Source organism: Aeromonas sp., from assembly GCF_050252055.1.
GTDB classification, from domain to species: Bacteria; Pseudomonadota; Gammaproteobacteria; order Enterobacterales; family Aeromonadaceae; genus Aeromonas; species Aeromonas caviae.
The window spans coordinates 85,873-141,850 of the sequence record NZ_JBFWLQ010000010.1 but is presented as its reverse complement, the minus strand read 5'-3'; the positions used below and the strand labels follow the sequence as shown (position 1 = coordinate 141,850).

Below are 55,978 nucleotides of genomic sequence, written 5' to 3'. Positions count from 1 at the left end.
TTTGCTGGGGCTGTGGCCCGCGTTGAGTTTTGCCACTCTGTCCGCCGATATGGTGGTGGTGAAGAAGTCGAGTTACAGCCTGACCCTGATGAAGGATGGCAAGGAAGTGAAGCGCTACTGGATTGCCCTGGGCCCGGCTCCCAAGGGACACAAGCAGCGTGAAGGGGATCAGCGTACCCCGGAAGGTCGCTATACCCTGGACTACAAGAAGAGCAACTCCGGTTTCTACAAGGCCATTCACATCAACTACCCGAATCTGGACGACATCAAGCGCGCCAACGAGCTGGGTGTGAACCCGGGCGGCATGATCATGATCCACGGCCAGCGCAACAGCCTGGGGGATCGCAGGGTGCAGCCGTCCAACTGGACCAATGGCTGCATCGCGGTGCTGAACCACGAGATGGACGAGATCTGGAACGCCATCGAGCCCGGCACTCCCATCATCATCGAGCCCTGATCCTGTCTGCCAACGCCCGCTCTCATGCGGGCGTTGCATTTGTCGCAGACCATGGCGTGACACTGCCTCCTGCGCCGTGCTAGTTTTTCCGGTTCGCATTGGCTGTGACAAGGATGATCCCATGATGTCGGAAACACGCCCCCCTGTGCCCGAGCGCACGGGGGCGCTCTGGTGGCGTGCCACCTTGGATATGCTCCCGCTCTCCATTTCCGTCATCCCCTGGGGAATACTGTGTGGCGCCCTGGCGCTTCAGGCGGGTATGAGCCCGCTCCAGGCACAGCTGATGTCGCTGCTGGTCTATGCGGGGGCGGCCCAGCTCTCAGCCACCACCTTGTTTGGGGCGGGGACGCCGCTGCTGCCCATCATGGGCTCCACCATGGTGATCACCTCCCAGCATCTGCTCTATGGCTTCACCTTCCGGCGCGACGTGCTGCCGCTCTCCCTGCGCTGGCGGGCCAGTCTCGCCTTCTTCCTGACCGACGAGATGTTTGCGGTGGCGCTGAAAGACAGGGAGCGCAGCGGCGCCTTCAATCCCGCCTATGCGCTCATCGCGGGCTTTGTCTTCTATCTGTTCTGGAACATGGCGACCCTGCTCGGCATCGCCGCCGGCCAGTACATTGACGGGCTGGACAAGATGGGGCTCGACTTTGCCATCGCCGCCACCTTTATCGCCATGACGCTCCCCGCCATGAAGAACCTGCCCATGGTGGCGGCCACTCTGGTGAGCGGCGGGACGGCGCTCGTCACCAAGCCGCTGCTGGCGGAGATCCACATCATCGTCTCGGCCCTGGCCGGCATGGTGGTGGGCTATGTATTGCACCGGATGAGGAGGTGATCATGGGCTGGCTGATGATAGGGCTGCTGGCCCTGATCACTTTCTTCAACCGTTTTGCCTTCTTCTCGCGGTTGACCCGCTATCAGCCGGGGGCCGAGATGGGGGCTTTCCTCAGCTTCTCGGCCCAGTCGGTGCTGACCGCCATCTGGCTGCCCATCGTCTTCAGCTATGAGCCGGGCAACGGGCTGGACTGGGATCCGGACTACCTGGCCGCCACCCTGCTGGTGACGGTGCTGACCCTGCTGCGCCTGCCTACCCTGGTGGTGGTGGTCGTCGGCATGGGGGGCTTCTTCCTGCTGCGCTGGCTGGGGGGCGTGGCCCTGTTCTGGCCCTGGTGAAGGGCGTGCCGTGATCCGGCATGGCGGATGTCTTGATGGGATATCCGCCCTGTTGGGAATGTCACTTCAAAAAAGGCCTCTCAAGTGTGAGGATTTTGGTTCCACCCGCCACGGAGTGAACCATGTCCTTCACCGAAACCTGCCAGCGCATCGTGCGCGACCCTCTGCTCTCACCGGCCCAGAAGAGTCGGGCCCTGGCGCTCGCCGCCGAAAACGCGTTGCCTTACCCCGAGTTGCCTGCCGCCGTGCAGGATGCCATGGCACAAGGGGTACTGTGCGACATGTTCGAGGGACACGCTCCCCACAAACCGCGCTACGTGCTGCCGGATTACGCGCGGTTTCTGCGACAGGGCTCGGCCTGGCTGGAGCTGGCGCCACCCCTGGACTTCGACGAGGCCCTTGATGCCCTGCGCATCCTCTACCATCACGTGCCCTCCGTCACCGGCATGCCGGTCTGGCTGGGGCGCCTCGATCACCTGCTGCTGCCCTTCGTCGGTGAGCTGGATGATGAAACGCTCCATCGCAAGCTGAAGGCCTTCTGGATCTATCTGGATCGGGTGCTGCCGGATGCCTTCATGCACGTCAACATCGGCCCCGACGACAACCGGATCTGCCGGCTGATCCTGCGCATCGACAGGGAACTCCAGCAGGTGGCCCCCAACCTCACCTTCTTTCACGATCCGGAGCAGACTCCCGACGATCTGCTGCTGCTGGCGGTGAAGAATATCGTCGAGTGCAGCAAGCCGCATATCGCCAACTACCCGATCCATCGCGATACCTTCGACCAGCGTGGGTTTGGCATCGTCAGCTGCTACAACGCCCTGCCGCAGGCCGGTGGCGCCAACACCCTGGTGCGCATCTCCCTCAAGCGAGTCGCCGAGCAGGCACAGGGGATCGATGATTTCCTCGGCTGTCTGCTGCCCCACTACTGCCGTCTCACGTCCCAGCTGATCGCGGTGCGCGCCGCCTTCCTGCACGAGGAGTCCGGTTTCTTCGACAGCTTCCTGGTCAAGGAGGGGCTGCTGGATGAGGATCGCTTCGTCCCCATGTTCGGCATCTACGGCATGGCGGAAGCGGTCAACATCTTGATGGATAAAGAGAATCTGCCGGGCCGCTACGGTCACGACGAAGAGGCAAATCAGCTTGGCTATCGCATCTCGGCCCAGCTTTCGGAATATGTCACTACGACGCCGCAGGCCCATGCCTGGGGTGGGCACGCTCTGCTGCACTCACAGGGCGGCCTCAGCATCGATGTGGCGGTGACCCCGGGGGTGCGGATTCCCTACGGGCAGGAGCCGGATCCGGCCAGCCATGTGCTGGCGCTGGCGCCGCACCACGGCTACTACCACTCGGGGATCAGCGAGATCCTGACCCTGGATCTCACCATCCGCCAGAATCCGCAGGCACTGCTGCAGCTCTGCAAGGGGGCGCTCGCCATCGGCATGCGCGAGTTCACCGCCAACGTGGCGGACAGCGATCTGGTGCGGGTGACCGGCTATATGATCCGCAAGCGCGACGTGGCACGCTTCGCAGAGGAGGGGTCGCGGCTGCAGACCACCTGTCTTGGTGCCGAGGCGAGTGAAGTGACCGCCATTCGCCAGCGGACGCCGCGAGTGGTGGCCAATGAGTCGACCATCAGTCAGTACTGAGCCAAATCCGATGGATGAAGCTCTGCTGACGCGCAGCGCCCTGGTGAGCAGGGTGCTGCCCTTCTCCTGCGTAGACGGGCCGGGCAACCGGCTGGTGCTGTTTTTGCAGGGCTGCAACTTCCGCTGCCCCGGCTGCCACAACCCCCACACCATGGGGTTGTGCGATCACTGCGGTGACTGCGTACCCGGTTGCCCGGGCGGAGCCCTGGCGATGCAGGAGGGGCGGGTGAGCTGGCAAGCCGAGCTTTGTACCCACTGCGACCGTTGCCTCGATGTCTGCCCTCGCCACGCCAGCCCCAAGACGCGCCAGATGTCGGTGGCCGAGGTGCTGGCCCTGCTGCGTCGCTATGGCCCGCTGCTCACCGGCGTCACCGTCTCCGGCGGGGAGGCGACCACCCAGTTGCCGTTCGTGATCGCCCTGTTCACGGCCATCAAGGCTGCGCCGGATCTGGCCCGTCTCACCTGCCTGCTCGACAGCAACGGATCCCTGGGGGAAACGGGTTGGCAGCGGCTGTTGCCGGTGTTGGATGGCGCCATGATAGACCTCAAGGGGTGGCGCGAGCCTGTGCATCTGGCCCTGACCGGGCGGGGCCGCGAGCGGGTGCTGGCATCGCTGCAACTGCTGGCGCAGGCGGGCAAGCTGGCGGAGGTGCGGCTGCTGCTGGTGCCGGGGCGGAGCGATTTTCTCGATGCCACCGGCGCGCTGGAGGAGGCGTTGACGGCCTTCTTGCTGTCGCTGGGGCCCGTGCCCATCCGCCTCAACGGCTTTCGCCACCACGGGGTGCGAGGGGAGGCGCTGTCATGGCCAGAAGCCGGGTCGGCTGACCTGACAGTGCTGGCCAATGCATTGAAGGCCAAGGGATTTGGGTCGGTGATGCTGCCTGCGATCTGAGCTCTGCGGCACGTCGGGATGCTGAGACCCGATATGACGCAACTGTGAACTCTGTCTATAGGGGCTGTCCGAGGGGACGGCTAGAATGGGCAAACCGTCCATCACCAACAGATACCCATGAGTGAATCCAACGCCCTTTATCGAGTGCAGTTCATTTGTCACAGCGAGCGTTACGAAGTCTATGTAAGAGAGGTGAATCAGGGCCAGCTGTTCGGCTTCATCGAGATCGCCCACTTCGTGTGGGACAACCACACGGCGCTCATCGTCGACCCCAGCCACGAGAAGCTGAAGAGCGAATTTGCCGACGTCACCCGCACCCTTATTCCCATGCACCACGTGCTGCGGGTCGATCAGGTGCGCAAGCAGGGGGCCGCCCGCATCACCGAACTGGGCAACAACGTCACCTCTTTCCCAGGCCCCATCTATACCAAGAAGCCCTGAGTCCTGCGGCCAGGCATCATTTTGGGGCGTCCAGCTCCCGGGCCAGTTGCAGGATGCGCTGACGGAACCAGCGCAGGGCGGGATCTTCCCCCAGGGGGCCATACCACACCAGGCTGTGGGTCACGGCGCCGTAATCGAAGGGAACGGGGCGGCTCACCAGCCCCTGGGTACAAGCCCGGGTAGCCCAGCCCTTCACGGCCGTGAGAATGAGATCGCTCTGGCGCAGCAGGGCGGCGGCGCTGCCAAAATCCGGCAGGGTGGCCCCCAGTCTGCGTCGTACCTGGCGCTGGGCCAGACTCTGCTCGAAGAAGGGATCGGCCAGCTCCTGATCGCGAATGGCGATGTGGCGCCAGCTCAGGTAGGCATCGAGATCCCAGGGGCGCGTCAACGCCGGATGATCCGCGCGCATCAGGCAGACCAGCTCGTCCTTCCGCAAGGTTTCCCAGACGAGGCCGGGCTGATTGACCCCGGGCTGGCTCTGATCGTGGGGCAGGATCACGAAGTCGAGCTTGCCCGCCGCCAGAGCAGCCAGTCCCTGCTCGTCCTTGTTACGCACGACGGGCATCAGCCCCGGCACTTCCTGCATCAACTGACCCAGTACGGCCCCCATGGGCCAGATCATGCTGCTCTCTCGCATCGCCAGGTTCAGCTCCCCCTGCCAGTTGGCAGGGGAAAATCCTTCCTGGCTGGTGAGGCCGTTGAGCTCCCCCAGCAGGCGGCGCAGCGTCGGGCCGAGGCGTTCGGCAAACGGGGTCAGCAGCAACTGATTGCCCTGGCGGTAGAGCAGTTGATCCCCCAGCAGTTCGCGCAACTGGTTGAGGGTCTTGCTGACAGTGGAGGGGGTGGTGCAGAGGCGCTCGGCGCTGCGGGTGACACTGCGGGTGTCGAGCAGCAGATGCAGGGTCACCAGGTGGCGACCGCCGAGGCGGGAGAGGGCAATGAGATCCATCATGGCTCCACGGGCAAGGGGACAAATGAAAAGCCCCGCCTGAGCGGGGCTTGCGGGCTTAGCCCTTGAGCACGGCGGCCATGGCGTCGGCCACGTAGTCGACGTTGCGGCTGTTGAGGCCCGCCACGCACATGCGACCGGAGCGCACCAGGTAGACGGCGAACTCTTCCCGAAGGCGGTCCACCTGCTCCGGCGTGAAGCCGGTGTAGCTGAACATGCCGCGTTGGTTGATGAAGTAACTGAAGTCGCGGCCCGGCACCTTGGCACTCAGCACCTCGAACAGCTTCTGGCGCATGGCCTTGATGCGGGTGCGCATCTCGGTCACCTCACCGACCCACATGGCGTGCAGTTCGGGCTGGCTCATCACCGCCGCGGTGATCTGACCGCCGTGGGTGGGGGGGCTGGAGTAGTTGCGGCGCACGGTGGCCTTCATCTGGCCGAGCACCCGGCTCGCCTCTTCGGCATCCTGGCAGATGACCGACAGGCCGCCGCAGCGCTCGCCGTAGAAGGAGAGGTTCTTGGAGAAGGAGTTGCTGACGAAGAAGCTGACACCGGCGGCCACCATGGCGCGGATGGCATAGGCATCCTCTTCCAGCCCGTCACCGAAGCCCTGATAGGCGATGTCCATGAAGGGGATCAGGTTCTTCTCGACCACCAGGGCGATCACCTGGTCCCACTGGGCACGGGAGAGATCCACCCCGGTCGGGTTGTGGCAGCAGGGGTGCAGCAGCACGATGCTTTTCGCAGGCAGGCTGCTCAGGCAGTCGATCATGGCGTCGAACTGCACGCCGCCGGTGGCCGCATCGTAATAGGGGTAGTCGTGCACCTTGATGCCGGCCCCCTCGAACATCGCCTTGTGGTTGTCCCAGGTGGGATTGCTGACCCACACCTCGGAGGTCGGGAAGTAGCGCTTGAGCAGATCGGCACCGATCTTCAGGGCGCCGGAGCCGCCGATAGTCTGGATGGTGGCGATGCGACCCGCCTTGACCGCTTCGTGCTCGGCGCCAAACAGCAGGTGCTGCACCGCGGTGCGGTAGTTGGCGGCGCCTTCCATCGGCTGGTAGGGGCGCGGGGCCGGGGCGGCGGCGCGCTGCGCTTCGGCCTGCTGCACCGACGGCAGCAGCGGAATGCGGCCCTGCTCGTCGTAATAGAGGCCAATCCCCAGGTTCACCTTCTGCTCGCGGGTATCTTTATGGAAGGTCTCGACTAGCGTCAGTATGGGGTCGCCAGCATAGGCATCGACGTGTTCAAACATGGGGGGTCCTTGAAGTTGACTGTCCAATTCGGCCGGCCATCAGCCGGGCCGATATGATGGCGCAATCCAGAGGTGGCCTCAAGTTGTTCGAGATGGCGACAGGGCTGACAAAGTCTGTCGCAGTGGTAAGCGCGGGGCTCTTGTCAGGATCCTGCATCCCGTCTGCACGTTCCCCCCATTTTGTCAGAGAAGGCTGCCTTATCGGGATCGTTTGGATAATATATGGATACATACGGCCCCTCTCATTCCCCTTACACCCATCCGGGGGAGTCAGGTTCAGCGCCACCTGAGACAAATTAATAGTTGCATAATAGTCAGGCTATTCTTTTGACAACCATTGCAGTGTGCCCGGCCCCTTCGGGGGGCCCACGATAACAGGTGACTCATCGCCGATGACCCGACACGTTTCTGATGCCGATTCTCCCTGGCTGGACTGGCACGGCCTGGGTGGCTGGAATGTCTATTTTCTTGCCAAGTTCGCCCTGCTCTGGGGGGGATATCTCAACTTCCATCCCCTGATCAACCTGGTGTTTGCCGCCTTCCTGATCTTTCCCCTGCCAAGGGCCGGGTGGCGCCGTGCGCGGCACTGGCTGGCGTTGCCGGTGGGAGCGGGGATCTTCTATCACGATACCTGGTTGCCGGGGATAGAGAGCATTCGTTCCCAGGGCAGCCAGGTCTTCTCCTTCACCCTGGAGTACTGGACGGAGCTGCTCGGGCGCTTCATCAACTGGGAGATGGTGGGTATCGGCTTCGTGATGCTGACCCTCTACCTCTTCATCGCCCAGTGGCTGCGCTTCACCCCCTGGATCCTGCTGGCGCTGCTCTGGCTCTGGGTCTCGCCCCAGGTGAGCAATCCCTTCGCGAGCAGCAAGGGGACGAGCGAGCATGCCCTGAACACGTCCCGGGAGGAGACCCGCTCTTCAGTGCTGCCCATGGAGGAGCAGCTTGACCAGAGTGCCCCGCCGACCAACGAGAACCTCAACGCCTATCTCGATGACTTCTATCGGGAGGAGCAGGAGAGACTGGTGCACTTCCCGGAGAGCCTGCCAGCCCAGGCGACCCCCTTCGATGTGCTCATCATCAATGTCTGCTCCCTGGCCTGGCATGACGTGGAGGCGAGCGGCCTGAGCGGGCATCCGGTCTGGTCCCACTTCGACATTCGCTTCAACCGCTTCAACTCCGCCACCTCCTACAGCGGCCCGAGCTCCATTCGCCTGCTGCGGGCCAGTTGCGGGCAGACCAGCCACCAGGGGCTCTATGTGACGGCGCCGAAGCAGTGTCTGCTGTTCGAGAACCTGGCCCAGCTCGGCTTTGCCAAACAGGTGGCCATGGATCACTCGGGGGATTTTGGCAATTACCTGACCGGCCTGCAGCAGTATGCCGGGCTGGATGTGACCCCCATGGACAAGAAGGGACTGGCCCATGATCTCGCCTCTTTCGATGGCGAGCCCATCTATCGCGGGGATGCCCTGTTCGACCGCTGGCTGAACGAGCGGACACAGAGTCAGGCGGCACGCAACGTCACCTTCTTCAACCTCATCGCCCTGCACGATGGCAACCGCTATGTGGCGAGCCGCCAGATAGCGCCCTACAAGGCGAGGCTCAAGACCCTGCTGGATCAGCTGGACGACTTCATGACGACGCTGGAGCAATCCGGCCGCAAGGTGGCCGTGGTGATGGTGCCTGAGCACGGCGCCGCTCTCACCGGCGACAAGATGCAGATGGCCGGGCTGCGGGACATTCCCAGCCCGAGCATCACCCAGGTGCCGGTGGGGGTTGCCCTGCTCGGTACCAAGGCGCCCCACGAGGCGACCCGTAATGTGGACACCCCCAGCAGCTTCCTGGCGGTATCAGAACTGGTCTCCAGGCTGGTGGGGAAGGATGTGTTCGGGAGCGAGACCATTGATTGGGATGCCCTGCTGGGCGATCTGCCGCAGACCCCGTCGGTGTCCGAGAACCAGGGCTCGGTGGTGATCGAATATCAGGGCAAGTACCACATCAAGCTGGGGCAGGGGGACTGGGTCCCCTATCCCCAATGAGACCGGAAGTGACGATGCGCAGCGAACGGCAATCAGACATGCAGACCCCCTTCGGCGTCCCGGTGGAGGGCACGGTGATCAATGACGTGGCCATGGTCCAGCAGGCCTTTGGTGTCAGCCTCTCCTATCAGGATATTGCCGCCAGGGAGCGGCTCGCCGCCTTGTGCGCACGCTTCCCCCTGCTGGCGGAGGTGGCAGTGAAAGGGCCCGAGGGGACTGGCGAGGGGAGGTCTGCATGAAGGCGATCGCTCTGCAGGGGATCCGGGGAGGTGTGGGGACCACCGCCATCGTGGCCGGACTGGCCCAGGCTGCCCATGAGCAGGGGGCAAGGGTACTGGCGGTGGATCTCTGCCCGGACAACCAGCTTGGCATCCACCTTGGCCTGCCCCATGACGATCCGGGAGGCTGGAGCCGGCTGACCCAGCCGGCGCGGGAGTGGCGAGGTGCGCTTCACCGCCGGGAGGAGGGACTGGATCTGCTCTCCCATGGCGGGGGGGAGGGGGCGTCGGCCGAGTGGCTGGCGGGGATCGATGGCTATGATCTGGTGCTGCTGGATCTGCCCCTGGGCATGGCCCCCGTCATTCCCTGCAGGCGCTTGCTGGTGGTCAATGCGGATGCCAACTGCCATGTGCGGCTTCACCGCCACCCCTGGGCGGCCGATGAGCGTCTTCTGGTGACCCAGTTCTCCAGCCAGCGGGCCCTGCAGCAGGGGTTGCTGGATCTCTGGCTGGCAGGGGGGCTCCCTCTGCTCAATCTTCATCTGCACAGGGACGAAGCCATGGCGGAGGCCATGGCCGCCAAGCTGCCGGTCGGCCGCTATGCGCCCACCAGTCTGGTTGCCCACGAGCTGGCCGCCCTGGCGACCTGGTGTCTGGCAGAGGGGGAGGTGCCCCGATGAGAGTGCGGCTGCTGACGCCGGCTGCGGGCCTCTGGTGCTCGCAGCGCTATCGCGCACTGCGCGAGCGGGGGGCTTCCCGCCCGGGGGCGGCCGCATTGACCCTGGGCTGGCTGCTGGCCTGGGTTATCTTCCCCCTCGAGCGTCATGGCTGGCAATGGGTGCTGGGCCATGCCCGGGGGCTCTATCCCCAGCTGACGCACCCCCGGGTGGGGGATCCCCTGCGCGTTCTGTTGCAGAGCCTCTGGATGATAGTGCGTCGCCCACAGCCCATCCCTCTGCGCTGGCCTGCCTCCTGGCAACGGCTCTGGCACCGGGGCACTCAGACTCTCGGTGCCTTCCTGGCCCGTCAGGAGGAGAAAGGGCTGGCCGCCGCCAGGGCCACGCCCCGCGAGGCACGCTGGAAGAGCGTGCTGCTCTGCGTGGTGGCCGGGAGCCTCTCCCTGCTCTGCGTCACCCAGCCGTTCACCCTGCAGGCGCAGCTGGTTTTCGTCCTCCTGCTGGCGGCCATGGCCTTCATCCTGCGGGCCGTGCCGGGCCGTTATCCCATGCTGATGATGATGGTGCTCTCCCTCACCATCTCCTGCCGCTACATCTGGTGGCGCTACACCTCGACCCTCGACTGGTTCGATCCCGTCAGCCTAGCCTGCGGCCTGCTGCTGCTGGCCGCCGAGACCTATGCCTGGCTGGTGCTGCTGCTCGGCTACTGGCAGACCGCATGGCCCCTGCACCGCCCTCCGGCACAACTGCCGGCGGATCCGGCCCAGTGGCCCAGCGTGGATCTGATGATCCCCACCTACAACGAGGATCTCGCCATCGTGAAGGGGACTGTCTACGCCGCCATGGGGCTCGACTGGCCCGCCGACAAGCTGACCATCTGGCTGCTTGACGACGGGGGGCGGGCAGCGTTTCGAGACTTCGCCGAGGAGGCCGGGATCCGCTATGTGGCCCGGTCGACCCATGAGCACGCCAAGGCGGGCAACATCAATCACGCCCTCAAGATGGCCACCGGGGAGCTGGTCGCCATCTTCGACTGTGACCACCTGCCGACCCGCTCCTTCCTGCAGATGACGGTGGGCTGGTTCTACCGGGATCCCCGTCTGGGCGTGGTCCAGACCCCCCACCACTTCTTCTCCGCCGATCCGTTCGAACACAACCTGCAACGGTTTCGCAAGATGCCGAACGAGGGGGCTCTCTTCTACGGCCTGGTGCAGGATGGCAACGACATGTGGGATGCCAGCTTCTTCTGCGGTTCCTGCGCCGTCATCAAGCGCACTGCCCTTGACGAGATCGGCGGCATCGCGGTGGAGACGGTCACCGAGGATGCCCACACCTCCCTGCGGCTGCACCGCCTCGGCTACACCTCGGCCTATATCCGGATCCCGCTGGCGGCGGGGCTGGCCACCGAAAGCCTCTCTGCCCACATCGGTCAGCGCATCCGGTGGGCGCGCGGCATGGTGCAGATCCTGCGTCTGGACAACCCTCTCTTCGGCAAGGGGCTCAAGCTGGGGCAGCGGCTGTGCTACTTCAATGCCATGCTGCATTTCCTCTCGGGCATACCGAGGCTCATCTTCCTGACGGCGCCGCTCGCCTTCCTGATCCTGCACGCCTACATCATCTATGCCCCGGCGGCGGCCATCGCCCTCTACATGTTGCCGCACATCTTCCACAGCGCTCTGACCAACTCCCGGTTGCAGGGCAAGGTGCGCCACTCCTTCTGGGGCGAGGTCTATGAGACGGTGCTGGCCTGGTACATCGCCAGGCCGACCACGGTGGCGCTCTTTGCACCTCACAAGGGGACGTTCAACGTGACTGCCAAGGGGGGGATGACGGAGGAGGTGTTCCTCGATCTGTCGGTCTCCCGCCCCTATCTGCTGCTGATCCTGCTCAATCTGTGCGGGCTGGGGTTCGGCCTCTGGCGCATCGGCACCGGCCCTGCCGACGAGGTGCCGACCCTGATCCTCAGCATGATCTGGACCCTCTACAACATGACCATACTGGGCGGCGCCCTGGCGGTGGCCTTCGAGTCGCGCCAGGTCCGTGCCAACCCCAGGGTGGAGATGGTGATGCCGGCGGCCATCAGGCTGGCGAACGGTCACCTCTACCCCTGTACCGTCAGGGATTACTCCAACGGGGGGGTCGGGGTGCTGCTCGAGGCGCCCCTGCCCCTGGCCGACAAGGAGAGGGTCTGGTTGCTGCTGCGCCATGACCAGCGGGAGCAGGCGTTCGCCGCCAAGGTGCAGCGGGTGTTCGGCTGCAAGCTGGGACTGGAGCTGGAACCCATGGCGCAGGCGCAGCATGTCGAGTTCATCCAGTGCACCTTCGCCCGGGCCGATACCTGGTCCCTGTGGCAGCAGCGTCTGGGCAAGGATCGCCCCCTCCACAGCCTGATCGACATTACCCTGCTCGGCTGGGGGGCTTACTGGCGTCTGGCCCGTACCTCACCCATCGGCTTTGTTTGTATCCTCCTCGAGAAGCTGGCTCGCTGGCTCCTCTCCTTCGTTCCCCGTCGCGTCTCCCCAGATTTCCGGGCCGGGACTCCGACCTCACAGACAGTGAAAGGATGATGAAACCACAACGCTACCTTATTCCTCTCCTGCTGATGGCTCAGGGTGCGACCGCCGCCGAGGCCGTCGGCCCCCTGCCGCCTGTTCCCGCTCCGGTGCGCACCCAGGGGATGAGCTTCGAACAGATGGCATCATCGCCAGGCACCCTGTCCCTGCGCGGCAATGCGCCAGACGGACTGGCCGACTTCACCGTGCGGCGGGACGAGGTGGTGACCCGGGCCACCCTGGACCTGAACTTCACGCCATCGCCCTCCCTGCTGCCGCTCATCTCCCAGGTCAAGGTCTATCTCAATGACGAGCTGATGGGGGTGACGGCCCTCAACCAGGATCAGATGGGGACGATGACCCATGCCAGCATCGAGCTGGATCCCCGCTATGCCAAGGATTTCAACCGCCTCAAGGTGAGCTTCGTCGGCCACTATCAGAAAGTGTGCGAGAACCCGGCGAGCGATACCCTCTGGCTCAACGTCAACCGGGACAGCAAGCTGACCCTGCAGTTGCAGACCCTGCCGGTGCGCAACGAGCTCTCCTTCTTCCCCATGCCGTTCCTCGACGTGCGGGACAATGGCAAGCTGACTCTGCCCATGGTGTTCACGGGCTCAGTGCCCCCGGAGCAGCAGCAGGCGGCGGCGGTGCTGGCCTCCTGGTTCGGCACCAAGGCCCAGTGGCGGGGCCAGCATTTCCCGGTGCTCATCAACCAGTTGCCGGATCGCAACGCCGTGATCTTTGCCACCAATGACGCGCGCCCCGATTTCTTGGTGGACTATCCCGAGGTGAAGGGGCCCACCATCGACATGATCAGCTCCCCCGGCAATCCCTATGTGAAGCTGCTGCTGATCCTGGGGCGGGATCAGCAGGATCTGCTGACGGCGGTGCAGGGGCTGGCGCGAGGCGATGTCATGCTGCGTGGCCAGAGCGTCATGGTGGACGAGGTGAAGCCGCTCTCCCCGCGTCAACCCTACGATGCCCCGAACTGGGTGCGACTGGATCGCAAGATGCGCTTTGATGAGCTCACGGAGTACCCGGGCCAGTTGCAGGCAACGGGACGCACGCTGTGGCCCATGAACCTGACGCTGCGCCTGCCGCCGGATCTCTATCTGCTGGGGGAGAACGGCATCAGGACGGAGCTGAAGTATCACCATACCTCGCCCACCCTGCGCGACGGTTCCCGGCTGGATGTGGGGGTCAACGGCCAGCTCATGAAGTCGTTCACGCTCGAGCCCGGCGAGGTCAAGAGTGAGCGGTTGCTGACCCTGCCGCTCTGGTTTGCCGACGATGGCGACACCATGGCACTGCGCATGCCCGGGCTCAAGACCACCCAGGCCAACAGCCTGAGCTTCTCGTTCGAGTATGCCCAGCAATACATGGGAGGAACGGAGGATGGCCGTTGCGACCTGGTGATGCCGCCTGCCCATCAGGTGCGCATCGACGAGGGCTCCACCATCGACTTCACCGGCTATCGTCACTTCATCGAGATGCCCGACCTCAAGGCGTTCGCCTATGCCGGCTTCCCGTTCAGCCGGATGGCGGATCTCGCCGACACCCAGATTGTCATGCCGGCCAGACCCCATCCCGGGCAGATCACCACCTTGCTCGATGCCGTCGGTGCCATCGGGGCCGAGACCGGGTATCCGGCGCTCTCCCTGCAGGTTCTGGACGACTGGGAGCGAGCGCGCACCGCGGATCGGGACACCCTGCTCATCGGCACCCTGCCGGAGGAGTTTCGAGGGGATCTGGCCCCCGACGCCCTGCTGCAATCCACGCGCAGCTGGGTCAACGAGCCAACCCGCCAGCACAAGGGGGATCTGCTGCACACCATGGCCGATCGCCAGCCCCAGGCCCGGGTGGGCATGACGGGCAATCGGGCCATCGCCGTCATCCTGGGGCTGCAATCGCCGACCCATGATCAGCGCAGCCTGGTGGCCTTGCTGGCGGATGGGCCGGCGGGGGTCACATTGCTCAATGATGCCCTGCAGACCCGGACCCTACGCGATCAGGTGGCAGGCTCGGTGGCCATCATCCGGGAATCCGGGGTGAAGAGCCTGGTGGTGGGGGATCGCTACGAGGTGGGCTACCTGCCGTGGTGGGAGCGTCTCTGGCAACTGTTTGCCCGTTATCCGGTGCGTCTTGCCGGGCTGACCCTGCTCTGCATGCTGGTACTGGGCTGGGGCCTGCGGGTGCTGCTTGCCAGTGCCAGCCGCCGCCGTCTGAAGGAAGATTAAGAGATGACTCAGATGAAAAATGTCTGTGGTGCCCTGCTCCTCTGGGCCCTTTGTTCCCTCCCGGCGCAGGCCGTCTGCCACTGGCCGGAGTGGGATCACTTTCGCCAGCACTACATCAGCGAAGAGGGCAGGGTCATCGACCCTGCCGAGGGGCGCCGCATCACCACCTCGGAAGGCCAGAGCTATGCCCTCTTCTTCGCCCTGGTCAACGATGACAGGGAGACCTTTGCCCGCCTGCTCGACTGGACGGAGCGGCAGCTCGCCCGAGGGGATCTGACCGGCTTCCTGCCATCCTGGCTCTGGGGCAGGCAGCAGGACGGCAACTGGGGCGTGCTGGACGCGAACAGCGCGTCCGATTCGGATTTCTGGATAGCCTACAGCCTGCTGGAGGCAGGTCGCCTGTGGGACAACCACAGCTACTCTGCCCTCGGCACCCTGTTGCTGCGCCGCATCGCCCGGGAAGAGGTCGCCACGCTGCCGGGTCTCGGCCCCGTGTTGCTGCCCGGGGCGAAAGGCTATGAGGGGGAGGGACGCTGGACCCTCAATCCCAGCTATCTGCCTCCACAACTGCTGGCCAGATTCGCCTCCTTCCAGGGGCCCTGGGGCGAGATGCGGGCCCTCTTGCCCAAGCTGTTGCAGGAGAGTGCGCCCCGTGGCTTTGCCCCGGACTGGGTGGACTGGCAGGCCGACAAGGGATGGCAGGTGACGGCGGACAAGGGCGACACCGGTGGCTATGACGCCATCCGCGTCTATCTCTGGCTCGGCATGCTGAGCGAGGAGGATCCCGCCAGGGCTTCCCTGGTGGCCCATTTTGCCCCCATGCTGGCGCAGCTGACCGAATCGGGTCATCTTCCCGAGCGGGTCTCCAGCCTGAGCGGCCAGGTTCAGGGCAAGGGGCCGAGCGGCTTTGCCGCCGCCCTCCTGCCCCTGTCACGGGGCTTGCCGGCGCAGGTCACCTTGCGCAAGCAGGTCTCCGATCACGGGCTGGATGCGGATGCCTACTACGGCAGCGTGCTGACCCTGTTCGGCGCAGGCTGGGATCAGGGGCGTTATCGCTTTGCCGCCGACGGTACCCTGCAGCCGGATTGGAGCGAGTCATGTCAGGCAGAGTGACCCTGGGGTGCCTGCTCGCCTGCCTGATGAGCGGAGCCCTGGCGCAAGGGACGGTACAGCCGGTGGCCTGGCTGCTGGAGCAGGTCAGGATTGGCGAGGCTCGTGGGCGGGAAGATCTCGTCAGCAACAGCCTCTATTCCCTCTCCCTGGTGGAGCCCGATCATCCGGAGCTGCTGGCAGCCCAGGCCCGTCAGGCCCTGCGCCAGGGCAAGGTCAAGGAGGCCGGGGCACTGCTTGCCCGCCTTGGCAAGCAAGACCCCGACTCTGCGCTCTATCGTCAGGGCATGGCCAACCTGGCCCTGAACGAACCGGCCAGGCGCCAGCAACTGCAACAAGCCAGGCTGCTGACCAGCGCCGGCAGGCTGGAGGAGGCCGAGCGTCTCTATCGCTCCCTGTTCTCCGGTGATTTGCCCCCCAATCTCGACGTGGCGGTGGATTATGCCCTGTTGCAGACACGGATCCCGGCCATGAAGGCGAAGGGGCTGGCAGCCCTGGAGGCACTCAACCGGCAATATCCGGGTGAGCCCAGAGTGCGGGGCGGGCTGGCTCGCCTCTATCTGGCGGACGGTCGGCGCCAGGGGGCGCAGAACCTGTTGCGCGAGATGGCGCGAGATCCCTATCAACGGGACGAGGCCGCCGAGATCTGGCTCGCGGACATCGAATCCCTGCCCATCGGGCCCGGGAGTATCGCTGCCTTGCAGGAGTACATGGTGCTCTTTGGCGAGGGGGATACCACCAAGGCGGAACAGCTGCTCGCTACCCAGGAGGAGAAGTGGGCCTCGCCTGCCTATCGCGCACGCCAGTCGGCGCTCGCAAGCACGGCGGGAGGTGGTGCCTCCATCTCCCGCTTGCAGCGTGCCCTGGCTGCCAACCCGGGGGATCCCGAACTCATGGGGGCCCTGGGGCAGGCCTACTCCCGCAACGATCAGCGAGCGCTGGCCATCGCCCAGTTTGAACGGGTGCTGGCACACCCCGAGGTGACCGACAAGGACAAATGGCGCAGCCTGCTGGCCACCAACCGCTACTGGCTGCTGGTGAGCCAGGGGCGCAGCGCCCTGGAACGGGAGCAGTGGGATGAGGCGGCGACCCTGTATCGCCGTGCCATCGCCCAGGATGGGCGTGAGCCCGAAGCCTGGCTGGGGCTCGGAGACAGCGAGCGTGGCCGCCATCGCGATGCCGACGCGGAGTCCGCCTACCGCAAGGCGCTCGCCATGGGGAGCGCGCGGGAGCGGGCACTGGCCCGCCTGTTCGATCTCTACAAGGAGCAGGATCCGGCGCGTGCTCTGGCCCTGCTGGAGCAGCAGGGCCCCCCCGGGATGCAGGCCGAAGGGCGGCGGCTCAAGGCCGGGCTGTTGCAGGAGGAGGCCGATCAGCTCGATCGGGCCGGCAAGGTGGCGGCGGCGCTGCGCCTTCGCGAGCAGGCACTTGCGCTGACCCCGGAAGAGGTGTGGCTGGCCTATCGAGTGGCCGATACCCGGGCCCGTCTCGGGGAAGCCGGGAGCGGGGAGCGGCTCTTGCGGGAACGGCTGGCGGCGCGGCCCCAGGACGCCACCCTGCGCTACGCCACCGCCCTCTATCTCTCGGGGCAGGACAAGACGGTGGAGGCGAGAGGGGTGCTGGCCGCCATCCCTAGGTCCGCCTGGACACAGGACATGGATGCGCTGGATCGGCGCCTCGCCCGTGACGAGGTGCTCGCCAGGGCGAGGGCGAGTCACGAGGCCGGGGATGATGAGGGGGCCGAACGCCTGCTTCAGCCGTTGCAGCCGGATGAAGAGGCGAGCCTGATGCTGGCGGAGTGGGCCACGGATCGGGGGGCCTATGCACTGGCGGAGCAGCGCTATCAGGAGGTGCTTGCCCGCACACCGCAACAGCCCGAGGCCAGGCTCGGCATGGCCGAACTGGCCAGGGCCAGGGGCGATCTGGCAAAGGCCCGTCACTGGCTGCCCGCCTGGCCGGTCAGCCCGCTGCCCCCGGAGGGGGCCAACTACTACCGCCGGGTAGCCAATCTCTATCAGGCGCTGGGAGAGGGCGAGACAGCCCGCGCCATCTTCACCGACTACGAACCCCTGGTGGCGATGCAACCGGCCTCCCAGCAGACGGCGCTGTTCTGGCGCGATGCCGCCCGCCAGCGCGTTGCCGAGCATGATGTGGAAGGGGCTCTGGTGCGGGATCGCAAGGGGCTGGTGGCCGCAGGTCTGGCCCCCCGCGAGGATCTGGAGGGGGGCGAGCTGACCCGGCTGGCACGCAGTCAGGATGGGGAGGGGTGGCTGGCATCCGGCCTGCGCAGCGATCTTGACAGACATTACCGGCAGAGTCAGACCACCTTCTCCCTCGACAGCGATTACTGGGGCTCCAGCGGTACCGGGGGCTACTCGGATCTGCGGGCACTGACCCAGATGGCGCAACTGGATACGCCGCTGGCCGGTGGTACCGCCTTCGGCCGCCTTGAACTGGTCGACATGGATGCCGGAGATCTGCCGGACTCCCCTTACCGGGCGCAGTTCGGTACCTGTGCGGCCAGGGACTGCCACGGGGACGCGCACCAGCAGAGCCGGGGCACCACCCTGGCGGCAGGCTGGCAGCGGGGGGCCTGGGCGTTCGATCTGGGGACCACGCCCCTCGGTTTCGAGGTGGTGGACTGGGTCGGTGGCGCCACCTTGACCGGTGACTGGCACACGCTGGGGTGGGGGATGACCCTCTCGCGTCGGCCCGTCAGCAGCTCGCTGCTCTCCTATGGGGGAACGCTGGATCCGGGCACGGGCATCAGCTGGGGCGGGGTGCGGGCGAACGGGGTCCGCCTCGATCTCAGCCGGGATCTGGGAGGGGCCGTCGGGTTCTGGGGCAGCGCCCAGCAGCACCTGCTGACCGGCAAGAACGTGCCCGACAACTGGCGCACCCGGCTCATGGGAGGGGGCTATTACAAGTTCGTCAACGAGACCCATCGCCGTGCCAGCGTGGGGATCAGCACCATGCTGTGGCACTACCAGCAGGATCTGGGGGGCTATACCCTGGGGCAGGGGGGGTATTACAGCCCGCAAGGGTACTTCTCGCTCTCGGTGCCGGTCAGCTACCGGCAGCGTACCCCGGACTGGTCGTGGGAGCTGGGGGGATCGGGATCCTGGTCCTACGCCCGAACCGACGACAGCCGTCGCTACCCGCTGGAAGGCCTGCTGCCCGCCGGTTTGCCAGACAGAAATGCGCCTGTGAAAGGGGGCAGTAGCAGTGGATTCGGCTACACCCTGAATGGCGTGGTGGAACACAGGCTGACGGAACACTGGCGCATCGGTGGCCGGGTGGACATCCAGCAGGCGGATGACTATGCCCCCAGCCATGTCACCCTGTTCCTGCGCTACACCTTCAAGCCCTGGCAAGGGGATCTCGACATGCCGCCAAGGCCTCTCACCCCCTACGCGGACTTCGACTGACAGAGGCGCCCGTCATCACCGGGCGCCCTTATTTCAGATAGGAACGCAGTACCCTCACCACCTGATCCAGATCGTCCAGCCGCTCGGCATGGGTCGCCTCCTCGGCGCCAAGATGTTCGCGCATGTGCCCCTCCAGCACCTCCAGCATCAGGCCGTTGACGGCGCCGCGGATGGCGGCGATCTGCTGCAGGATGGCGGCGCAGTCTGTTTCCTGCTCCAGGGCGCTCTCCAGGGCGCCGGTCTGCCCCTTGATGCGTCTGACCCGTGCCAGCAGCTTCTTCTTGTCGTGAACCGTGTGTGACATGCAGGATCCTCTCGATCAATAAAACTATACTGGGGTATAGTATATAGCATCCTCGTTTTCAGGAGAAATCCATGCCATCCCTCGCCTCATCCCACTGTCACCACCCCGTCGTCCACGAAGGGAATCCCCTGGCCGAACAGAAGACCCGCTGGGCCGTGCTGCTCACCGTCGTCATGATGGTGGCGGAGATCGGTGGCGGCTGGTTCTACAACTCCATGGCGCTGCTGGCCGACGGCTGGCACATGAGTTCCCATGCCCTTGCCCTCGGCCTCTCGGTGCTGGCCTATCGCGCAGCCCGCCACTTTGCGCGGGATCACAGGTTCAGCTTCGGTACCTGGAAGATAGAGGTGCTGGGGGGCTTCAGCAGCGCCCTGCTGCTGGTGGGGGTGGCGGGATTGATGCTGTTCGAGTCGGTGGCCAGGTTGCTGGACCCCAGCCCCATCCATTATCAGCAGGCGATCGGCATTGCCCTGCTGGGCCTGCTGGTGAATCTGGCCTGTGCCTGGCTGCTCAGGGACGATCACGGCCATCACCATGGTCACGACCACCATCACGGTCATCACGACCACTCGCACGATCACCACCACGGCCATCAGGATCTCAACCTGCGCGCCGCCTACCTCCACGTGCTGGCGGACGCGGCCACCTCGGTGCTGGCGATTGTGGCGCTGGTGGGAGGCATGTTGTGGGGGGCGGACTGGCTGGATCCCCTGATGGGCATCGCCGGGGCCGTGCTGGTGGCGGTGTGGGCCAGGGGGCTGCTGCGTGATACCGGGCGCGTCTTGCTGGATGCGGAGATGGATGCGCCCCTGGTGGACGAGATCCGCGAGGTGATCGCCGAGCTGCCTGGCGCCGAGATCCGCGATCTGCACGTCTGGCGGGTGGGGCAGATGCAGTATGCCGCCGCGATGTCGTTGCAGATGGCGACCCCGGTCCCGGCACAGGCGATCCGCGAGCGCCTCGCCATCCATGAGGAGCTGGTGCACCTGACCATCGAAGTGTCTGCCGACTGACGCCCCTGGCGGGGGTCAGCGGGGAGGCTCGCTCCCCTGATCCTGCCAGAGGGAGCCCAGCATCAGCCTCAGCAGCAGTCCCGGCGGGTCGTCGAGCAGGCGGCCCGGCTCCAGCAGCAGGTGGCCGTCGGCACGAAAGCCCAGGCTGGCGTGGACCTTGCCTTCCTCGCCACACACCTGGAGGAGGCCGTTCAGGGAACCTCCCTCGCCGGGTTGACAGCGCAGCCGCAGCTCCCGTGGTTCCCCCAGCAGGGTGAAGGCGCGGGCGAGGGGCGGGCTCTCTTCATAATCCGGCCAGTTGAAGAAGTGATAGCGTTCGGCGAGCATGCCGGCCTGCTGGCAGAACTGATCGAACAACTGGGCAATGCCCTGATACTCCTGGTCCAGCCGCCTGGCCTGCTCCTCAATCCGTTTCATCACCCAGCCCCCTCTATCCATTTGATTGGACATTGATTTCGTCACTCGCTCCCCTCTTTCCGCTGGTATGGGCCGAAAGCGGTGCCAGGTCTGTGAGCGCGATCGAGTTTTCGTTATGAAAACGTTATCTTGTTGATGCGGATTGGTTTTTTTTGCCCATCCGCTCACATTTACGGCAATTCCCGCTGATTAATATGGCACCGCTCGGCAATGACCGGGTACTCGGATATCGAGACTAACTACAGCGGGAATTATAAAAAAATGGATATGAAAAAGACCAAAGTGGCGCTGGTAACAGCCTCACTGCTCGCGCTTTTGTCAGGCTGTAACGACAACAGTTCTTCTGCTCCTGCCCCTCAGGATGAGCCCGTCGCTCGTCTTCCCAACGTCCAGCCCCCGGCCGAACTGCTGACGGCCGGCCCCGACGAAGCGGTCATCGCCCTGGTGGATACCCAGACCAGCGCGGCGCGCGGTGTCACCGGCCCGTTCGCCAGCCACAGCCTGCACCTGTGGAACAACGACGCCTGCAACTCGACCTCGGAGGGCGGCCTCAACACCGGTTGGGATGACAAGAGCAAGACGCCGTCCGCGGCGGACAGTTTTGGTCCGGCCTGGGTCGTGCCGCTCTCCAAGATGGAAGGCTGCATCAACTTCATCGCCCGCAACGGCGATCTCGCGAACCTGACCGGCAGCGACATGAAGGTGGTCTTCAGTGATCACCCGGATCGCACCGTGGCCATCGTCGCCGGCAAGAACGAGATCTTCGGCAGCCGGGCGGAAGCCTTCACCGCCGCCTTCGGCGTGGCGGGGGCCAGTGCCCATCTCATCGACGACAACACCCTGATTTGGCAAGGGGGCAAGGACAAGCCCTATGTGCGCCTCTACTACACAGAGTCAGGCACCATCACCGCAAACAGCGAGGGTGTATTCGATTTCCCCTACCTCAAGCTGACCCCGACCAGCCTGACCGAAGAGCAGCAGGCCAAATACCCGCACCTCAAGGATGCCGCCGCCTTCGCCCTGCCTGCGGGGAAAGATCTCAAGCCCCTGCTCAAGGGTGAGCTGGTCGCCATCGGGACCGATGCGGACGGCATCCTGCAGGGGGCGACCCTGGTGCAGAGTGCCGGTGCCCTGGATGCCCTTTACAGCGAAGCGGCCACCAAGCTGGCCTACGGCGCCGTGGTGGAGGGAGGCAATGTCACCTTCCGGCTCTGGGCGCCGACCGCCAAGTCGGTCAAGCTGGCGCTGTTCGACGAGCAGCACAAGTCGCTTGGCGAGCGCGCCATGACCCTGGACGAGGCCAGCGGCAGCTGGAGCGTGCAGGGGGGCAGCGATCTTGTCGGCAAATACTACCGCTACGATATCCAGGTCTATCACCCGGTCAGCCGCAAGCTGGAATCCTATCAGGTGACCGACCCCTACTCCCTGAGCCTGGCGATGAACTCCGAGTTCAGCCAGGTGGTGGATCTCGACGATCCGGCCCTCAAGCCGGAAGGCTGGGACAGCCTCAAGGCGCCCCACAGCCAGAAGAACCCCGCCGACATCACCATCTATGAGGCCCACGTCCGGGATCTGACCGGCAACGACGAGTCGACGCCGGTGGATCACCGCGGCAAGTTCCTCGGGCTGACCGACAGCGACAGCGTGCCCGTCACCCACCTGAAATCCCTGGCCAAGAGCGGCGTCAGCCACCTGCACCTGCTGCCGGTGTTCGACATCGCCACCGTCAACGAGGATCCGGCCAAGGTGGCCAACATCGGCGATGACTTCAGCAAGCTGTGCGAGGTCAATCCCGAGGTCAAGAACTCCAGGTTTGCCAGCCACTGTGGTGGCGGCGAGACCATCGAAGCCGTGCTCGGTGATCTGCAAGCCAGCGACAGCAAGGAAAACCCCGTGGTGCAGGAGCTGTACGGCTACCTGCGCGGGGTGGACTCCTTCAACTGGGGCTATGACCCCTACCACTACACCACCCCGGAAGGCTCCTACGCCACCAATGCGGAGGGGACGACCCGGATCAAGGAGTTCCGCGAGATGGTGCAGGCCATCAAGCAGAACATCGGCATGAACGTGGTGATGGACGTGGTCTACAACCACACCAACGAAGCGGGTCTCGGTTCCAAATCCGTGCTCGACAAGATTGTGCCCTGGTACTACCAGCGCCTCAATCCGGAGACCGGTTCGGTGGAAAACTCCACCTGCTGCTCCAACACGGCGCCGGAACACGCCATGTTCGCCAAGCTGATGGATGACTCTTTGGTCACCTGGGCACGGGACTACAAGATCGATGCCTTCCGCTTCGACCTCATGGGCCATCACCCGAAAGATCAGATGGTGCAGGCCCTGGCCGAGGTGAAGAAGGTCAATCCGGACATGTACTTCTACGGCGAGGGGTGGAACTTCGGCGAGGTGCAGGATGACAAGCGCTTCGTGCAGGCGACCCAGAAGCACCTGGCCGGTACCGGCATCGGCTCCTTCTCCGACCGGCTGCGTGATGCGGTGCGCGGCGGCAGCCCGTTCGACGGCGGCGAAGCCATTCGCAAGACCCAGGGCTTTGGCAACGGCGCCCTGGTGGATGCCAACGAGCTGGACGGCGTCGATCTCGCCACCGCCCTGCATCAGTCCGATCTGGTGCGCCTCGGCATGGCGGGCAACCTCAAGGAGTTCGTGCTGACCGACAAGGACGGCATTCCGAAGAAAGGCTCCGACATCGACTACAACGGTCAACCGGCGGGCTATGCCCAGGATCCGACCGAAATCCAGAACTATGTCGACAAGCACGACAACCAGACTCTGTTCGACAACCTGGTGTACAAGGCACCCGCCGGGGCCGACCTGGTGCGGATGCAGGGGGTCTCTCTGGCGACCGCCATGCTGGGTCAGGGCATTCCCTTCACCCACGCGGGTGTCGAGCTGCTGCGTTCCAAGTCCATGGAGCGGGACAGCTACGACTCCGGTGACTGGTACAACCGGGTCGACTACGGCTTAAGTGACAATAATTTTGACAAAGGGCTGCCGCGCAAGGACAAGGACGAGGCCAACTACGAGCTGATCGAGCAGGTGCTCGGCCAGCACGCCAAGCCGGGTTCGGCCGAGATGCATCAGATGGTGAACTTCTACCAGGAGCTCTCCGAACTGCGTCAATCCTCTCGTCTGCTGCGTCTTGGCAGCGGCGCCGAGGTGATCAAGCGGGTCGACTTCCGCAACACCGGCCCTGAGCAGATCCCGGGTCTCATCGTGATGAGCGTGGATGACGGGGTGGGCGCCGGTGCGGATCTGGATCCGGCCATCGACGGCCTGGTGGTGATGATCAACGCCACCAATCAGCCCCAGAGCATCGGCGATTTCCGTGACGGCAAGGATCAGCCCATCGATCTGACCGGCATGGTCCTGAGCGGTGCCCACCGTGACTCCGACAGCATCGCCAGCGGTGCGGCCAATGACAGCGGTCAGCTGACCCTTGGCGCCTGGTCGGCGGCGGTGTTCGTCAAGCCGCAGAGCGGTGCCCAGGGCGCGGGGCTGCCGGTGAGCAAGAAGACGGATCTGAGCACCTTGCCTCCCTTCGGTGACACCGAGGTGTTCGTGCGCGGTTTCCTGAATCAGTGGGATCCGGTCAACAAGATGAACTTCAGTGGCAACTTCACCTATGAGTTCACCACCGAGGTGACGGCGGATCAGCTGGGGTCGACCCAGGTGAAGATCGCTGGCAACGAGTGGAGCGGACCCGTCAATTACGGCAAGTGCAGCGATACCGACCAGCTTGCGACCGGCCAGGTCAATACGCTCTGTGCCAATGGCGGGGATCTGCCGTTCAACGTGGAGAAGGCTGGCACCTACAAGTTTGTCTTCACCGCCATGAACAAGGACAAGCCCACCCTGAGCGTCAGCTACACCGAACCGGCGCAGAGCTGCAAGGTGCTGGATACCGTCGCGGGCAATCCGCTCGGCTTCCCGCTCTATGTGCGCGGCAGTCTGAGCGACTGGAACGCCCAGCCGGCCTACCAGCTGAGCTACAAGGGGATGGAAGGCAACCTCGCCATCTATCAGGCCGCCTTCAACTACGCGGGCAGCTTTGACTTCAAGTTTGCCAACGACGATGGCAACTGGAGCAAGCAGTTCTTCGTGAAGGATGCCGGTGGCACCCTGATCGCACTGGAGCCCGAGCAGGTTTACCCGCTCCAGCACGGCGACGGTGGCATGGGCAACAACAGCATCACGCTGGAACAGGGTCTGTGGAGCTTCCTGGTGAAGGTTGACCCGACCCAGACTTCCGGCGAGGTGGGCAGCGTCATCATCCAGGAGTGCAGCGCCAAGTAAGTCTTTCCCATCGAGCCCGGGGCTGGCTCGGCAGCCCCGGGTTGAATTCCGCCTCGCCAAGGGCGGGATAACACCGAGAGAGTAAGCAAAGCGCGACTGCCGACCGGCAGCCGCGCTTTTTCTTTGCTCGTGGGCGAGGCAATAAAAAAGCCGCCCCGTTGGGGCGGCTGTTGGTTGTGCCGTCAATGGCCGGCTTAGCGCTTGCGCAGCAGGCGCAGGGCGTTGGCGGTGACCAGTGCGGTGGCGCCGGTGTCAGCCAGCACCGCAATCCACAGGCCGGTGATGCCGAGCAGGCTGGTGATCAGGAAGATGGCCTTGAGCCCCAGCGCCAGCGCGATGTTCTGGTGGATGTTGGCCAGTGCCGCACGGGAGAGCCGGATCATGGCGGCGACCCCGCCGAGCTGGTTGTGGGTCAGCGCCGCATCGGCGGTCTCCAGCGCCACGTCGGTACCGCCTCCCATGGCGATGCCGATGCTGGCCCGCTTCATGGCCGGCGCGTCGTTGATGCCGTCGCCAATCATCGCGACTTTCTGGCTGAGGCCGAGCTTGGCGATTTCATCGACCTTGCCCTCCGGCAGCAGGCCGGCGCGCCAGCTCATGCCGAGCTCACCGGCGATGGCCTCGGCGGCGCGGGGGTTGTCCCCGGTCAGCATGATGCTCTGCAGGCCGAGCTGGTTGAGCTCTTGCAGTGCCGCAGCCGCTTCCGGCCGGATCTGGTCGCGCAGGGCCAGCAGGGCGGCCGGGGCGGCGTCAGGCTGACCGAGCACCACCACCGTCTTGCCTTGCTGCTCCAGGGTGGCGACCCGCGCCTGCATCGCCGCATTCAGGGTGGCGACCCGGCTCGGTGCCAGCAACTGCCAGAGGGCGCCGTCGATGCGACCTTCCACGCCCATGCCGGGCAGGGCGCGCAGCTCCTGGGCGGCAGCGAGGCTGAGGCCCCGTTCGCTGGCCGCCGTCACCACGGCGCGGGCCAGCGGGTGGTGGGAGCCCTGCTCGATGGCCGCCGCCAGTGCCAGCAGGTCGGCCTCAGACTGGCCATTGAGGCTCACCAGTTCGGTCAGCTGCGGCTTGCCCAGGGTCAGGGTGCCGGTCTTGTCGAAGGCCACGGTATCGATGTGGGCGAGGCGCTCCAGCGCGGCGCCCCCCTTGATGAGGGCCCCCTGCCGGGTGGCTGCCGCCAGCGCCGAGGTGACCGCCGCCGGGGTGGAGATGACCAGGGCGCAGGGGCAACCGATCAGCAACAGCGCCAGCCCGCGATAGACCCACTCGTCCCAGCTCTGGCCGAAGGCGAGCGGCGGTACCAGCACCACCAGCAGGGCAACCAGCATCATGGCCGGGGTATACCAGCGGCTGAAGCGGTCGATGAAGCGCTCGATGGGGGCGCGCTGGGTCTCGGCCTCTTCGATGAGATGCAGGATACGGTCGATGGCGTTGTTGCCGGGTTCGGACACCACCTCGAGGCGCAGCACCCGATCCGCCGCCAGGCTGCCGGCGGGGACCTTGTCACCCCGGCGGCGCTCCACCGGGATGGATTCGCCGGTCAGGGCGCTCTCGTCAAAGGCACCGAGGGGGTCGAGCAGGCGGGCATCGGCGGCCAAGCGGGCGCCCGGGGCGATTTCGATGATGTCGCCGGGGCGCAGCTGGTCGGCAGCGACTTCTTCCCGCACTTCGCCCTCGGCAGTGGTGCGGATGCGCAGCGCCTTGTCGGGCACCAGCGCCATCAGGGCGGTGACCCCGGCGCGGGCGCGGCCGGCGGCGTAGGCCTCCAGATGTTCGCCCAGCATGAACAGCAGCAGCACCATGGCCGCTTCGGCGGTTTCACCGAGGAACAGGGCCCCCACGGCGGCGACCGTCATCAGGGTCTCGATGGCGAAGGGGGAGCCGCTCTTGGTCAGCGCCCACGCCTTGCGGGAGATGGGCCACAGCCCCCAGAGGGTGGCCAGGGTAAAGAGCGGCTGACCGAGCTGGTTCGGCAGCAGGGCCGCCATCCCCATCAAGCCGGCGAGCGACAGGGGCTGCCAGTATTTGCCGAGCAGGTTGCTGACTCTCTGCATCAGCGGGCTGCGGTCCGGTTCGCTGCGAGCCGTGTTCTGAGCTCCCCCTTTGAGCTGGAAGCCGGCGGCCAGCACGGCGGCGGTAACGGGGTCGGGGGAGAGGCCGGGGGCCAGATCCACCACCAGCTTCTCGGTGGCAAACAGCACGCGGGCCTGTTGCACGCCCTCCACCCGGCTGACGGCGGTCTCTATCTTGCGGGCACAGCTGGGACAATCCATGCCCAGCACCTGCCAGCTATGGCGGCGGCTGTTCTGCTCGGGGCTAGCCAGCGGCGGCTCGGTCGCGGCGGTCGTGTGGGCGTGCCCCTGCTCATGATGATCGTGGTCGTGTTCGTGGCCGTGGGCTGTGTCGGTGGCGCAAGCGCCTCTGGGGGGCTCTTCATCACCCGGGCCGTCTGCGCCACTTTGCCCCTGATGATCGTGGCGGGTCGGGTTGGCGACACCACTGGCCTGTGTCGCGTTGTCGCAGCAGTGGCTGGTGTGGCTGTGCCCGGCCTGTGGGGTGGCGGCCTTGCTGACGGCCTTGATGGGGGCGGCGGCGTGTTGATGGCTGCAGCAGGATTTGCTCATGATGCGTTCCTCTTGAGGGATCCCGCCCCTGCGGGATCCTGGATGACTAAGCCGAGTGTAAACCTTGGTGTAAAGTCCAAGGTCAAGTCCTCTTCTTCTCTTTGTCCGGGGCCATGTCAGTGGCCGCTGAGCTGCCTCTGGAGCAGGGGGGATGCAAAGGGATGCCAAATCCCTTTCATTAGCGGGTGTTTGTCATCCCGTGGCGGGCCTATACTGGGGACCCTGGATCCCACATCAATCATCAAGGACCTAACATGAGCAATACCGTCACCCTGCAAGGCAACCCCGTCTCCGTCACCGGCCACTTCCCCGTTGCCGGTGAGCAGGCCAAGCCCTTCTCCCTGGTTGCTGGCGATCTGTCCGATGCGACCCTGGCGACCTTCGCCGGCAAGCGCAAGATCCTGAACATCTTCCCGAGCGTCGACACCCCGACCTGCGCCACTTCCGTGCGCAAGTTCAACGAGCAGGCAAGCGCCCTGAACAACACCGTCGTGCTGTGCATCTCTGCCGACTTGCCGTTCGCCCAGGCCCGTTTCTGCGGCGCCGAGGGTCTGGACAAGGTGGTGAACCTCTCCACCCTGCGCGGTGTCTCCTTCCTGCAGGACTACGGCGTGGCCTTCTCCTCCGGCCCGCTGGTGGGTCTGGCTGCCCGTGCCATCGTGGTACTGGATGAGCACGACAAGGTGCTGCACAGCGAGCTGGTGGCCGAAGTCGCCGACGAGCCGAACTACGCCGCCGCCCTGGCCGTTCTGTAAGTCGCGCCACAGGCTGATTGCCTGACGGCCTGCCCCGTTCACACGGGGCAGGCCGTTTTTATTGCGCTCCCGAACCTTTTACTTATGGGGTGGGTCTGGCTAGACTTCGCCTCCACATCCTCGTTCAGCCTGTATCTGCGATCCCCATGACGTTTGACGAACTCGCCCTTGCCCCCGCCCTGTTGCCCCTGCTGCCCGCAGCGCTGGAAAAACCGACCCCCATTCAGCAGCTAGCCATTCCTGCTGCCTTGTCAGGACGGGATCTGCTTGCCCTGGCCAGGACCGGCAGTGGCAAGACCCTGGCATTCGGCCTGCCGCTGCTGCAGAGGCTGGACGCAGCCAGCGACCGGGTACAGGGATTGGTACTGGTCCCCACCCGGGAGCTGGCAAGCCAGGTGAGCGCCGCCCTGCAGGAGATTGCCGACGGGTTGGGGGTGCGCCTTCTGACCCTGTGTGGCGGGGTGGCCCAGGAGTGGCAGGAGCGGGAACTGGCTCTCGGCCCCCAACTGCTGGTGGCGACCCCCGGACGGTTGCGGGACTTGCTGGCCCAGCAGACGCTGGGGCTGGGTGCCCTGCGCATGCTGGTGCTGGATGAAGCGGATCGCCTGCTGGAGATGGGGTTCTGGCCCGACATCCAGTGGCTGATGAAGGCGATGCCGGAGGCGCGGCAGCAGATGCTCTTCTCCGCCACCTTGCCGGTCGAGCTGGAGAGCCTGGCCTCGGGCCTGCTGCAGGATCCGGTGCGCATCGAGGCCGAGCCGCTCAACAGCCTGGTGAACGACATCGAGGAGCGGCTCTATCTGGTCAACAGGAGCAGCAAGGTGCCTGCGCTGATCGCCCTGCTGGAGGCCGGAGAGTGGCCCCAGGTGCTGGTCTTCATCAGTGCCAGGGACGACGCGGACGGGGTTGCCAAGAAACTCGCCAGGGCTGGCATGACGGTGGCAGCCCTGCACGGAAACAAGGATCAGGCCACGCGGGAGCAGGCGCTGGCGGATTTCAAGGAGGGCAGGGTGCGGGTGCTGGTGGCCACGGATCTGATGGCGCGCGGCATCCACGTGGAGGCATTGCCGGTGGTGATCAATCTGGATCTGCCGGAGCATGCGCCCGTCTACGTGCATCGTATCGGTCGTACCGCCCGTGCCGGGCAGAGCGGTCTGGCCATCTCCCTTACCTGCCACGGGGATGGGGAGGCGCTCGAGGGGATCCGGGCCCTGACCGGTCGGCCCCTGCCCCTGGCGGCGCTGGCAGGTTTCCCGGTGACCGACAAACCCGCCAGCGGGGAGAGCAAACGGGCGCCAAGAGACAAGCAGGCGAACCGTCGCACCCAGGGCAAGCGCAGCATCAAGCAGTTCAAGGGCAAATCCTGAGACGGACTTCTTGCCCCCGGCGGGAGCCTGTCGTCGTGAAGGAGAGGAGAGACCGGCAGCGCGCCCGGGGGCGCGCCAAACTACACGGCAAGGGGGTCAGTCGTGGAACTGGTTGATCAGGCGGGAGAGGTTTTGCAGCCGCTCCACCAGCAGGGTGATGCCATCGAGGGCCTGACGGCTGTTGTCCGCGGTGTGGCTCGCCAGTTGGTGGATCTGGTGGATCCCCTGATCCAGGGTGCTGGTGACATCCGCCTGCTGGCTCACCGCCTGGGCTATCTCGTCGCTGGTGTGGGTCACCCGGGCCAGCATCCGGTTGATCTGGTCGAGCACCTCGGCGGTGGCCCCCATGTGCTGCTGACAGAGCACTGATGTCTGGGCCCCCTGCTCCATGCCATCGGACAGTTGCCGGGTACTCTGTTGCAGCGCCCCTATCATGTCGCTTATCTCGCCGGTGGAGCTGCGGGTCTTCTGGGCCAGGGCCCGTATCTCGTCGGCCACCACCGCAAAGCCGCGCCCCTGTTCACCGGCCCGTGCCGCCTCGATGGCCGCATTGAGGGAGAGCAGGTTGGTCTGATCCGCAATCTGCCCGATCACCTCCAGAATGCCGTTGATCTTCTGGCTGTCCTGGGTCAGGCGCGCCAGCACGCCCTGGCTGGCGTCCAGCTCCTGATGAAGCCTGTCGACCGAATCCCGGGTGGTGGCCAGCGCCTGCTGACCACTGGCGGACACCTGCTGGACCTCGCCCACCAGCGCATTGGCTTGGTGGGCATTGTCAGCCACATCGCGGATGGACTGGCTCATCTGGGTGATGGCCGCCGCCAGTTGCTCGCTCTGGGCCCGCTGCTGTTGCAGGTGAGTGTCTATGGTCTGGATATGCCCCCTGTCATCCTCCGCCGCCTGCAGGATCTGCTGGTTGGTGTCCGCGCTGCGACCTACCACGGCGCGCAGCTCTGCCTTCTTCATGCGCAGCAGCAGTTCAAGGGCGGCCAGGCTGTCCTGACGCCTGGCATAGAGTACCTGGCAAAGGGCGCTGCCCTGCTCCTCGCCCGCCATGGCCAGCAGCCTGGCCAGCCGCCGTTGCAGATGCCTGCCATGTCCCATCTGGGCCAGCAAGCAGAGCAGGGTGATGACGCCCCACCCCGGCTGGCCGGTGACCAGACTGGCCCCCATGCCGAGCAGGGCGGTGCCAGAGAGCAGCAGACACAGCTGCCCCGGCTCCAGGGTCAGCCGGGTCAGCCAGGGCAGTGCCTTGCCGTCACGGATCCGGGCATAGAGCTGCTCTGCCCAGGCGATGTCGTGATCCTGGGGACGGGTGCGGACAGACTGGTATTCGATGATCTGCTGCTGATCGTTGAGAATCGGCGTGACGTAGGCGTTGACCCAGTAGAACTGACCACTCTTGGCGCGGTTCTTTACCAGCCCCATCCAGCTCTTGCCTTGTTGCAGGCGGCGCCACATGTCGGCGAACGCGGCCTTGGGCATGTCGGGGTGGCGGACCAGATTGTGGGGCTCCCCTTCCATTTCGGTCGCGCTGTAGCCCGCCACATCGCAAAAGTGCTGGTTGGCATAAGTGATGTGACTGGCGGGATCCGTGGTCGAGATCAGTGATATGTGATCGGGGAAACGGATCTCCCCTTCGTGCCGGGTTGTGGTCATGTGCGCATCCTGAATGAGCCAAGTAACTGATAAAATTATTTTTTATTTTTGTGGTTGTTACGGCGTCATTGTAGATGCGGACTGTTACACCACCTTGGCTTGGGTCAATAAATCAACACGGGAAAGGCTGAAAAAAGTCGTAGATGGCGGCTCAGCCGCGGGGAGTGAAGTCGTGGATCTCCCCCGTCCTCGGCTTGAAGCGGGGGTCATTGTCTTCTGCGCTGGCGACCCAGGCCATGGCCTGGCAGAAACTCTCCTGCTTGGCGAAGGCATCCCGGGCCTGATCGATGGCTCGTTCGGCATTGCGCCGCTCCATCTTGCTGGCCTTGCGGTCGCTGAACTGCTTCTGCTGGCTCAACATCCATTCGAGGAAGGCCTGGCGGCATTCGGTTTCATCGGCGGCCTTGGCGGGAAGGGCAACAAACAGGGCAATCAGGAGCAGAGCACGCATGGCAGGATCGGATCACGGGGTTGATGAATGAAAAGAGGCGGCATTTTATGCCGGGAACTTGAACAGGAACAGTGCCAGGAGGGGTCAGATGTCCCGACCCCTCCCCGGACTCAGTGTTTGACGAGGTAGAGCTGACGGCTGTAGGCCACGTCTTCCGGGTTGTTGATGGGATACCCCTTGAGCCAGGGCTTGATGAGCCGGGCATTGGTGTACTGGTAGATGGGGGCGATGGGGGCCTCCTTCTGCAAGATGGCCTCGGCCTCATCGAACAGGCGGGCCCGTTCTGCGGGATCCTGACTGTTGGCCGCCTGCGCCAGCAGCTTGTCGTAAGCCGGGTTGGCGAACCGGGCCATGTTGCCGCTGTGGCCCGATCCCCAGAGCCCGAGGAAGGCGGAGGGGTCGTTGTAATCGGCGACCCAGGAGGAGCGGATCACCTCGAACTGGCCGCTTTGACGGCTGTCGAGATAGGTCTTCCACTCCTGATTGGTGAGCTCGACCCGGGCCCCCAGCTTCTGTTTCCACAGGTTGGCGATGGCCAGTGCCATCTTCTTGTGAATTTCCGCCGTGTTGTAGAGCAGGGTCAGCTTGAGGGGATTGCTTGGGCCGTAGCCCGCTTCTTTCAGCAGGGCTCTGGCACGCTCGTCCAGCGCCTGCTGACTGCTGGTGGAGAGCAGATTGGGCTTGGGGTCGAAGTCGGCGGTCACGTCCGGGGTGAAGTGGTAGGCCGGTTTCTCCCCGGTTCCCAGCACCTTGTCGGCAATCAGGCCCCTGTCGATGGTGTAGGAGAGCGCCTGGCGCACCCGCACATCATTGAGGGGCGGGCGTTGGGTGTTGAAGGCGTAGTAGTAGGTGCCGAGCTGTTCCGGGGTATAGACCTCCCCCGGGATCTGGGCCATCAGGCTCTGGTACTGCTCCTTGGGGAAGGATTCGGTGATGTGCAGATCCCCGGCCAGATAGCGGTGGGTGGCCGCGCTCTCCTGGTTGATGGGCACGAAGGTGACGCGGGTCAGCACCGTGTGGGCGCGATCCCAGTAGTAGGGATTGGGCGTCAGCTCCAGTTTCTCGTTCACCACCCGGTGACTCAGCACGAAGGCGCCGTTGCCCACCAGCTTGCCGGGCTGGGTCCACTGGTTGCCATATTGTTCCATGCTGGCCCGGTGCAGGGGCGACAGGCTGGGATGGGTCAGCAGGCTCAGGAAATAGGGCACCGGCTGGGAGAGGGTCACCTTCAGGGTATGGTCATCGACGGCCTCCACCCCGAGCGCATCGGGGGCCAGCTTGCCTGCCACTATGTCGTCCACCTTGTCGAAGCGGGCGAGCTGGGCGAACCAGGCGAAAGTGGCGGCTTCCCTGGGGTCAACCAGCTTGCGCCAGCCATAGACGAAGTCGGCGGCGCGCACGGGGTCGCCGTTGGACCAGCGGGCATCCGGCCTCAGGTGGAAGGTGAATGTCTGGTTCCCCTCGTTGTCCCAGCGGGATGCCACCCCGGGCAGCACCTTGCCGTCCGGCCCCTGGGTCAGCAGCCCCTCGTAAAGGTCTCTGAGGACCTGCAGCTCCGGCAGTCCCACCAGCTTGAGAGGGCTCAGGCTCGCCGGTTCATCCTTGAGATGACGGACGACGGCCTGCTCGGCGGCGAGTGGGGTGCCGGGTGGCACATCGGCAGCCTGGACGCAGGCACAGCCCAGCAGGGCCAACAGGGGGCTCCATCCTTTCATGGTGAATCCTTCAAAATGTGTGAAGCGGGGAGAAAACTCGGCGAGAATGCATCGCCGGCAGATGGGAAATCATGATATCCCCTTTGCTGGTCAGACCGCCAGCATGAGTCCCATTGATATCCGATGCGGCTGTCAACGAAGGGGCGCCGTGAGCGCCAGGAAAAGGAGAGAATGATGAGAGCATGGATCTTGTTGGTCTGCGTGCTGAGCCAGGGGGCCTGGGCGTTGGCCCCGTGCGAGAAGAGCAGCCCGGTGGGAAGCTGGTGCGAGGTGAACATCGAGGCGCTGCACCCCACCCAGGGTGGCGTGGGTCAGTTGCAGGTGGATACCACTGCCCGGGAGCTGGCGGACAAGGGCGAGAAGCAGCTCGACAAACTGATGAAAAAGAAAGAGATCCCCATCGTCATCGCGCCGGATGGGGGTTACTGGCTGGTGGACAGGCACCACCTGACCAAGGCGCTGTGGCAGCAGGGGGTGAAGCAGGTCAGGGTCAAGGTGATTGCACGGTTGCAGGACAGGGCCAATTTCTGGAGCCAGATGCAGAACAACCACTGGGCCTGGCTCAAGGATGAACGGGGTCAACCCCTGACTCCCGAGCAGTTGCCCGGTCATATCGGTGAATTGCCGGATTATCCCTACCGCACCTTGGCGGGGCTGTTGCAGGATGCGGGCTACTTCAGCAAGAAGGATCAGGTCTACTTCGTCGAGTTTGCCTGGGCCAGCTGGCTCGGCCAGCAGATGGCCTGGCAGCCGATCGATGAGGTCAACCTCGCGGATCGCCTCGCCGAAGCCAAACGGCTGGCGTGCAGCAGCAAGGCGGCGGATCTGCCTGGTTACCCCGGCAAGCAGTGTCGCGTCAATCCGTCACAAATTGCGAAATGAGCAAATATATTCACAAGAGAGGGCGACACCGGGTCGCCCTTTTTTGTATTCAGCGCCCAGTGAGTGGGCTCGAATGCTCTTGCCACTGCTTGGCCGCTTGCTCTAGCAGGGACACTTCCCCTTGCTGGATCCAGGGGAGCAGCGCCTGTACCTTTTCATCGGGCCAGTCCCACCAGGCCAGCGCCTGCAGTCGCACGATGTCGTCATCGCCGAAACGCATTCGCAGGACTTTGGCGGGCGTCCCTGCGACCATGGCGTAGGGGGGGACATCCTGATTGACCAGCGAGCGCGCTGCAATGATGGCACCATCACCAATACTGACTCCGGGCATAATCATCGTGTCCATGCCGATCCAGACATCATTGCCTATGCGGGTATCGCCAGCCGGTCGATAACTGCGCTTGAGTGCCTCCATCTCCAGAAACGGATAAGTACTGATGAAGTCGGTATTGTGGGTATGGTTGCCCCCCATCAGGATCTTCACACCTGCGGCGATCTGCACGTAGTCGCCGATGTGAAGTCTGTCGATATGCCATAGCGGTTCCCAGCCAGTGTCGGGATGGCGGCTAAAGCTGTCGCCATGTAGATAGCGTACGGCGGCGTCTTCGAACGGACCGTCCCAGGCGCCGGAGTAGTAGCTGTGCTTCCCCTTGAGACAGATGTTGGGATTGGTCACAGTCAGGTGCAGATATTCGACCTGAGACCAGTGCTTGCAGGGTTTCATCTTGGTATTCCCTCTTGTTGATGGATCTGGTTAGTGGCGTTCGATTGAGCGCAGCTAATAGATCCAGACCAGCATGCGGGGGATGCAGAGCAGGGAGCAGCCCAGCATTTGAGGGAGACGAGGCGTCATGAGTGATGCATGCAGTTGAATATCGAGGGTGAGGATCGTAATCGAGACGCCCCAGGTAGCCAAGTGCTATAAAAACCAGCACAAAGGGTCTGGTTGATATTTGTTCTCGATTGGCCATGATACAGACTCCACTCGTGTCGGCAAAGGAGAGGAACATGGAACATCAGAACTGGCAACGTTACATGCTGGAGGCGGAGAATGCCCTTGGCATGGGGGCTCTGGGCACGGCGATCTGCCTCTATCAGCAGGCTCTGGGGGAAGTCTATGAGCTGGCCTCCGGGGATCTGGACGAACTGGCCAGCATGCGGGTCGCCACCTGTCACCGCATGGCCGATTTCTGGCGTGCCATGGAAGAGCCCGCCTATGAACTGCGCTACCTCAAGCTCGCCTCCGAGCTGGTCACCGCCCTGGTGCCCCAGTGCCCCAACCGGGAGTGCGAATCCCTCATCAGTGAGCTGGGCTGCTGCCGCGCCGCCCTGCTCTCCTTCTTGAAGCGCCACCCCAATCCGGAGATTGCCCGGCTTATCCAGGTGCAGGACAGGGTGCAGGGCTGCGAGTTGATAGGCCGGTTCCGTCTCAACTGAGTTCAGCGCCGTTTTTGCAGCTTGCTGGCGATGCGGCTTTGCGCCTCTTCCCCTTGCAGGGCCTGGGCGAAGGCGCGCGCTTCCAGGTCGATGACGAAATGCACCGCCTGTTTGAGCTCCTGCTTGAGCAGCGCCTTGCTCTTCTGAAGCGCCATCGGCGGCTTGGCCGCCAGTTTCAGTCCCTGCTCCCGAGCGAAGGGGAGCAGGTCCGCCGGGGCCAGCACCTGGTTGGCGAGCCCGAGATGCAGCGCCTCTTCCCCATCGATGGCCTCTGCCATCAGCAACAGCTCCGCCGCCTTGAGGTGACCGACGGCGCGTGGCAGCAGCAAGCTGGCGGCAAACTCCGGTACCAGCCCCAGCTCGACGAAAGGCAGCTGCAGCCGGGCGTTGTCACCCAGATAGACCAGGTCGCAGTGCAGCAGCAGGGTAGTGCCGATGCCGACTGCCGGGCCGCCCACGGCGGCGATCACCGGTTTGGGGAAGTCGGCCAGGGTGTGCAGAAATTGCAGGATGGGATCGTCCGGCTCAAGGGCGTGCTTGCCAACAAAGTCGGCCAGATCGTTGCCGGCGGTGAAGCACTCCGCCTGGCCCTGCAACAGCAGCACATGGACCTCTTCGTCCCGGGCGGCCTGGCGCAGTGCGTCGGTCAGCGCCAGATACGTCTCCGTGTTGAGGGCATTGCGCTTTTCCGGTCGATTGAAGGTCAGGGTGAGCAAGCCGTCCTGCTGTTCGGCCAGAATTGTGAGGGCCATGTCTGAATCCTTGTTGTCGGGGGCTGTCAAAAGCTTGCCACAGGGGTAAGCTTTGCTTCGTTTAACAACATCATAAAAGGATTTCAACCATGTTTAAACGTGCGTTTTATTCCACCATGGCACTGCTTCTGGCCGCCCCGGCCCTGGCCAAGGTCGACGCGGTCGATGGTTATGTGCGCCTGCTGCCCCCTGGCTCGCCGAACACGGCGGCGTTCATGGTGCTCAGGAACGATGGAGACAAACCGGTGAAACTGGTGGCGGGGGCGTCCCCTGAGGTGGGCCGTGTCGAGCTGCACACCCATTTGCACGAGAACGGCGTCATGAAGATGCGCCAGGTGGAGAGTATCGAGATCCCGGCCAAGGGGGAGGCCGTGCTCAAGCCCGGCAGCCTGCACATCATGTTGTTCGACATCCATACCCTGTCCCAGGGCACGCCCTTCCCGCTGACCCTGACCCTGGACGATGGGCAGACGCTGTCACTGAGCCTGCCCGTGAAGCCGGTCGAACCCATGAAAGGGATGAAGCACTGACATTTATGGACGCTTGTTCAGCTTTTTACTCTAGGTATTCCTTGCCCAGCGGGTAAAATGATGGCCTTTCCAGTCCAAAATGGAGCGAAGTGATGAAGAAGACCCTGATTGCCGGCACTGTGATGGCTCTGCTCAGCCATGGGGCCATGGCCGCCAATGACTGGCGTTTTGCGGCGGGTGCCGATCTGTGGAATGCCCAGGGAAGTGGCCAGGTCAGCAGCGTGGGTGCCGATGGCAGCTACGACGAGAACTACAACTGGAGCGGCTACCTGCAACTGGAGCACGGCATCCTGCTGCTGCCCAACGCCAAGTTCGAAATGTCCGACTTCAGCAGCAGCGGCGGCAGCTTCAACAACGATCTGCTGGCTTACGACCTGAGCCTCTACTATCGCCTGTTCAACAACGACCTGTTCCAGATCGATCTGGGTCTGACCGGTCGTCGCTACGACGGTGATTTTAACACCCAGCACTACTCCTATGACAAGGATGTGCTGATGGCCTACACCGGCGCCGAAGTGCGTATCCCGGGGACCGGCTTTGCCGCCTTCGGCGATGCCCGCGTGCAGGATGCCGACAACTACGACTACCGTCTGGGCGGTTCCTACAAGTTCTCTTCCGTGCCGCTCAAGATCCGCGCTGGCTGGCGTGAGGCCGAGATGGACTTCGACCGCGTCGATCAGACCATCGACGGCTGGTTCATCGGTGGTGAATTCACCTTCTGATCTCCCTGAGGAGCACACATGGGCCACATCATAGTGACTGGCGCGGGGTCCGGACTGGGCCGCGCCCTGACCATAGGGCTGGTTGAACGCGGCCATCAGGTTTCCATGATGGGTCGCCGTTACCAGAAACTGCAGGAGCAGGAAGAGCTGCTCGGCAAGGCGGTGATCGGCATTGCCGCCGATCTCGCACACCACGAAGAGGTGGATGTCGCCTTTGCCGCTGCGGTGGAGTGGGGCGGCCTGCCCGACATGGTGATCCACTGTGCCGGTGTCGGCGAGTTCGGCCCGGTGGGTGTCTACACCGCCGAGCAGATCCGCCGGGTGGTGGAGAGCAATCTCATCTCCACCATACTGGTGGCCCAGCAGACGGTGCGCCTCATCGGCGACAAGGGCGGCGTGCTGGCGAATGTGCTCTCCTCCGCCGCCCAGACCGGCAAGGCCAACGAGAGCCTCTATTGCGCCTCCAAATGGGGGATGCGCGGCTTTCTCGAATCCTTGCGGGCCGAGCTGAAGAGTGCTCCCCTGCGACTGGTGAACCTCTATCCGAGCGGGATCCGCAGCGAGTTCTGGGAGAATTCGGATCACGTGGATTCGAGTGGCTTCATGACGCCGGAAGACGCGGCAGCCTACATGCTGGATGCGCTGGCCGCGAGAAGCAGCTGCCATGTGACCGATCTCTTTATCGGTCGCAATGCCTGAAGCGCCGTGAACCGGCCCCGTCGCCAGATGACAAGGAAACAAAAAGCGCGCCATTTGGCGCGCTTTTTCATTGATGTGCAGTGCTAAATTATCTGCTTGCCTGCTTCTCTTTACGCCGGGCCATCATGGATTTGAAGGCGGGTAAATTCAGTGCCGACATGGCATGGATGATTGATGATGCATGTCGGCACATATTATTTCCGAGTCGCATATTCCCGCAGGAAGGATGGAATCACCTGTTTTGGCTTCTTGCCAAGGGTCAGCAGCAATGCAAAGTCCGGGTCGATAATGCCATGTCGACACGCCAGCTCTTCCAACAAGGCAAGCCAGAGGTGGGCCGTCACCTCTGCATCCGCCAGGGCACGGTGAAACACCCCGTCATTGGGCAGGCTCCGGTATTGCACCAGGGTACCCAGCTTGTGATCCGGGGCATCGGGAAACAGGCGCCTCGATAGCAGCAGGGAACAGGCGAACTGGCCGCGGTATTGCGCCGGCAATCGCTCTATTTCCGCATCCAGAAAGCGCTTGTCGAAGGAGGCGTTGTGGGCGACCAGATTGTCATCACCGATAAAGTCGACGAAATCCGCCATCACCTCGTTACAGGGGGGAGCCTGTTTCAGCATGGCATTGCTGATCCCGGTATATTGCTCGATGAAGCTGCTCACATTGAAGCCCGGATTCATCAATGCCGAGAAACGCTCACTGATATGACCATCCTTGATTCTGACGGCACCGATCTCGATGGCTCTATCCCCTTGTCCGGGTGAAAGCCCTGTGGTCTCGAAGTCGAGCACGACAACGGTATTGGCTGAGGCGATGGACATAACTTCTCGGGCAAGCTGGGTAAAGAGCGCCAGTCTAGGAAATCAGCCGTACCGTGTACAGGGCAATGCAGTTATCTCATTGGTTCACGCTGGAGACGCATTTTTGTGCATCATGGCTGAGAGCCATATAAAAAGCCCCGAATGCCGTGGCACTCGGGGCTTTCCTATGAAAAGCGAAAGGCGGTGTCGGCGTTATCAGCGACCCAGCTTGGCCTTGAGCAGGGCAACGATCTCTTTGATCGCCACTTCCTGCTTCTCGCCGGAGCGGCGGCACTTGTACTCCACCACGCCGTTGTCCAGACCACGGTCACCGATGACGATGGCGTGGGGCACACCGATCAGCTCCATGTCGGCGAACATCACACCCGGGCGCTCCTTGCGGTCGTCAAACAGCACGTCCACACCGGCGGCTTTGAGCTCGGCGTAGAACTGTTGTGCCTGCTCGGCCACGCGCTCGGACTTGTGCATGTTCATCGGCACGATGGCCACTTCGAACGGGGCGATGGCGTCCGGCCAGATGATGCCGTACTGGTCGTTGTTCTGCTCGATGGCGGCAGCCACCAGACGGGAAACCCCGATACCGTAGCAACCCATCTCCATGGTGACGGACTTGCCGCCTTCGTTCAGCACGCTCGCCTTCATCGCTTCGGAGTACTTGGTACCCAGCTGGAAGATGTGGCCCACTTCGATACCGCGCTTGAGCAGCAGCTTGCCCTGGCCGCACGGGCTCGGGTCGCCTTCTACCACGTTGCGCAGGTCGGCAACCTCAAAAGAGGTGATGTCGCGATCCCAGTTGGCACCGGTCAGGTGGAAACCGGTCTCGTTGGCGCCGCAAACAAAATCGCTCAGATGGGCGGCGCTGCGATCGACGATGATGCGACCGGCAAAGCCGACCGGGCCGATGGAGCCTGCATCGCAACCGGCGGCCGCTTTGATCTGCTCGTCATTGGCGAAGGTCAGCGGGTTAGCCACGCCAGAAAGCTTCTCAGCCTTGATTTCGTTCAGCTCGTGGTCGCCACGCAGTACCAGGGCGATGACGGCCTGTTTGCCGTGCTCGTCTTCCTCGGCCAGTACCAGCAGGGTCTTGGCGATGGCGGTCGGCGCCACGTTCAGGAAAGTGGCCACTTCGTCGATGGTGTGGACGTTCGGGGTGGCCACCTTGGTCAGGGCTTTGGTTGCGGCAGCGCGCTCGCCAGCCGGTGCCAGGGCTTCGGCCATCTCGATGTTGGCGGCGTAATCGGATGTATCGGAGAAGGCGATCAAGTCTTCACCGCTCTCGGCCAGCACCTGGAATTCGTGGGAGCCGGTGCCCCCGATGGAGCCGGTATCGGCCTGCACCGGGCGGAAGTTCAGACCCATGCGAGTGAAGGCGGTGCAGTAGGCCGCGTGCATCTTCTCATAGGTATCGACCAGGGAGGCCTTGTCGATGTGGAAGGAGTAGGCATCCTTCATCAGGAATTCGCGGCCACGCATCACGCCGAAACGGGGGCGCACTTCATCGCGGAACTTGGTCTGGATCTGGTACAGATTCAGCGGCAGTTGCTTGTAGCTGTTCACTTCGTAACGGACCAGCGCGGTGATCACCTCTTCGTGGGTCGGCCCCAGCACGAAGGGGCGGTTGTGACGGTCGGTCAGGCGGCACAGCTCGGGGCCGTAGTCATCCCAGCGGCCGGACTCCTGCCACAGCTCGGCGGGCTGTACCACCGGCATGGATACTTCGACGGCACCCGCATTGTTCATCTCTTCGCGGACGATGTTTTCAATCTTCTTCAGGACCCGCAGGCCGGTCGGCAGCCAGGCGTACATGCCGGAAGCGAGTTTGCGGATCATCCCGGCGCGCAGCATCAGCTGGTGGCTGACAACTTCAGCGTCGGAGGGGGTTTCCTTGAGAGTGGAAAGCAGATATTGGCTGGTACGCATCGCGGTAGACCTTCGCTAGTTCGGGCGGCTTGGCCCTGGAAAATTTCAAGTGCGGAATTTTAACAGGCGAAGCCCCCCGGCCCAAGGGCTAAATTCAGCGGCGCTGGGGGGAGGGCGGGGGCCTTGCCCCGCCCGCACTAGACCCGAAATTGCGACAGCAACTGCTGTTGCTGCTGGCTGGCCTGATGGAGGGAGGAGGCCAGTTGCAGGCACTCCTGGGCTTCCTGTTCGCCCGTCTGGGCCTGCAGGCTGATATCCGAAACCTTGCCCGTGGTGTGTCCCAGGGTGTGGGAGAGCTGGCTGGTCGCCTCTGCCACCTGTTGCACCATGTCGGCGAGCTGATCGATGGCCTCTTCTACCTTGAACAGGATCTGTTTGGTGTTGTCGGAGTCCGCCATACCCGATTCCACGGTTTTCAGGTTGCGTTGCATCATCAGATAGGCCTGCTCTGTCTGCTGCTGGATGCTGTTGATCACGTCCGTTATCTCGGCGCTGGAGGTGGCGGTGCGATTGGCCAGGGTGCGCACCTCGTCGGCCACCACGGCAAAACCGCGCCCCATCTCGCCCGCCCGGGCGGCTTCGATGGCGGCATTGAGCGCCAGCAGGTTGGTCTGCTCCGAGATATTGCTGATGGTGGAGATGATCTGGCCAATCTGCCCTGCCTGCTCCTTGAGGGCGTTGATGGCGGTGGCACATTCACCCACCTCCATGACCACCCGCTGCATGCCGGCGGTGGCGGAAGCGACATACTGGCTGCTTTGCGTGGTGAGCTGGCGCACCTCGTTGGCGTTGTGTGCCGCCAGGTTGCAGTTGTCCGAGATGGTGGTGGCCACCTGCACCATCTGCTCGCTGTCGTGGTGCAGCGCCTGGGCATGCGCTGCGGTCTGGCGGCTGCTCTGGCTGATGGCCTGGACCCGGTTGACCGAGGTGTGCACGTGCTGGTTGATGTGCTGGTTGTTGTCCATGGTGGCGCTGATCATCTTCTGCAGCTTCTCGATGAAGCGATCCACGCTGCCGGCCAGGGAGCCAATCTCGTCGTCGCGTGAGAGGTTGATGCGGGCATTGAGATCTCCCTCCCCGGCGGCGATGTCCTGCATGCGCTTGTCGACCTGGAGTAGCGGACGAACAATGGTGCGTACCAGCCAGAAGCCGCAGCAGGTGACGATCAGCAGGCTGAGCAGCAAGCCCCCCAGGATGAGTCCTCTGGTGTAGTCGATGATGGCGTTGAGCTGGTGAACCTGATCCTCGACGGTGGCGTCCCCCTGGGCCTCGACCTCGACCAGAGCCAGCCTGAGCTGGTCGGCGCTGTGTTCGTAACGGGCCAGTTGGTTCTGATAAGCGCTCAGGGCTGTGGTCCATTCACGGATCAGGCGGGCATTGTCGGCTTGCAGGGCACGATACTGGGTGGAGAGCATTTGGCCTGCAAACTCCCCGTCGCCGGGCACATCGAACTGGCCGGTTGCCAGCATGCCGTCAACCGCGTCCTGATAGAAGCGGGTGGCTTGTGCCAGCTCGGCCTGGATGGCAGGAGTGGGGCCTTCGCTCTGCATCTTCTCCAGCGCATAGAGCTGGCGCAGGAATCCGATGTTGGCCTCCATGCCGCCATCGGCCGCCTGCCAGCGGGTCGCGAGGCCACCGTTCCAGCTGATGGCCTGATCCGGTGAGCGGGTGAGGCTCTCGACGGCCTCGTCACCGATCACCTCCAGCCTGGTCGAGAGGCGTGACATGCGTTCCGAACTGGCACGCAGCGCCTCATCGGCGCTCGTGAAGGTGCGATAGAGGGTCAGCAGCTGTGCCTGCTCTTGCTGATAGGTCTGCTCATGCTGCTTCAGCGTGGTAATGGCCGCCCCATCGATGAGCCCGCCTTGCTCCACCCGGCGCAAAGCGTCGCTGGCCGCCTCTTTTGCCCGTTGCAGCTCCGGTGCGTCGAGGGGGATCCCCGAGAGCATCTTCTGGATATAGAGCGACTGGTTGCCGAGTTCGATGGAGCCCTCCATGGCACCATCTGCCGTCTGCCAGGCGGCACCCAGGACGTAGGAGAGCAGATCAGCCAGCCGCTGGCTGCCATACCAGCCGATCGCCCCCATGCCCAGGGTGCAGCCGAGCAGAATGGTGAGTCCGAGGTTGGATGTGGTGACGATTTTCATGATTCAAGCCTTCCCTGGTGCCGAACAAGACCATTTCAGTGTTCAATCAATGACGAAGATGTGCCATCCCCGATGGAAAATAAAGTGACAGACAGTGTTCTGAACGAGGGAAATGGCCGGGTATGAAGAGCTGGTCATCCCATGATCTGCATGGACCTATGCTGGATACTTATCCAGTTATTCTTTATGCTATGACCCAATTTGCGAGAGTCTGCGTGGCGAGGAAAAGAACATGATCGGTCGCTTGAGAGGCGTCATCATCGAGAAGCAACCCCCCGAGGTGTTGCTGGAAGTCGGAGGGGTGGGATATGAGGTTCATATGCCCATGAGCTGCTTCTATGATCTGCCCGAACTCGGGAAGGAGGCCGTCATTCACACCCACTTCGTGGTGCGTGAAGATGCCCAGCTGCTCTACGGCTTCAACCACAAGCAGGAGCGGGCGCTGTTTCGCGAGCTGATCAAGACCAACGGGGTCGGCCCCAAGCTGGCCCTGGCCATTCTCTCCGGCATGACGGCCACCCAGTTTGTGATGAGCGTCGAGCGCGAGGAGATAAGCTCACTGGTCAAGTTGCCCGGCGTGGGCAAGAAGACCGCCGAGCGCCTGGTGGTGGAGATGAAAGACCGCCTCAAGGGCTGGGTCAGCCACGATCTCTTCTCCCCGGCCGAAATCACCCTGCCCGCGAAAGAGAGCCCGCTGCGCGCCCCGGATGCGAGCGAGGAGGCGGCCAGTGCACTGGTGGCCCTCGGCTACAAGCCGCAGCAGGCCAGCCAGATCGTCAGCAAGGTGGCCGCCGACGGCATGTCGGTAGAGGAGATCATTCGTGAATCCCTGCGCAGCCTGGTGTGAGGTAGACAATGATTGAAGCGGATCGCCTCATCTCGGCGGGTGCCGCCCGTGAGGACGAGATCATCGATCGGGCCATCCGGCCCAGAAAGCTGGCCGATTACACCGGACAGGATCACGTCTGCGATCAGATGGAGATCTTCATCGAGGCCGCCCGCCAGCGCGGGGAGGCCCTCGATCATCTGCTGATCTTCGGGCCTCCCGGCCTTGGCAAGACCACGCTGGCCAACATCGTCGCCAACGAGATGGGGGTCAACATCAAGACCACCTCGGGCCCCGTGCTGGAGAAGGCCGGCGATCTGGCGGCGCTCCTCACCAACCTGGAACCGAACGATGTGCTCTTCATCGACGAGATCCACCGTCTCAGCCCGGTGGTGGAGGAGGTGCTCTACCCGGCCATGGAGGATTATCAGCTCGACATCATGATAGGGGAGGGGCCGGCGGCCCGCTCCATCAAGCTCGATCTCCCTCCCTTCACCCTGATCGGTGCCACCACCCGGGCCGGCTCCCTCACCAGCCCCCTGCGTGACCGGTTTGGCATCGTGCAGCGCCTCGAGTTTTACAACGTCAAGGACCTGACCGACATCGTCTCTCGCAGCGCCCGCTGCCTCGGGCTCGACATGACGGAAGACGGCGCTCTCGAGGTAGCCCGTCGCTCCCGGGGGACACCGCGCATTGCTAACCGTTTGTTAAGGCGGGTACGAGATTTTGCCCAGGTGAAGTCTGACGGGCGAATTGACGGACCCATTGCGGCCCGTGCTATGGACATGCTGGACGTGGACAATGAAGGTTTCGACTTCATGGATCGCAAGCTATTGTTGGCCGTCATCGACAAGTTTATGGGGGGGCCAGTCGGGCTCGACAACCTGGCCGCCGCCATCGGTGAGGAGAAGGACACCATAGAAGACGTGCTGGAACCTTATCTGATCCAGCAAGGCTATCTGCAACGTACACCCAGAGGGCGGATCGCAACTCAGAGAGCCTACGTACACTTTGGTCTGGAACGACCGGCAGATCAGTAGACGTTGCGATATGAACCAAAAAGCCGCCCTTGAGGCGGCTTTTTGTTTTGCAGGCAAAAAAAAGCCCACGGCACAGGCGGTGGGCAAAGACAATTCAGGATGGATGTTCACAGACAGTGAGAGCGTCTGCAGACCGGTCGGGAAAAAACAGAGGAGCCGTCGCGAGGCTTCAGAGTCGGTTCATTTGATAGAGTTGAACGAAAGAAAGCTTGTAGTAACGGATGGTCTTGGCAACAAACTTTTTCATCATTAATCCCAACAAACAGGTTCGAAATGTTCATCGAATACGTACCGGGAACCCGGAATGACCGGCCTGTATTCAGAGGTATGCCCTCACTGCGAGGCGCATTGTAGGAGCTCTTTCCGGGTGGGGCAAACAAGAAAATCTATGGGCTTTTGATTAGATAAACTAATGATTTTGGTGGGGGTGTCAATCCGCATAAACATGTGTTTTTACTGGGTTTAAATTGATTTTTGGATGAGCCTGGCCATTTATTGAAATAATCGAGATGCGAAGGCTTTATTTCCGGGGTTGCGTATTTGTTTAACAGAATTGAAACTATTTTGGTTGGTCATAAAATTGATTTAAATCAATTATTTACGACTTATCATTTTTTGTGATGAAGCTCCCATAATTAATGGGGAAAGCCCTATAAGTTACTTTGAAAAAACATGTATTGAGGGTGGTTTTACATTGATTTCAATCAAATAAAGGTGATATAAAACAGCGATCATTATAGGCGGGAATAGAACCCTGGTTATTGTTTATTAGATGTTAAACATTAGCTTTTTTTGTTCCTGTATATTGCCTTGTTGTTAATGTGGTGGCAGTCGAATCCGGTCAGTCCGCGAGGGGTGACCGACCGTTCGGGGACTTCCAATGGAAGCTTTGTCCTTAAAACTTAAAATAGCCGTGCCAATAATCGGTGAGGAAACATCATGATTGCTGAGCATGTGGTAGACCTATCGCGGTTCCAATTTGCTGCGACGGCCCTTTATCACTTCCTGTTTGTACCCTTGACGCTGGGGATGGCCTTCATCCTGGCGATCATGGAGTCTGTCTATGTGATGACCAACAACACAGTGTACCGGGACATGACCAAGTTCTGGGGCAAGTTGTTCGGTATCAACTTTGCCCTCGGGGTTACCACCGGGCTCACCATGGAGTTTCAGTTCGGTACCAACTGGGCTTACTACTCCCACTATGTCGGCGACATCTTCGGGGCCCCGCTGGCCATCGAAGGCTTGATGGCCTTCTTCCTGGAGTCCACCTTCGTCGGTATGTTCTTCTTCGGTTGGGATCGTCTCAGCAAGCGCCAGCACCTGGCGGCTACCTGGCTGATGGCGCTCGGGACCAATCTCTCCGCACTGTGGATCCTGGTCGCCAACGGCTGGATGCAGAACCCGGTGGGTGCCGAGTTCAACTTCGAATCCATGCGCATGGAGATGGTGAGCTTCGCCGACCTGGTGTTCAACCCGGTTGCGCAGGTCAAGTTCGTCCATACCGTGGCGGCAGGCTATACCACGGGCGCCATGTTCGTGCTCGGGATCTCCTCCTATTACCTGCTGAAGAATCGTGATGTGGCGTTCGCTCGTCGCTCCTTCGCCATCGCGGCCGCGTTCGGCATGGCCTCCATCCTCTCCGTGCTGGTGCTGGGTGACGAGTCCGGCTACGAGACCGGGGAAGTGCAGAAGGTGAAACTGGCGGCCATCGAGGCCGAGTGGAACACGGAGCCGGCTCCGGCATCCTTCACCCTGTTCGGGATCCCGAACCAGGAGGAGATGCGCACCGACTACGCCATCAAGATCCCCTATGCCCTCGGCATCATCGCCACCCGTTCCCTCGACGGTCAGGTGACTGGTCTCAAGGATCTCAAGAGCGAGCATGAGCTGCGCGTGCGCAACGGCATGACCGCCTACGACCTGCTGACCAAGCTGCAATCCGGTGACAAGTCCGACGATACCCGCGCCCGCTTCGACGAAGTGAAGCAGGATCTGGGCTATGGTCTCCTGCTCAAGCGTTACACCCCCAACGTGACCGACGCCACCGACGAGCAGATCAAGGCCGCCGTGGATGACTCCATCCCGCAGGTACTGCCGCTGTTCTTCGCCTTCCGCATCATGGTCGCCTGCGGCATCCTGATGCTGGTGCTGATCGGTCTGGCTTTCTATGACAGCACCCGCCACAAGATCGGCGAGCGCAAGTGGCTGCTCAAGGCGCTGCTGTACGGCATTCCGCTGCCCTGGATCGCCATCGAGGCGGGCTGGTTTGTCGCTGAATATGGTCGTCAACCCTGGACCATCGCCGAGATGCTGCCGACTTATGTCTCTGCATCCAACATTCCTGCGTCCGAGATCTGGTTCTCTCTGATCGGGATCTTCCTGTTCTACACCGTACTGCTGATCATCGAGATGTACCTGATGTTCAAGTATGCGCGCCTGGGCCCAAGCAGCCTGAAGACGGGCAAGTACCACTTCGAACAGAGCAAGGCATAAGGAGAGTGACCCATGTTTGATTACGAACTGTTGCGTCTGGTCTGGTGGGTGCTGGTCGGCGTGCTGCTGATCGGGTTTGCCATCACCGACGGTTTCGATATGGGGGTGGGTGCCCTGCTCCCCTTCGTCGGCAAGAAGGATGTGGAGCGTCGCGTGATGCTCAACACCATGGGGCCGCACTGGGAAGGCAACCAGGTCTGGCTGGTGACCGCCGGTGGCGCCCTGTTCGCCGCCTGGCCCATGGTCTATGCGGCGGCCTTCTCCGGCTTCTACATCGCCATGATCCTGACCCTGATGGCGCTGTTCTTCCGTCCGGTCGGCTTCAAGTACCGCTCCCTGCAGGAAGATGCCAAGTGGCGCTCCAACTGGGACTGGGCTCTGTTTGCCGGTAGCGCCATTCCCCCTGTCATCTTCGGGGTGGCGTTCGGCAACCTGCTGCAGGGTGTACCGTTCAGCTTCAACCAGTTCCTGATGATGACCTATCACGGCAACTTCTTCGGTCTGCTCAATCCGTTCGGCCTGCTGGCCGGTCTGGTGAGCCTCTTCATGATCATCACCCAGGGTGCAACCTGGCTGATGATGAAGACCGAAGGTGAAGTGCTGGCGCGCTCTCGCACCGCCGCCATGATCTTCTCCCTGCTCACCCTGGTGCTGTTCGCCCTGGCCGGTGTCTGGGTGAGCGGCATGGATGGTTATGTGATTGTGGGCTCCGTCGCTACCGACGCCGTCACCAACCCCCTTCACAAGGAAGTGGTGGTGCAGGCTGGTGCCTGGATGCAGAACTACAACCTCTATCCCTGGATGATTGCCGCACCCGTGCTGGGTCTGGTGATGTGTCTGCTGACCGCCGTGGCGGCCAAGCTGGACAAGGGGTGGGTGGCGTTCCTGTTCTCCTCCCTGGCCATCGCCGGCATCATCCTGACCGCGGGCTTCTCCATGTTCCCGTTCGTGATGCCCTCGAGCCTCGAGCCGTCCCAGAGCCTGACCATGTGGGATTCCACCGCCTCCTTCAACACCCTCAAGGTGATGACGGTAGTCGCAGTCGTCTTCGTGCCGACCGTGCTGGCTTACACCATCTGGACCTACATCAAGATGTTCGGCCGGGTGAGTAACAAGCACATCGAAGACAACCAACAATCGCTCTACTAAGAAGGTGCCCTGATATGTGGTATTTCACCTGGATCCTGGGGCTGCTGCTGGCCTGTGCGTTTGGGATTATCAATGCGCTCTGGCTGGAGCACACCGAGAACCTGGATCGTCAGATTGATGAAGACAAGTGACAGGCTCGCCCGGCTGGCCGCTCCTCTGGAGCGCCAGCCATGGCAAGGTCTGATGCTGCTGGCGGCGGCCCTGCTGGCTGTCGCCATCTTGCAGGCGCCCAACCTGGTCGCGGCCAACACCAGTGAGCACGGCCTCTGGCTTGCGCCCTGGCTGATGTGGGCGGTCTGTTGCGGTGTCATGCATGGACTGGGGTTTCACCCGCGCAGCCTGGTGGGCCGCGTGCTGTTCTTCCCCTGGCTCGCCCTGCCCAGCCTGCTCTGCGGGCTCTGGCTGACCAGCAGCTACTACCTGCCATAAATGATGAAGGAGGTCGGCATGAGCCCACCTCCTTCTTCTTTTTTGAGGGGCGTGCCGCCGCCCGGTCAGAGCGACAGAACCTCGCTTGTCACGCCGCTCGCAGCCACTTCTCTTGTCCGCTTTTCTTGTGATGCTGACAGCCCTGAGGTCTTCGGCCTGTCGGCGCCGCAGCACGCCATAAAAAACAGGGGGAGAGGGGATTTCCCTGTCTCCCCCTGCTTCTTTCCTATTCAGCCCTGCGCTATGATAGCCCCCCATCTGACTGTCGAATGGATCACAGATTTTTATGGGGGAAGTCTCTGAGTTTCCGGTGCGTGTCTACTACGAAGACACGGATGCCGGAGGCATCGTCTACAACGCCAATTATCTCAAGTTTATGGAACGGGCCCGCACCGAATTCCTGCGCGCAGGCGGCATCGAACAGGATGTCCTGCTGCAGGCGGGGATCGCGTTTGTGGTGAGTCGCACCGAAATCGACTTCCGCGCGGCTGCCCGCTTCAATGAACTGCTGACCGTAATGACGCAAGTAACTGAGGTGAAACGCGCTTCCATGCGTTTTTCACAGCAGATCCTGGCGGCTGATGGACGGCTGATCACTCAGGCCATGGTACAGATCGCCTGTGTCAGTCATCCTCAAATGAAACCTGTTGCAATACCTGAAAAAATCAAGGGAGTGCTGTTAAGTGCACGCTGAAATTTCGTTTATTGGCCTGTTCTGGCAAGCCAGTCTGTTGGTGAAACTGGTCATGATGACCCTGATGGGCATGTCGGTCGTCTCCTGGGCGCTGATCATCCAGCGCTCCAAGGCCATCAAGGCGGCCAACCTCGCTTCGGAGCAGTTTGAAGACAGATTCTGGTCCGGGGTCGACCTCAATCGTCTCTACCAGGAGTCCTCCTCCCGTCGTGACGACATCGAAGGCATGGAAGACATCTTCTACTCCGGCTTCAAGGAGTATGCCCGCCTGCTCAAGGCCGGTGCCCGCGGTCAGGATGCGGTGATGGACGGTACCTATCGCGCCATGCGCGTCTCCCTGTCCCGAGCAGTGGACGATCTCGAGTCCAACCTGCCGGTATTGGCGACCATCGGCTCCATCAGCCCCTATATCGGTCTGTTCGGTACCGTCTGGGGGATCATGAACGCCTTTATCGCTCTGGGTCAGGTTCAGCAGGCGACCCTGCAGATGGTGGCACCGGGTATCGCGGAGGCGCTGATCGCCACCGCCATGGGTCTGTTTGCCGCCATCCCGGCCGTTATCTTCTACAACCGCTTCACCAACAAGGTCGAACGGCTGGAAAACGCCTACGCCAACTTCATGGACGAGTTCACCACCATTCTGAACCGCCAAATCGCACAGCAGGGTGAGAAGTAATGCAAACCTATCAGCGGCTCAAACGCAAGAAGGTCGCCGAGATCAACGTGGTGCCCTATATCGACGTCATGCTGGTGCTGCTCATCATCTTCATGGCGGTCACGCCCGTGATCACGCAGGGGGTCAAGGTCGACCTGCCCCAGGCGGAGTCCGAGCAGTTGCCGGAAGACTCCAAGCCGCCTTTCATCGTCAGCGTCAATACCGAGGGTGAGTACGTCATCAAGGCCGGCGAGGCGGATGACGAACCCGTACCGAGCGGCACCCCAGAGGCGATGCAGCAGTACATCACCGAGAAGGCCATGGGCTATCTGGCCATCAACCAGAACGCGCCCGTGGTGGTCGCCGGTGACAAGTCCGTGCGCTACGAGGAGGTGATCCTGCTGATGGTGGCCCTCAAGAAAGCCGGTGTGCCTCAGGTTGGTCTGATGACGGATCCGGTGAACTGACGGAGATGGATGTGAAGCGTGGTATTTCCGGTTATCTCGTCGCGTCGCTGCTGCTGCATCTGATCATCGGCATCATCCTGCTGGTCGGTGTCGACTTCAGTAAACCCAAGCGCCCCGAGTCCAAGGGACAGATCGTCAATGCGGTCATGATGGACAGCGAAATGCTGGAGCAGCAAATGCAGCAGGTCCAGCAGCAGAAGCAGGCCCAGCCCAAGGCTGCACAGCAGCAGAAGGACAAGGAAGACGCTGAGCGCGTCAAACGCGAGCTGGCACAGGAGCAGGAGCGTCTGCGTATCGCCGAGACCAAGCGCAAGCAGGCCGAAGAGGCGACCCGCAAGGCCGAAGCCGACAAGCAGAAGAAAGAGGCTGAACAGAAGCAGGCGGAAGAGAAGGCCCAGAAAGCCGAGGAAGCCCGCAAGCTGGAAGAGCAGAAGACCAAGAAGGCCGAAGCCGAACGCAAGGCGGCGGAAGAGGCCAAGGCGCTGGCGCTCAAGAAGAAAAAAGAAGAGCTGGAGAAGAAGCAGGCTGAAGAGAAGGCCAAGGCGGAAGAGGCCAAGGCCAAGAAAGCGGAAGCCGAGAAGAAGGCCAAGGCCGAAGCCGAGAAAAAGGCGAAGGCGGAAGCCGAGAAGAAAGCCAAGGCCGAGGCCGAGAAGAAGGCGAAGGAAGAGGCGGACAAGAAGGCAAAAGCTGACGCAGAGAAGAAGGCGAAGGCCGAGGCTGACAGAAAGGCCAAGATTGAGGCGGAGCGCAAGCGCAAGGCGGCCGAAGAGGCCAAGTTGCAAAAAGAGATGGAAGCCATGATGGAGCAGCAGCTGGCCGCCGAGGCCAATGCGCGCAGTCAGGCAGCATCGGCAGCCGCCAAGGGCGAGGTCGACAAGTATGCCGCCCTCATCAAGGCCACGGTCGAGCGCTACATGATTTTGGATCCCACCATGCGGGGCAAAACATGTACTATCGGTGTCAAGTTGGCCAGTAGCGGCTTCGTCATCTCGGTGGACAACGGTCAGGGTGATCCGGCGGTCTGCCGCTCCGGCAAGGCGGCGGTGCTGAAGGCCAACCAGTTGCCGGTGCCGAAGGATCCGGCGGCATTCGAGATGTTGAAGGAGTTTAACCTCAAGTTAGAACCGAGCATCTAAGCGTGATAGAACGGGGTCAATGACCGTGGTTGGCAGCATCTGCTGATAAAGGGATTTCACCTCTCATTTTTTTGGAACAGAGTATTTAAGCCATGATAAGAAAAGTGTTTTTTGCTTTGGTTGGCTGCCTTCTGCTAGGCCAGAGCGCTCAGGCGGCCTTGGACATCGTCATCACCGGCGGTATCGACAGTGCACGCCCCATCGCCATCGCCCCCTTCAAGTGGGAGGGCAATGGCCAGTTGCCGCAGGATATCGCGGAAGTGGTCTCCAACGACCTGATGCGCAGCGGCAAGTTCAAGCCGCTGGCCCGTGGCCAGATGCCGCAGACGCCGAGCACCAGCGGCGAGATCAACTTCGCACCCTGGGCTTCCCAGGGGGTCGAAGCCGTGGTGGTCGGCTCCATCGCCGCCGTGGGTGATGGCACCTACAAGATCAACTTCGAGCTGGTCGACGTCCTGAAAGGCCAGCTGGCCAAGACCCAGGGCGGTGAAGCGAACGGTTACATCCTGGACAGCCGCATGGCGACCATCCCGGGTGCCCAGATGCGCCAGTTTGCCCACCGCATCTCCGACATCGTCTACGAGCGTCTGACCGGTGAGCGTGGTGCCTTCCTGACTCGTCTGGCCTATGTCTCCGTGCAGCAGGGCACCCAGTTCCCGTATCAGCTGCGGATCTCCGACTACGACGGCTACAACGAGAAGACTCTGCTGCGCTCCCGTGAACCCCTGATGTCCCCGGCCTGGTCGCCGGATGGCAGCAAGCTGGCTTACGTGAGCTTCGAGAACCAGAAGTCCGAGATCTATGTGCAGGACATCTACACCCAGCAGCGCAGTCTGATCACCAGCTTCCGTGGCATCAACGGTGCGCCGGAGTGGTCTCCAGATGGTCGTCGTTTGGCTATTGTTCTGTCCAAAGATGGGCAGCCTGACATCTATGTCGTTGATGTTGCTAGCAAGCAACTCACTCGAGTCACAAATAACCGCACCATCGACACCGAACCCTCCTGGATGCCGGACGGTCAAACTTTGCTGTTCACCTCTGAACGTGGTGGCAAACCCCAGATTTATAGCGTAAATTTGGCGACTGGCATGACTCGCCGGATGACCTGGGAAGGGGATTCCAACCAGGGGGCATCCATCACACCGGACGGCAAGTCCATGGTGATGGTGACCCGGGTTCAGGGACAATATCGCATCGCTCGCCAGGATATGGAAAATGGAGCCATGCTGGTACTGACCCAGAGTGCTCTGGATGAATCGCCAAGTGTGGCTCCCAATGGCAGCATGATCATTTATGCCACCATCTATCAGGGTCGTAAGAGTCTTGCATTGGTGTCGACCGACGGTCGCTTCAAGGCAGTGCTTCCGACCAGTAGCGGTGAAATTCGTGCACCAGCTTGGTCGCCCTTCTTGAATTGATAAAAATCGATTGTTTTTTGTTTTGTTATAAAGGTTTAAGGAAATAGCATGCAACTCAATAAACTGCTCAAGGGTCTGGCCATCGCACTGCCACTGTTCACCCTGGCTGCCTGTAGCTCCTCTTCCGACTCCGACGCCGCTGGCGCCGAGTCCGGCATGACCGACGGCATGGGCGGTGTACAAACCGGCGGCGCCAACGGCATGTTGTCCCCGGAAGAGCAGATGCGTCAGAAGTTCGAAGCGCTGCAACGCGACAACGTGATCTACTTCCCGTACGATGGTTACGACATTCAGGGTCAGTACGCCGACCTGCTGGATGCCCACGCCAGCTACCTGCGTGAACGTCCGAGCGTCAAGGTACTGATCGAAGGCCACGCCGACGAGCGCGGTACGCCGGAATACAACATCGCGCTGGGTGAGCGTCGTGCCAAGGCTGTTGCCAAGTATCTGCAAACCCTGGGTGTGCAGGCCGAGCAGCTCTCCATCGTCAGCTATGGCGAAGAGAAGCCGCTGGATCTGTCCCACACCGAGGAAGCCTTTGCCAAGAACCGCCGTGCGGTCCTGGTTTACTAAGGTTTGAGTCGAACGAAGTTCGTTTATATGCAAGCGGCCATTTCGATGGCCGTTTTATTTGCACTAAACGTCAAGGTTTGATCCGAATGAAATCTGTATCAGCGAGCGACTATGCGCTGGCCGTTTTATTTGCACTAAACGCTAAGGTTTGATCCGAATGAAATCTGTGTACAAGCAAGCTGGTGTTGCGCTGGCCGTGTTGGTTGCTTTGAATGCGCAAGCGGCAGCACCCGTGAGCGATCTGAGCGGGGATTCTGGCAGCAGCGGCGTGGTGCTGAGCGGCAACAATGGTGCCATCGTACCGACCGGCAGCCTGGAAGACCGGGTTGCTCTGCTGGAGCGTACCCTCAACGCCCGTCTGCGTCTGCAGGCCGAACTGCAGCAACAGGTCGACTCCCTGCAAGGGGAGGTCTCCGAGCTGCGTGGTCAGCTGGAACAGCAGACCTACCAGATGGAGCAGTCCCAGGAGCGCCAGCGCCAACTCTACCAAGAGCTTGACAAGGTGGCCAACCGCCAGCCTGCCGCCGCGCCTGCAACACCTGCTGCAGGTGCTGCAACGCCTCCTGCCGCGGCTGCCAACTACTCCACCAACCAGGATGAGAACCAGGCCTACGACGCAGCCGTGAACATGGTGCTCAAGGAGAAGAACTACGACAAGGCCATTCCTGCCTTCGAAGGGTTCATCAAGCAGTTCCCGAACTCCAGCTATGTTCCCAATGCCCACTACTGGCTCGGCCAGCTGATGTTCAACAAGGGCGACAGGGCGGGGGCCGCGAGCCAGTTTTCCACTGTGGCGAACAAATACAGCAAGTCACCCAAGCGGGCCGATGCCCTGCTGAAACTCGGCATGCTCGCCCAGCTTGACGGCAAGAAAGCAGAGGCCAAGGCCTTCTATGAGCAGGTGATCAAGGGTTACCCCAACACCTCGCCGGCCCAGCTGGCCAAACAGAGTCTGGCCAAGCTGTGACATTGCTGCATGTCACTGTTTTCGTAACACTCTTGTAAATACCGCCGTGCTTTGTATGCGCAGTGAACAATCAGATTTAATTTAAGATTTTTCTATTGCGCCAGGATGATAAATCCGTAATATAGGCCGCCGTCAGAGCCGGAGCAGTAATGCAGTCGGCGCTGGTCGTGGTGAGGGTCGTTAGCTCAGTCGGTAGAGCAGTTGACTTTTAATCAATTGGTCGCTGGTTCGAATCCAGCACGACCCACCATTTCTTCACAGCAGGTGAAGACAATATTCCCAGGTCGTTTAGCTCAGCTGGGAGAGCACCTCCCTTACAAGGAGGGGGTCACTGGTTCGAGCCCAGTAACGACCACCATGTTGTAACGCTGGCCGCCACATGCGGTTGGTGAAAAGTTCAGGATGTGGGTCGTTAGCTCAGTCGGTAGAGCAGTTGACTCTTAATCAATTGGTCGTAGGTTCGAACCCTACACGACCCACCACTCTGAACATTGAATCCCAGGTCGTTTAGCTCAGCTGGGA

The 55,978-nt window shown here is 62.6% G+C and carries 49 protein-coding genes and 3 tRNA genes (1 of these 52 cut by a window edge); 39 read left to right on the top strand and 13 right to left on the bottom strand.

Annotated features, from left to right (window positions below; translation table 11 throughout):
• The 6 genes from AB7E19_RS17430 to AB7E19_RS17405 form a co-directional block, all read left to right on the top strand.
• Positions 1–457: the 3' portion of a L,D-transpeptidase family protein gene (locus tag AB7E19_RS17430; protein WP_029313677.1), read on the top strand. Its footprint begins 20 nt before the window's first position; the window shows 457 of its 477 coding nt (coding positions 21–477); its start codon lies beyond the left edge, outside the window; the stop codon is at positions 455–457.
• A gap of 121 nt (positions 458–578) precedes the next feature.
• The gene (locus tag AB7E19_RS17425; RefSeq protein WP_043156141.1) at positions 579–1,292 is read left to right on the top strand and encodes an AzlC family ABC transporter permease; all 714 of its coding nucleotides are present in this window, start codon (positions 579–581) and stop codon (positions 1,290–1,292) included.
• A 2-nt stretch (positions 1,293–1,294) separates the two neighbouring features.
• Entirely contained in the window at positions 1,295–1,630 is a 336-nt protein-coding gene (locus AB7E19_RS17420) for an AzlD domain-containing protein (RefSeq protein WP_346199279.1), read from the top strand.
• Between the two features lie 122 nt (positions 1,631–1,752).
• Entirely contained in the window at positions 1,753–3,279 is a 1,527-nt protein-coding gene (locus tag AB7E19_RS17415) for a YjjI family glycine radical enzyme (RefSeq protein WP_427936055.1), read from the top strand.
• A 10-nt stretch (positions 3,280–3,289) separates the two neighbouring features.
• Complete coding sequence (locus AB7E19_RS17410; protein ID WP_322131727.1) at positions 3,290–4,171, top strand: YjjW family glycine radical enzyme activase; 882 nt, start codon at positions 3,290–3,292, stop codon at positions 4,169–4,171.
• A gap of 117 nt (positions 4,172–4,288) precedes the next feature.
• Positions 4,289–4,612 (top strand): DUF1820 family protein, encoded by a 324-nt coding sequence (locus AB7E19_RS17405; RefSeq protein WP_010672837.1) that lies wholly within the window; start codon positions 4,289–4,291, stop codon positions 4,610–4,612.
• 16 nt (positions 4,613–4,628) lie between these two features.
• On the opposite strand, the gene AB7E19_RS17400 is transcribed toward AB7E19_RS17405, so the two are convergent.
• Positions 4,629–5,561: a LysR family transcriptional regulator gene (locus tag AB7E19_RS17400; protein WP_322131726.1), complete on the bottom strand. Its 933-nt coding sequence runs from the start codon at positions 5,559–5,561 to the stop codon at positions 4,629–4,631.
• Positions 5,562–5,619: 58 nt separating this feature from the next.
• The gene (locus AB7E19_RS17395) at positions 5,620–6,816 is read right to left on the bottom strand and encodes an aromatic amino acid transaminase (RefSeq protein WP_102949194.1); all 1,197 of its coding nucleotides are present in this window, start codon (positions 6,814–6,816) and stop codon (positions 5,620–5,622) included.
• A gap of 392 nt (positions 6,817–7,208) precedes the next feature.
• Here AB7E19_RS17395 and bcsG point away from each other — a divergent pair, with 392 nt between their 5' ends.
• From bcsG to bcsC, 7 genes are read left to right on the top strand one after another with little or no spacing between them, the layout of a single operon-like run.
• Positions 7,209–8,855, top strand: coding sequence for a cellulose biosynthesis protein BcsG (gene bcsG, locus AB7E19_RS17390; RefSeq protein ID WP_427936051.1), 1,647 nt, complete (start codon positions 7,209–7,211; stop codon positions 8,853–8,855).
• A 14-nt stretch (positions 8,856–8,869) separates the two neighbouring features.
• Positions 8,870–9,094, top strand: coding sequence for a cellulose biosynthesis protein BcsR (gene bcsR, locus AB7E19_RS17385; RefSeq protein WP_010672842.1), 225 nt, complete (start codon positions 8,870–8,872; stop codon positions 9,092–9,094).
• Complete coding sequence (bcsQ, locus tag AB7E19_RS17380) at positions 9,091–9,753, top strand: cellulose biosynthesis protein BcsQ (RefSeq protein ID WP_049635956.1); 663 nt, start codon at positions 9,091–9,093, stop codon at positions 9,751–9,753. The genes bcsR and bcsQ overlap by 4 nt, the downstream gene beginning before the upstream one ends.
• A complete protein-coding gene (bcsA, locus tag AB7E19_RS17375) occupies positions 9,750–12,317 on the top strand; it encodes a UDP-forming cellulose synthase catalytic subunit (RefSeq protein WP_322131724.1) in 2,568 nt (855 codons plus the stop codon). The genes bcsQ and bcsA overlap by 4 nt, the downstream gene beginning before the upstream one ends.
• Entirely contained in the window at positions 12,317–14,539 is a 2,223-nt protein-coding gene (bcsB, locus tag AB7E19_RS17370) for a cellulose biosynthesis cyclic di-GMP-binding regulatory protein BcsB (RefSeq protein WP_286700726.1), read from the top strand. The genes bcsA and bcsB overlap by 1 nt, the downstream gene beginning before the upstream one ends.
• Positions 14,540–14,542: 3 nt before the next feature.
• Positions 14,543–15,652, top strand: a complete 1,110-nt coding sequence (bcsZ, locus tag AB7E19_RS17365) for a cellulose synthase complex periplasmic endoglucanase BcsZ (protein WP_225315799.1) — start codon at positions 14,543–14,545, stop codon at positions 15,650–15,652.
• Entirely contained in the window at positions 15,637–19,077 is a 3,441-nt protein-coding gene (bcsC, locus tag AB7E19_RS17360) for a cellulose synthase complex outer membrane protein BcsC (RefSeq protein ID WP_322131723.1), read from the top strand. The genes bcsZ and bcsC overlap by 16 nt, the downstream gene beginning before the upstream one ends.
• A gap of 28 nt (positions 19,078–19,105) precedes the next feature.
• Here bcsC and AB7E19_RS17355 read toward each other — a convergent pair whose 3' ends face one another.
• Entirely contained in the window at positions 19,106–19,381 is a 276-nt protein-coding gene (locus AB7E19_RS17355) for a metal/formaldehyde-sensitive transcriptional repressor (RefSeq protein ID WP_052814969.1), read from the bottom strand.
• A 71-nt stretch (positions 19,382–19,452) separates the two neighbouring features.
• Here AB7E19_RS17355 and dmeF point away from each other — a divergent pair, with 71 nt between their 5' ends.
• A complete protein-coding gene (dmeF, locus tag AB7E19_RS17350) occupies positions 19,453–20,394 on the top strand; it encodes a CDF family Co(II)/Ni(II) efflux transporter DmeF (protein ID WP_043155840.1) in 942 nt (313 codons plus the stop codon).
• A gap of 15 nt (positions 20,395–20,409) precedes the next feature.
• Here the strand turns inward: dmeF and AB7E19_RS17345 are convergent, their stop codons facing one another.
• Positions 20,410–20,811 carry a hypothetical protein gene (locus AB7E19_RS17345; RefSeq protein ID WP_322131722.1) on the bottom strand — a complete coding sequence of 134 codons (402 nt, stop codon included), beginning with the start codon at positions 20,809–20,811 and terminating at the stop codon, positions 20,410–20,412.
• 261 nt (positions 20,812–21,072) lie between these two features.
• On the opposite strand from AB7E19_RS17345, the gene pulA reads away from it, so the two are divergent.
• Positions 21,073–25,125: a pullulanase-type alpha-1,6-glucosidase gene (pulA, locus tag AB7E19_RS17340; RefSeq protein ID WP_124244083.1), complete on the top strand. Its 4,053-nt coding sequence runs from the start codon at positions 21,073–21,075 to the stop codon at positions 25,123–25,125.
• Between the two features lie 194 nt (positions 25,126–25,319).
• Here the strand turns inward: pulA and AB7E19_RS17335 are convergent, their stop codons facing one another.
• Positions 25,320–27,749 carry a zinc/cadmium/mercury/lead-transporting ATPase gene (locus AB7E19_RS17335; RefSeq protein ID WP_322131721.1) on the bottom strand — a complete coding sequence of 810 codons (2,430 nt, stop codon included), beginning with the start codon at positions 27,747–27,749 and terminating at the stop codon, positions 25,320–25,322.
• A 254-nt stretch (positions 27,750–28,003) separates the two neighbouring features.
• On the opposite strand from AB7E19_RS17335, the gene tpx reads away from it, so the two are divergent.
• Together tpx and AB7E19_RS17325 are read left to right on the top strand one after the other, a co-directional pair.
• Positions 28,004–28,504 carry a thiol peroxidase gene (tpx, locus tag AB7E19_RS17330; RefSeq protein ID WP_128296427.1) on the top strand — a complete coding sequence of 167 codons (501 nt, stop codon included), beginning with the start codon at positions 28,004–28,006 and terminating at the stop codon, positions 28,502–28,504.
• A 146-nt stretch (positions 28,505–28,650) separates the two neighbouring features.
• Positions 28,651–29,871 carry a DEAD/DEAH box helicase gene (locus AB7E19_RS17325; RefSeq protein WP_128296426.1) on the top strand — a complete coding sequence of 407 codons (1,221 nt, stop codon included), beginning with the start codon at positions 28,651–28,653 and terminating at the stop codon, positions 29,869–29,871.
• A 96-nt stretch (positions 29,872–29,967) separates the two neighbouring features.
• On the opposite strand, the gene AB7E19_RS17320 is transcribed toward AB7E19_RS17325, so the two are convergent.
• From AB7E19_RS17320 to AB7E19_RS17310, 3 genes are all read right to left on the bottom strand, one after another.
• On the bottom strand, positions 29,968–31,527 hold the full coding sequence (locus AB7E19_RS17320; RefSeq protein WP_322131817.1) for a PAS domain-containing methyl-accepting chemotaxis protein: 1,560 nt from the start codon (positions 31,525–31,527) through the stop codon (positions 29,968–29,970).
• A gap of 151 nt (positions 31,528–31,678) precedes the next feature.
• Positions 31,679–31,978: a hypothetical protein gene (locus AB7E19_RS17315; RefSeq protein WP_010672856.1), complete on the bottom strand. Its 300-nt coding sequence runs from the start codon at positions 31,976–31,978 to the stop codon at positions 31,679–31,681.
• A gap of 110 nt (positions 31,979–32,088) precedes the next feature.
• Positions 32,089–33,693, bottom strand: a complete 1,605-nt coding sequence (locus AB7E19_RS17310) for a peptide ABC transporter substrate-binding protein (RefSeq protein ID WP_128318329.1) — start codon at positions 33,691–33,693, stop codon at positions 32,089–32,091.
• 174 nt (positions 33,694–33,867) lie between these two features.
• On the opposite strand from AB7E19_RS17310, the gene AB7E19_RS17305 reads away from it, so the two are divergent.
• Positions 33,868–34,575 carry a ParB-like protein gene (locus tag AB7E19_RS17305; RefSeq protein WP_045523357.1) on the top strand — a complete coding sequence of 236 codons (708 nt, stop codon included), beginning with the start codon at positions 33,868–33,870 and terminating at the stop codon, positions 34,573–34,575.
• Between the two features lie 49 nt (positions 34,576–34,624).
• On the opposite strand, the gene AB7E19_RS17300 is transcribed toward AB7E19_RS17305, so the two are convergent.
• Positions 34,625–35,299, bottom strand: a complete 675-nt coding sequence (locus AB7E19_RS17300; RefSeq protein ID WP_043155848.1) for a CatB-related O-acetyltransferase — start codon at positions 35,297–35,299, stop codon at positions 34,625–34,627.
• A gap of 284 nt (positions 35,300–35,583) precedes the next feature.
• Here AB7E19_RS17300 and AB7E19_RS17295 point away from each other — a divergent pair, with 284 nt between their 5' ends.
• A complete protein-coding gene (locus tag AB7E19_RS17295; RefSeq protein ID WP_010672859.1) occupies positions 35,584–36,012 on the top strand; it encodes a DUF2753 family protein in 429 nt (142 codons plus the stop codon).
• A 2-nt stretch (positions 36,013–36,014) separates the two neighbouring features.
• On the opposite strand, the gene AB7E19_RS17290 is transcribed toward AB7E19_RS17295, so the two are convergent.
• The gene (locus tag AB7E19_RS17290) at positions 36,015–36,764 is read right to left on the bottom strand and encodes an enoyl-CoA hydratase (protein WP_264787322.1); all 750 of its coding nucleotides are present in this window, start codon (positions 36,762–36,764) and stop codon (positions 36,015–36,017) included.
• Between the two features lie 89 nt (positions 36,765–36,853).
• Here AB7E19_RS17290 and AB7E19_RS17285 point away from each other — a divergent pair, with 89 nt between their 5' ends.
• The 3 genes from AB7E19_RS17285 to AB7E19_RS17275 all read left to right on the top strand — a co-directional run bounded on the left by AB7E19_RS17285 (position 36,854) and on the right by AB7E19_RS17275 (position 38,715).
• Positions 36,854–37,294, top strand: coding sequence for a copper chaperone PCu(A)C (locus tag AB7E19_RS17285; protein WP_322131815.1), 441 nt, complete (start codon positions 36,854–36,856; stop codon positions 37,292–37,294).
• Between the two features lie 92 nt (positions 37,295–37,386).
• The gene (locus AB7E19_RS17280) at positions 37,387–38,016 is read left to right on the top strand and encodes a TIGR04219 family outer membrane beta-barrel protein (RefSeq protein WP_043155850.1); all 630 of its coding nucleotides are present in this window, start codon (positions 37,387–37,389) and stop codon (positions 38,014–38,016) included.
• Between the two features lie 18 nt (positions 38,017–38,034).
• Positions 38,035–38,715: an SDR family oxidoreductase gene (locus AB7E19_RS17275; RefSeq protein ID WP_045523363.1), complete on the top strand. Its 681-nt coding sequence runs from the start codon at positions 38,035–38,037 to the stop codon at positions 38,713–38,715.
• Positions 38,716–38,909: 194 nt separating this feature from the next.
• Here the strand turns inward: AB7E19_RS17275 and AB7E19_RS17270 are convergent, their stop codons facing one another.
• The 3 genes from AB7E19_RS17270 to AB7E19_RS17260 form a co-directional block, all read right to left on the bottom strand.
• Positions 38,910–39,539, bottom strand: coding sequence for a 3'-5' exonuclease (locus tag AB7E19_RS17270; protein WP_049635944.1), 630 nt, complete (start codon positions 39,537–39,539; stop codon positions 38,910–38,912).
• A 195-nt stretch (positions 39,540–39,734) separates the two neighbouring features.
• Positions 39,735–41,459 (bottom strand): proline--tRNA ligase, encoded by a 1,725-nt coding sequence (locus AB7E19_RS17265; protein ID WP_322131814.1) that lies wholly within the window; start codon positions 41,457–41,459, stop codon positions 39,735–39,737.
• A gap of 137 nt (positions 41,460–41,596) precedes the next feature.
• On the bottom strand, positions 41,597–43,606 hold the full coding sequence (locus AB7E19_RS17260; RefSeq protein ID WP_322131813.1) for a methyl-accepting chemotaxis protein: 2,010 nt from the start codon (positions 43,604–43,606) through the stop codon (positions 41,597–41,599).
• 232 nt (positions 43,607–43,838) lie between these two features.
• On the opposite strand from AB7E19_RS17260, the gene ruvA reads away from it, so the two are divergent.
• The 17 genes from ruvA to AB7E19_RS17175 all read left to right on the top strand — a co-directional run bounded on the left by ruvA (position 43,839) and on the right by AB7E19_RS17175 (position 55,938).
• On the top strand, positions 43,839–44,453 hold the full coding sequence (ruvA, locus tag AB7E19_RS17255; protein WP_010672867.1) for a Holliday junction branch migration protein RuvA: 615 nt from the start codon (positions 43,839–43,841) through the stop codon (positions 44,451–44,453).
• Positions 44,454–44,461: 8 nt separating this feature from the next.
• The gene (gene ruvB / locus AB7E19_RS17250; protein ID WP_045523367.1) at positions 44,462–45,472 is read left to right on the top strand and encodes a Holliday junction branch migration DNA helicase RuvB; all 1,011 of its coding nucleotides are present in this window, start codon (positions 44,462–44,464) and stop codon (positions 45,470–45,472) included.
• Between the two features lie 10 nt (positions 45,473–45,482).
• The gene (locus tag AB7E19_RS17245; protein ID WP_113979080.1) at positions 45,483–45,725 is read left to right on the top strand and encodes a hypothetical protein; all 243 of its coding nucleotides are present in this window, start codon (positions 45,483–45,485) and stop codon (positions 45,723–45,725) included.
• A 686-nt stretch (positions 45,726–46,411) separates the two neighbouring features.
• Positions 46,412–47,968: a cytochrome ubiquinol oxidase subunit I gene (locus tag AB7E19_RS17240; protein ID WP_010672869.1), complete on the top strand. Its 1,557-nt coding sequence runs from the start codon at positions 46,412–46,414 to the stop codon at positions 47,966–47,968.
• A 12-nt stretch (positions 47,969–47,980) separates the two neighbouring features.
• Entirely contained in the window at positions 47,981–49,117 is a 1,137-nt protein-coding gene (cydB, locus tag AB7E19_RS17235; RefSeq protein ID WP_010672870.1) for a cytochrome d ubiquinol oxidase subunit II, read from the top strand.
• A 14-nt stretch (positions 49,118–49,131) separates the two neighbouring features.
• Complete coding sequence (gene cydX / locus AB7E19_RS17230) at positions 49,132–49,248, top strand: cytochrome bd-I oxidase subunit CydX (protein ID WP_005331536.1); 117 nt, start codon at positions 49,132–49,134, stop codon at positions 49,246–49,248.
• The gene (locus AB7E19_RS17225; protein ID WP_039039483.1) at positions 49,235–49,546 is read left to right on the top strand and encodes a cyd operon YbgE family protein; all 312 of its coding nucleotides are present in this window, start codon (positions 49,235–49,237) and stop codon (positions 49,544–49,546) included. Before cydX ends, AB7E19_RS17225 begins: the two co-directional genes overlap by 14 nt.
• Before the next feature lie 286 nt (positions 49,547–49,832).
• Positions 49,833–50,240 (top strand): tol-pal system-associated acyl-CoA thioesterase, encoded by a 408-nt coding sequence (ybgC, locus tag AB7E19_RS17220; RefSeq protein WP_010672872.1) that lies wholly within the window; start codon positions 49,833–49,835, stop codon positions 50,238–50,240.
• Positions 50,230–50,916 (top strand): protein TolQ, encoded by a 687-nt coding sequence (tolQ, locus tag AB7E19_RS17215; protein ID WP_010672873.1) that lies wholly within the window; start codon positions 50,230–50,232, stop codon positions 50,914–50,916. Before ybgC ends, tolQ begins: the two co-directional genes overlap by 11 nt.
• Positions 50,916–51,362: a protein TolR gene (gene tolR, locus AB7E19_RS17210; protein WP_010672874.1), complete on the top strand. Its 447-nt coding sequence runs from the start codon at positions 50,916–50,918 to the stop codon at positions 51,360–51,362. Before tolQ ends, tolR begins: the two co-directional genes overlap by 1 nt.
• Positions 51,363–51,367: 5 nt before the next feature.
• Complete coding sequence (gene tolA, locus AB7E19_RS17205) at positions 51,368–52,498, top strand: cell envelope integrity protein TolA (protein ID WP_042014603.1); 1,131 nt, start codon at positions 51,368–51,370, stop codon at positions 52,496–52,498.
• 92 nt (positions 52,499–52,590) lie between these two features.
• Complete coding sequence (tolB, locus tag AB7E19_RS17200) at positions 52,591–53,916, top strand: Tol-Pal system beta propeller repeat protein TolB (RefSeq protein ID WP_010672876.1); 1,326 nt, start codon at positions 52,591–52,593, stop codon at positions 53,914–53,916.
• Positions 53,917–53,964: 48 nt separating this feature from the next.
• On the top strand, positions 53,965–54,489 hold the full coding sequence (gene pal, locus AB7E19_RS17195) for a peptidoglycan-associated lipoprotein Pal (protein WP_010672877.1): 525 nt from the start codon (positions 53,965–53,967) through the stop codon (positions 54,487–54,489).
• A 157-nt stretch (positions 54,490–54,646) separates the two neighbouring features.
• Positions 54,647–55,456, top strand: coding sequence for a tol-pal system protein YbgF (gene ybgF / locus AB7E19_RS17190; RefSeq protein ID WP_427936033.1), 810 nt, complete (start codon positions 54,647–54,649; stop codon positions 55,454–55,456).
• A gap of 174 nt (positions 55,457–55,630) precedes the next feature.
• Positions 55,631–55,706 (top strand) — tRNA-Lys (locus AB7E19_RS17185).
• Positions 55,707–55,738: 32 nt separating this feature from the next.
• Positions 55,739–55,814: transfer RNA gene (locus AB7E19_RS17180), tRNA-Val, on the top strand.
• Between the two features lie 48 nt (positions 55,815–55,862).
• Positions 55,863–55,938: transfer RNA gene (locus tag AB7E19_RS17175), tRNA-Lys, on the top strand.
• The last annotated feature ends 40 nt before the right edge of the window (positions 55,939–55,978 follow it).

What these genes read in the sequence shown, in the direction of transcription:
- AB7E19_RS17425 (WP_043156141.1), top strand. Translation starts at nt 579, where the DNA reads ATGATGTCGGAAACACGCCCCCCTGTGCCCGAGCGCACGGGGGCGCTC.
- AB7E19_RS17420 (WP_346199279.1), top strand. Translation starts at nt 1,295, where the DNA reads ATGGGCTGGCTGATGATAGGGCTGCTGGCCCTGATCACTTTCTTCAAC.
- AB7E19_RS17415 (WP_427936055.1), top strand. Translation starts at nt 1,753, where the DNA reads ATGTCCTTCACCGAAACCTGCCAGCGCATCGTGCGCGACCCTCTGCTC.
- AB7E19_RS17410 (WP_322131727.1), top strand. Translation starts at nt 3,290, where the DNA reads ATGGATGAAGCTCTGCTGACGCGCAGCGCCCTGGTGAGCAGGGTGCTG.
- AB7E19_RS17405 (WP_010672837.1), top strand. Translation starts at nt 4,289, where the DNA reads ATGAGTGAATCCAACGCCCTTTATCGAGTGCAGTTCATTTGTCACAGC.
- AB7E19_RS17400 (WP_322131726.1), bottom strand. Translation starts at nt 5,561, where the DNA reads ATGGATCTCATTGCCCTCTCCCGCCTCGGCGGTCGCCACCTGGTGACC.
- AB7E19_RS17395 (WP_102949194.1), bottom strand. Translation starts at nt 6,816, where the DNA reads ATGTTTGAACACGTCGATGCCTATGCTGGCGACCCCATACTGACGCTA.
- bcsG (WP_427936051.1), top strand. Translation starts at nt 7,209, where the DNA reads ATGACCCGACACGTTTCTGATGCCGATTCTCCCTGGCTGGACTGGCAC.
- bcsR (WP_010672842.1), top strand. Translation starts at nt 8,870, where the DNA reads ATGCGCAGCGAACGGCAATCAGACATGCAGACCCCCTTCGGCGTCCCG.
- bcsQ (WP_049635956.1), top strand. Translation starts at nt 9,091, where the DNA reads ATGAAGGCGATCGCTCTGCAGGGGATCCGGGGAGGTGTGGGGACCACC.
- bcsA (WP_322131724.1), top strand. Translation starts at nt 9,750, where the DNA reads ATGAGAGTGCGGCTGCTGACGCCGGCTGCGGGCCTCTGGTGCTCGCAG.
- bcsB (WP_286700726.1), top strand. Translation starts at nt 12,317, where the DNA reads ATGAAACCACAACGCTACCTTATTCCTCTCCTGCTGATGGCTCAGGGT.
- bcsZ (WP_225315799.1), top strand. Translation starts at nt 14,543, where the DNA reads ATGACTCAGATGAAAAATGTCTGTGGTGCCCTGCTCCTCTGGGCCCTT.
- bcsC (WP_322131723.1), top strand. Translation starts at nt 15,637, where the DNA reads ATGTCAGGCAGAGTGACCCTGGGGTGCCTGCTCGCCTGCCTGATGAGC.
- AB7E19_RS17355 (WP_052814969.1), bottom strand. Translation starts at nt 19,381, where the DNA reads ATGTCACACACGGTTCACGACAAGAAGAAGCTGCTGGCACGGGTCAGA.
- dmeF (WP_043155840.1), top strand. Translation starts at nt 19,453, where the DNA reads ATGCCATCCCTCGCCTCATCCCACTGTCACCACCCCGTCGTCCACGAA.
- AB7E19_RS17345 (WP_322131722.1), bottom strand. Translation starts at nt 20,811, where the DNA reads ATGAAACGGATTGAGGAGCAGGCCAGGCGGCTGGACCAGGAGTATCAG.
- pulA (WP_124244083.1), top strand. Translation starts at nt 21,073, where the DNA reads ATGGATATGAAAAAGACCAAAGTGGCGCTGGTAACAGCCTCACTGCTC.
- AB7E19_RS17335 (WP_322131721.1), bottom strand. Translation starts at nt 27,749, where the DNA reads ATGAGCAAATCCTGCTGCAGCCATCAACACGCCGCCGCCCCCATCAAG.
- tpx (WP_128296427.1), top strand. Translation starts at nt 28,004, where the DNA reads ATGAGCAATACCGTCACCCTGCAAGGCAACCCCGTCTCCGTCACCGGC.
- AB7E19_RS17325 (WP_128296426.1), top strand. Translation starts at nt 28,651, where the DNA reads ATGACGTTTGACGAACTCGCCCTTGCCCCCGCCCTGTTGCCCCTGCTG.
- AB7E19_RS17320 (WP_322131817.1), bottom strand. Translation starts at nt 31,527, where the DNA reads ATGACCACAACCCGGCACGAAGGGGAGATCCGTTTCCCCGATCACATA.
- AB7E19_RS17315 (WP_010672856.1), bottom strand. Translation starts at nt 31,978, where the DNA reads ATGCGTGCTCTGCTCCTGATTGCCCTGTTTGTTGCCCTTCCCGCCAAG.
- AB7E19_RS17310 (WP_128318329.1), bottom strand. Translation starts at nt 33,693, where the DNA reads ATGAAAGGATGGAGCCCCCTGTTGGCCCTGCTGGGCTGTGCCTGCGTC.
- AB7E19_RS17305 (WP_045523357.1), top strand. Translation starts at nt 33,868, where the DNA reads ATGAGAGCATGGATCTTGTTGGTCTGCGTGCTGAGCCAGGGGGCCTGG.
- AB7E19_RS17300 (WP_043155848.1), bottom strand. Translation starts at nt 35,299, where the DNA reads ATGAAACCCTGCAAGCACTGGTCTCAGGTCGAATATCTGCACCTGACT.
- AB7E19_RS17295 (WP_010672859.1), top strand. Translation starts at nt 35,584, where the DNA reads ATGGAACATCAGAACTGGCAACGTTACATGCTGGAGGCGGAGAATGCC.
- AB7E19_RS17290 (WP_264787322.1), bottom strand. Translation starts at nt 36,764, where the DNA reads ATGGCCCTCACAATTCTGGCCGAACAGCAGGACGGCTTGCTCACCCTG.
- AB7E19_RS17285 (WP_322131815.1), top strand. Translation starts at nt 36,854, where the DNA reads ATGTTTAAACGTGCGTTTTATTCCACCATGGCACTGCTTCTGGCCGCC.
- AB7E19_RS17280 (WP_043155850.1), top strand. Translation starts at nt 37,387, where the DNA reads ATGAAGAAGACCCTGATTGCCGGCACTGTGATGGCTCTGCTCAGCCAT.
- AB7E19_RS17275 (WP_045523363.1), top strand. Translation starts at nt 38,035, where the DNA reads ATGGGCCACATCATAGTGACTGGCGCGGGGTCCGGACTGGGCCGCGCC.
- AB7E19_RS17270 (WP_049635944.1), bottom strand. Translation starts at nt 39,539, where the DNA reads ATGTCCATCGCCTCAGCCAATACCGTTGTCGTGCTCGACTTCGAGACC.
- AB7E19_RS17265 (WP_322131814.1), bottom strand. Translation starts at nt 41,459, where the DNA reads ATGCGTACCAGCCAATATCTGCTTTCCACTCTCAAGGAAACCCCCTCC.
- AB7E19_RS17260 (WP_322131813.1), bottom strand. Translation starts at nt 43,606, where the DNA reads ATGAAAATCGTCACCACATCCAACCTCGGACTCACCATTCTGCTCGGC.
- ruvA (WP_010672867.1), top strand. Translation starts at nt 43,839, where the DNA reads ATGATCGGTCGCTTGAGAGGCGTCATCATCGAGAAGCAACCCCCCGAG.
- ruvB (WP_045523367.1), top strand. Translation starts at nt 44,462, where the DNA reads ATGATTGAAGCGGATCGCCTCATCTCGGCGGGTGCCGCCCGTGAGGAC.
- AB7E19_RS17245 (WP_113979080.1), top strand. Translation starts at nt 45,483, where the DNA reads ATGAACCAAAAAGCCGCCCTTGAGGCGGCTTTTTGTTTTGCAGGCAAA.
- AB7E19_RS17240 (WP_010672869.1), top strand. Translation starts at nt 46,412, where the DNA reads ATGATTGCTGAGCATGTGGTAGACCTATCGCGGTTCCAATTTGCTGCG.
- cydB (WP_010672870.1), top strand. Translation starts at nt 47,981, where the DNA reads ATGTTTGATTACGAACTGTTGCGTCTGGTCTGGTGGGTGCTGGTCGGC.
- cydX (WP_005331536.1), top strand. Translation starts at nt 49,132, where the DNA reads ATGTGGTATTTCACCTGGATCCTGGGGCTGCTGCTGGCCTGTGCGTTT.
- AB7E19_RS17225 (WP_039039483.1), top strand. Translation starts at nt 49,235, where the DNA reads ATGAAGACAAGTGACAGGCTCGCCCGGCTGGCCGCTCCTCTGGAGCGC.
- ybgC (WP_010672872.1), top strand. Translation starts at nt 49,833, where the DNA reads ATGGGGGAAGTCTCTGAGTTTCCGGTGCGTGTCTACTACGAAGACACG.
- tolR (WP_010672874.1), top strand. Translation starts at nt 50,916, where the DNA reads ATGCAAACCTATCAGCGGCTCAAACGCAAGAAGGTCGCCGAGATCAAC.
- tolA (WP_042014603.1), top strand. Translation starts at nt 51,368, where the DNA reads ATGGATGTGAAGCGTGGTATTTCCGGTTATCTCGTCGCGTCGCTGCTG.
- tolB (WP_010672876.1), top strand. Translation starts at nt 52,591, where the DNA reads ATGATAAGAAAAGTGTTTTTTGCTTTGGTTGGCTGCCTTCTGCTAGGC.
- pal (WP_010672877.1), top strand. Translation starts at nt 53,965, where the DNA reads ATGCAACTCAATAAACTGCTCAAGGGTCTGGCCATCGCACTGCCACTG.
- ybgF (WP_427936033.1), top strand. Translation starts at nt 54,647, where the DNA reads ATGAAATCTGTGTACAAGCAAGCTGGTGTTGCGCTGGCCGTGTTGGTT.